This is a genomic window from Desulfovibrio sp. (assembly GCA_016208105.1).
Classification (GTDB): Bacteria; Desulfobacterota; Desulfovibrionia; order Desulfovibrionales; family Desulfovibrionaceae; genus Fundidesulfovibrio.
Window position 1 is genome coordinate 57,672 of record JACQYS010000031.1, and the last position, 57,671, is coordinate 115,342.

The window sequence follows — 57,671 nt, forward strand, 5'->3', positions numbered from 1 at the left end:
TGGTGGTGGACGATTCCGGGTCCATACGCAAACTTATAGTCAACACGCTTCTGCGCGACGGCTACCTGGTGGAACAGGACATTAACGGCCAGAAGGCCTGGGAACGTCTGCTCGCAATCAAGCAGCAAGCCGCGGATGAGGGGCGCGATGTCCTGGAGATCGTAAACCTGGTGGTTTCAGACATTGAGATGCCGGCAATGGACGGCCATAATCTCTGCAAGCGCATCAAGGATGACCCCGTACTGAGGGATATACCGGTGATCCTCTTTTCCTCGCTCATCAACGACAAGCTCTATCACAAAGGGGTCTCGGTGGGAGCGGACGACCAGATCACCAAGCCGGAAATCACGCAGCTCACTCAGAGGGCCAAGGTTCTTATCGAACAGAGGGGACGTCCGCGCCGGAAGTAGCTGTTTCGATTCCCCAGAGAGGCAAGTAACTCCATGAGCATCCGGGTGGCACTTGTCGCATGCGCAGGCCCCGCCAGAGAGGCGTATGTTGATGCCTTGAGGAGGCTCGGGGCCGAAGCCGTCGTCTTCGATTCACCTCGTGGCGGCCTGGAAGCATTGGCTTCCCGCGATCTTCAGGGAATTCTGTTCGATCTGCCGACCCTCTTGAGAGACAAATCCTTCGACAAACGGATGCTTGTCCGCCTTGAGAACGTCATCCCCATCATGAGGCTCCGCCATGATCCGCACTCGGGCCGCATCGACGGCATTTCCGGGGGGCAAGCCTACCGGACGGGTGAAGCACTTCAGCGGTTCATTCACGGTCAGTGCGGGCACTACTCGGCCCACGCGCTCAAAGGCGCCGAGCGGGTGAAGGTCGCTCTTCCGGTGCTTTTGGGTCTTGGTGAGCCTGGGAAGGAAGACTGGGAGAAGACCGTAACGCGAAGCATCTCCATGAAAGGTTGTTTTGTCTATACCGCAACCTGTAGGGAGCCGGGATCGCGGATCAATCTCGTGTTCAGTGACTTCAGCGACCAAACTCCGATTCCAGCGCAAGTGAGCTGGTGTGTTCCTTGGGGAAAAAGGCGGGAAGTGCCGGGCCTTGGGCTTATCTACCATACTCTAACGGAAGGCCAGAAAGCGGAGCTCGCATCCCTGGGGCTTGGGACGTATTCTTCACCGCTTGCCCACGGGGCGCATGGCGTGTAGACGAATTGCCCACGCGGAGGGATGGCCGAGCGGTTTAAGGCGGTGGTCTTGAAAACCACTGGCGGGGGAACCCGTCCGGGGGTTCGAATCCCTCTCCCTCCGCCACTTTTCCTTTTGTTCCTGACGGTACCCATCGTTCCATCATTTAATCTGCGCTCTCCAGGCGTGACCGGACATTGCGAGGACATGATGTCAACGATCTATCTGGCTGGCCCCCTTTTCAACGAAGCCAAACAGGCGTGGCACCGTGCCACCAAGGCGCGCATCGAGGCGGAAACAGGACATGAGGTCGTCTGGCCCTACGAGTTGTTCGACCAGGCCGAAATCATGACCTGGGGAGACGACGCCTCGCGCATGGTGATGGAGGTTTGCCGGGATGCGCTGCTTCAGTGCGACCTGATGGTAGCCCTGCTCGATGGCGCCCAGGTCGACGACGGCACGGCCTGGGAGATCGGGCTGGCGCACTGCAAGGGAATTCCCGTGGTCGGCATCAGGACGGATTTCCGCCGGGCTGGGGATGTGCCTGGGGCATTGGTCAACGCCATGGTGCACGGGAGCTGCGAGAAGATCGTCCGCAGCGTGGATGAACTGGTGGATGCACTGAAAGCCTGGGGTTGACGCCCGCAATTGGTGCTCCTTTCTCCACGCGAGGAGAAGTCACTCCTGGTGTTTCCCCTGGAGCCAAACGTGAGCACTGGCAGTATGGACAGGGTCTGAGCCTGTTATTACTGTTGTCTGGCCGCCTCGGCTTTTACAAAGGAGAGTAACTGCGAGGCCATACTCTCGGCCTGGTCGGCTTTGGCCTTCTCCACAACCCCGTATACGTACTCCACCCCTGCCTCCGGCAAACAGTGTATGTTTTCCGCCCAAACCCTGCATTGCCCGGCCAGGCGATACAGTTCCATTGATTGCCTCTCCAAACGGGCGCTCTCCCCGTGGTAGTATGCGATAATCTCCGCGCGCATGGCTTCGAGCTGCATGTCGTCTTTCATGGGATGCCACCTCCTGTTTCCATAAAGTACGAAGGTATCAGCCGGTTCATCCATGATGCGTGGCTTTTTTCCTGCATCTTTTCTGAAGCAGGGGCGAGCTGATGGGGAGGCCCAAATTCTCCCGGAAACAGCTGCGCTGGATGATGGGGTCATTGTGAAGGCAGGGAAGCGAGAACAAGAATGAAGCCCGCGAGTATCCACTCGCTCGAGAGCTAGAGACACTGGCTGGACAAGAAAGGGCGGCTAGAAGTTTTCTACAAATGCCATGAAAAGAACACAGAGCACGAACGCGTAGGCCAGAACTTCCGCCGCGATAAGAAGCGCACGCTCCATCTTGGAAGCCTCATGATACATGGTTGTCTGAGTTGTCATGATGGATAGTCGCAGGAAATGGTGCCTGCGGTTACACATTGAGGCTCACGTCGGGGTATCTTAGCCCGAAGAGGGCTGGCGGCACCCAGGGGGGGAGGCGGTGAATGCGAACGAATTGTCCCAGGTCTTGTGTGGGGTTCGGGCATGTTTTCGGCTGAGCGAGGGGTCTGGCAGGTCAGTCGAATATCGATAGATGATGTCAATAGGTCGCAGGCTTTCGATAGGATAGTTCTTGGAAAGGGCAAATTATCCCGGCGTGTTCTATTCCGACTAGAAACGTTCCAGATTGGGAAAAAATGCACAGTAGCTTGTTTTTCTTGACGAATAATTCGGTTTCAAGCAGAGAGTAATTCAAATCAGACTTACCCCATGTTCAACTCCAACAGGCGAGGGAACAATGGTCTTTAGCTGGCTCAACGTGGCGGTCTTTGCGTGCCTGGCCGCCGGAGTCGCATTTGCCGCCGGTCCGCTGGCAGCATCCTATCTCTTTGCCCCGCGTACCCGGGGTGGCGCGTTCGCGGCGCCCTACGAGTGCGGTATGGTGCCCCGCGGACAGGCCTGGACCCGTTTCGGAATCAACTATTCGCTCTACGCGCTCATATTTCTCTCCTTTGACGTGGACGTGCTCTATCTGTTCCCGGTGGCCGCGACCTATCCCCAGAGTAAAGGATGGGAGCCCTTCGTGGCCGTGGTTGTCTTTGTGGGCGTACTGGGCTTGGCAATGGCGTATTTTCAGAGAAAAGGGGTGTTCACGTGGCCAAGGCGCATCAGGTAGTACCCAGATCGGATGAAGTTCTGCCTCCGCGGCTGGACTTCAAGCTGCCGGCCCAGGTGTTCGACCTCTGCCGGGCCATGTCCTTGTGGCCCATGACGTTCGGGCTGGCTTGCTGCGCCATCGAGATGATGGCCGTCACCATGCCGCGTTTCGACCTCTCCCGCTTCGGGGCCGAGGTTTTTCGGCCTTCCCCCAGGCAGTCCGACCTGATGATCGTGGCCGGAACCGTGACCAAGAAGATGGCTCCGGCCCTGGTCACTCTGTATGAGCAGATGCCAGCCCCGAAATTCGTCCTGGCCATGGGCAACTGTGCAATCTCCGGCGGACCATTCAAGTACCCTGAACAGTATTTCGTGGTGGAGGGAGTGGACAGGCTGGTGCCTGTGGACGTGTACGTGCCCGGTTGCCCGCCCAGGCCCGAAGCGCTGATGGAAGGGATCTTCCAGCTGCAGAAAAAGCTGACTGGCAAGCGCTTCTGGCCTGTCCCGGCTTTGGTGGAGGAAGTATGAGCATGCCCGTTCACAGGATGCCGTGTGGCTTGGCACGGTGTGATTTCAGGCCTCTTCAGAGTTCTCCCCACTCGTTGCCCCACCGCTTTGGCAGTCAACCGGGAGCCTCGCATGCCTGAACTTACTTCGCGCCTGGGGCTGGCCCTGCCGCAGGGAGAATCGGGCAGGGATGCCGCCCTGACCATAGCTCCAGAAGACATTCGCCTCGTGGCCGAGCGCCTTCTCTGCCAAGACTGGTTTCTCGAAGACATCTGCGGGTTGGATGTGGCCGAGGGGTTGGCCGTTCTCTATCATTTCGCCCACTGGTCCAGGCCCGGCCGGGTGGTGCTTCGGGTTATGCTGCCCCGCGACAATCCGGAGTGCCCCTCCATCGAGGGGATTTATCCTGGTGCAGGGTGGCACGAACGAGAAACCCGCGACTTTTTCGGCATCAACTTCACGGGCGCGGCGAACACCATGCCGCTCCTGCTGGACGAATCGATCGAGCGGCCTCCACTGCTTAAGCCCGAGCAGGCTCGCATCTCCACCAACCAGCTGTGGCCGCACGGCGAGTGGGTGGGGCCGGCCAAGGGGCATGCCCTGGCCGAAGAGCTCATGTCCATCTGCGGCACAGGTGAGCCGGGCGGGCAGACCGGAGGCGAGACCTCATGACCCGCATGATCGCCGGCGATCCCTGCCGGGGCCTTGAAGGCGACTCCTACGCCCAGACCTTTGCCCTGGAGGCCCGGGAAGAATCGCTCATACTCAACATGGGACCCCAGCATCCTTCCACCCATGGGGTCCTGCGCGTTCTTCTGGAAATGGACGGCGAATACGTGCTCAGGGCCGAGCCGGTACTGGGCTACATCCACCGCATGCACGAGGCCATGGGGCAGAACAGGGCCTACCTCCAGTTCTTCCCCAACATGGGCCGGGTCGACTACCTGCACGCCCTGGCCTGGAACTGGGCCTGGGCCGGGGCGGTGGAGCGTCTTGCCGAAATAGAGGTTCCTGAGCGAGCCGAATACATCCGGGTCATCACCACGGAACTCAACCGCATAAACTCCCATCTGTTGTGGTGGGGGGCCTATCTCCTCGATTTGGGCGCGGTCACCCCCATCATGTACGCCTTCGAGGACCGCGAGATCGTCATGGACATCCTCCAGGAGATCACCGGCTCGCGACTGACCTACGCCGCTTTCCGCTTCGGCGGGGTGGTGGCGGACATAAGCCCGGGCTTCGCCAGCCGCACCCGTGAATTCCTGGACAGGATGCCCGGGCGTCTTGAGATGTACCGCGACCTGGTGACGGACAACGCCATTCTGCGCGGGCGCTTGAAGGACGTGGGCGTCATCGACGAGATGATGGCCAGGCGCTACGGAGCCACAGGGCCGGTGCTGCGCGGCTCGGGCATCGCCTACGACGTGCGTCGGGCGGAACCATATGGTGTATACAACCGCTTCGAATTCCCCATCCCGACGTATTCCGAGGGGGACAGCTTGGCCCGCTACCAGGTCCGGATGGACGAGATCGAGACATCCCTTGCCATAATTCGGCAAGCCCTGGACGGCCTGCCTGAAGGCCATTTTATGCTGCCGGACGCCCCGCGCGGCAAATGGAAGCCTCCGGCGGGCGAGTCTTACTTCGCAGTCGAGGGAGCCAGGGGCAAGATCGGCATCTATCTGGCCAGCGACGGATCCGAGATTCCCTACCGGGTGAAGCTCAGGTCCCCCAGCTTCTCAAACTTGAGCCTGTTCCCCGAACTGGCCGAAGGAACGCTTTTGTCCGACGCGGTGGCCATTCTCGGCAGCCTGGACCTTGTCATCCCGGAGATTGACAGATGAACATGGACGCCATTTCCGGCGAGCTGATCCGCCTGTTGGTGGCTCTTTTGGCGCTCATGGCCTTCATCGCGGGCAACGGCATGCTGCTTCTCTATGTGGAACGCAAGGTGGCGGGCCATGTGCAGCGCCGGCCAGGACCCTACGAGGTTGGCCCCCACGGTCTTCTGCAGGCCCTGGCGGATGCGGGCAAGCTGGTGGGAAAACAGTTGGCTACCCCGGCCGGAGCCGACGCGCTGCTCTTCTGGGCCGCTCCGCTCATGGCCTTCATGCCCGTACCGCTCATGTTCATCGCCGTGCCATTCGGGGAGAATCTCTGGGGGCTTGGGACCAATCTTGGGCTGGTGCTCATCCTCTCCTTCGCCGGGTTCAACGTGCTGGCGCTGTGCCTGGCCGGATGGGCCTCCAACAACAAATGGTCACTTCTAGGAGCGGCCAGGGCCGTGTCCCAGGCCGTGGCCTACGAGATTCCACTCTTGCTTGCGGTGCTGGCCGTGGCACTCATGACCGGCAGCCTCGACCTGCGCGCCGTGGTGGCCCACCAGGGAGGGTGGCCCTGGCAGTGGAACGTGTTCGTGCAGCCGCTGGCCTTCTTCATCTACTTCGTGTGCGCGGTGGCCGAGACCAACCGCGCTCCGTTCGACCTGCCCGAGGCCGAATCCGAACTCACGGCAGGGGTGCACACCGAGTATTCCGGCATGGGCAACGGCATCATCTTTCTGGCCGAGTACGCCAACATGCTGGTGGTGAGCTGCGTGGCCACGGTGCTGTTCCTGGGGGGCTCCCAGGGGCCGGTTCTGCCCGGGCCGTGGTGGTTTTTGGCCAAGATGTACGCCCTGGTGGCGCTCATCATCTTCATGCGCTGGACGTATCCGCGCGTGCGTTTCGACCAGCTTCTGAACCTCAATTGGCGCTGGCTCATGCCCCTGGCCCTGGTGAACCTCGTGCTCACGGCGTTCTTCGTGAAATTGTGGGGAGGGGCGTGATGCGAAGGTTTGATGGGCTTGGCGTAATCAACCGGGGGAGAAGCCTCCGGCGGCCAAAGGGCTGCGCCCTCTGGACTCCCGTTTCCTTTAAGCGGTGGAGGAGATGATGGGGTTTATAACAGCCGTTGGTGGAGCCCTGCGCGATTTAAAAAGCATGTTCGTGGGGCTCCGGGTCACGGGTACGAATTTTTTCATGCCGCAGGAGACGGTCCACTATCCCAGGCAGGAAGTGGACACCCTGGCCACGTACCGCGGCCATGTGGAACTGGTCGCCTCTGACGAGGATCCGGCAGTGGCCCGGTGTGTGGGGTGCGGCCTGTGTGCCGAGCTGTGTCCCTCGAACTGCATCCGCGTGGAGGCAGAGGATCCTCCGGCGGATTCCGGCATATGTTATCCCTCCCAGGTGGGCACGGAAATGCTCATGCCCACGCCCAAATTCAGGGTCGCCCCCCCAAGCCAGGCTCCGGTGGCCAGAAAACTCCTGGGATATCATCTCACATATCATACGTGCAGCCTGTGCGGGCTTTGCGCCCAGAATTGCCCGGCCGGATCCCTGCGTTTTTCTTCCAACGTGTATTTTGCCGGACCCGGCCGGTCCACATTCGAGATCGACCTTCTGGCCAGGCTGCGCAAGCAGGCCGGAATCAAGGGGGAGTGAGCAGTGAAAGAACTTGTGGTCCAAGCGTCTTTCGCCCTTTACGCGGTCATCACTCTTGGTGGAGCGGTCTGGGCGGTCACGGCCAAAAGCCTCGTGCGGGCGCTGCTTGGCCTGACCATATCGCTCATGGGCGTTGCGGCGCTCTATGTGCTCATCGCCGCGCCGTTCGTGGCGCTCATGCAGATTCTTATCTACGTGGGCGCGGTGGTGGTGCTCATCTTCTTCGCCATCATGCTCACCAGGGCCCAGTCCGAGGATGAAGAGGCCGGGCCGCGCGACATCCGCAAACTCATGTGGTCCGGCGCAACGGGATTGGGCACGGCCGGGCTTCTGGCCGCAGCCTGCCTGCGCCACGGTCCTGCCATTTCGGAAACAGCTGGTGAGATATCCCCGGCCGAACTCGGGCAGGTGTTTCTGGGACCGTATGTGCTTGGTTTCGAGGTGATCTCGGTGGTGCTGTTCGCGGCCATGGCTGGCGCCGTGCTTCTTGCCTTCGAGAGGAGGAAAGAACGGTGAGCGCATTGGCCCTGTATCAAATGGTCGCTTTCGGACTTCTGGCCGTGGGGCTTTTCGGGCTCTTTTCCCGGGCCAGCCTGGTGGGCATGCTCATAAGTGTGGAGCTCATGTTAAACGGCGCGGGCCTGGCCGTTGTTGCCGCGGGCCAGCTCACACCTATGCCAGGTGAACTGTCGCAAGCTACCGCTCTTTTCATAATGGGATTGGCCGCAGCTGAGTCCACTCTGGTGCTGGCCATCGTGTACGTTGTGCGCAAACGTTTCGGCAGCGCCTCAAGCGTCACGCCATCGGAACTCAAGGGGTAGCAATGGCAGACATCATCGAAAGTCCGAGGCTCCTTCTGCCCCTTGCCGTGACCATGCTCGCCCCGCTTCTCATCTGGCGGGCCGGGGCTCGGCCCAATCTGCGCGAGGGAGTGAGCTTCGTAGCCGGGCTCTTGGCGTTCGCGTCAGTAGTTTCCCTGGCCCCGGCGGTGCTTGCGGGCAAGGTTTGGATGTGGCGGATGTTCACTCTGGTGCCCGGAGTGACAGTGACTTTCTGCGCGGACGGGCTCTCGCTCATCTTCGCCCTGGTGGCCTGTTTCCTCTGGATGTTCGCCACCAGCTACAACATCGGCTACATGCGAACGCTCAACGAGCACGCCCAGACCCGTTACTTCTTCTGCTTTGCCGTGGCCATCTTCGGGGCAGTGGGAGTGGCCTTCTCGGCCAACGTGTTCACCCTCTACCTGTTCTATGAGCTCATCACCATCTTCACCTATCCGCTGGTGGCCCACCATCAGGACGAGGAGGGTTTTGCCGGGGCGCGCAAGTACATGGTGTACCTGATGGGCTCTTCCAAGCTGTTCCTGCTGCCGGCCATGGTGCTCACCTACGTGCTGGCCGGGACCCTGGAGTTCAACCTGACCGACATGGTCCACGGCATGTTCCCGGCGGATGCAAACCCGGTGCTGGTTTCGGTGACCTACTTTCTCTACCTGTTCGGCCTGGCCAAGGCGGCCATCATGCCCCTGCACAACTGGCTGCCCGGGGCCATGGTGGCCCCCACGCCGGTTTCGGCCCTGCTGCACGCCGTGGCCGTGGTCAAGGCCGGGGTGTTTTCCTTGAGCCGGGTGATGCTCTCTGGTTTCGGGGTGGAACTCCTGGACCGTCTGGGCCTGGGGCTGACCACGGCCTCATTGGCTGCCTTCACCATCGTGGCCGCATCGGTGATCGCGCTGACCAAGGACGACCTCAAGGCCAGGCTGGCTTATTCCACTGTAAGCCAGCTCTCGTACGTCATTCTGGGTGTGGCCTTGCTCACACCCATGGCCGTGTCCGGGGGGCTGGCCCACATAGCGCACCATGCCTTTTCCAAAATCACGCTCTTTTTCGCTGCCGGAGCCATCTACGTGGCGGCGCACACCAAGAAGATTAGCCTCATGGACGGGCTTGGGCGGAAAATGCCGTTCACCTTCGCGGCCTTCGCCTTGGCCAGCCTGTCCATGATCGGGGTGCCGCCGTCGTGCGGGTTCGCCACCAAGTGGCTTCTGGCTGGCGGAGCGCTCCAGGCGGACCGGCTCATCATTCTGCTGGCCCTTGGCGCCTCTACAATACTGAACGCAGCCTACTTTACTCCGGTTGTCTACCGGGCCTTTTTCAAGCCCGCACCTGAAGGAGGGGAACACCACGGCGGCGAGGCCCCCCTGACCATGGTGGTGCCGTTGTCTCTTACCGCGCTCATTTCCATCTATCTCGGGTTGTTTCCGGAAACCTTCCTGCGGTTTGTGAACGCTTTTGGAGGATTCTGACATGCCTCTTCGCAAAACCCTCAAAACGAAAATGGGTCCAGGGAACGAAGTTCCCTGGCGGGAGAGTGCAGAGAGGGCGGCGTCCTCTCTGTCTGCCGGAGGCACAAAATGTTGACTCACACTGCCACACGCGCATTCTTTTTGTTCTTGGCCGTTCTTCTTGTCCTGAATCTTTTCATGGCTCCGGCGCATCCGCACTTCGCGGCCGAAACCCTGCCCTGGTTCTGGGCTGGCTTTGGCCTGATCGGCGGTTACGCACTGGTGATTGCCGGCGGGGGCATCCTGGCGCCTCTTCTGCGCAAAAAGGAGGAGGGCGGCGATGACCGCTAGCATCTATATTGCCCACATCTTCCTGCACCTGCCGCACTGCAAGGAGGCCAACGGATGAGCCCTGAATCCGTCACCTTCTTGAATCCGGCGTACGGGTTCATCATTCTGGCAGCGGTGCTGCCCTTGCTTGGCCGCTTCCCGGGCTGGAGGCTGCTTACGCTTTTCGCGCCTGTTTTGGCCCTGGCCACTGCCGCGGCGCTCACTGCCGCGTCCCTGCAGGGACCGCTGGTCTTTACTCAGGCGACGTGGCTTGGAATGCCGCTGACTTTAGCGCGGGTGGACAGGCTGTGCCTGGTTTTCGTGTGGGTGTTCGCCATCCAGTCCCTGTTGGCTGCGGTCTATTCGTTCACGGCCAAGACGCCCGGCGAACCAGCGGCTGCGGCCCTGCATGTGGGCGGCGCCTTCGGGTGCCTCTTTGCGGGTGACTTCATCACCCTGTTCATCTTCTGGGAGATAACCACACTGGGCTCAACCCTGCTCATATGGCTTCGGCGCACGCCAGAGGCCATCGGGGCGGGCTACAGGTATTTCCTGTTCCATATTTTCGGCGGGGTCCTGCTGCTCTTCGGGCTCATCCTTCGGGCCAAGGCCACAGGGAGCTTCGACTTCGGCCACTTCGACGTCTCGAGCTTGGCCTATTACGACTGGCTGATCCTGGGCGGCTTCGCGGTGAACGCGGCCGTGGTGCCGTTGCATGCCTGGCTGTCCGACGCCTACCCGGAGGCCTCGGCCATGGGCGCGGTGTATCTGTGCGCCTTCACCACCAAGACGGCGGTGTACGTGCTGGCCCGAGGGTTCGCCGGGCTTGAGATCCTGGCCCCTTTAGGGGCTGCCATGACCCTCTACGCAGGCGTATTCGCCCTGGTGGAGAACGACGCCAGGCGCGCCCTGGCCTACCAGACCATCGCCCAGGTTGGCTTCATGGTGGCGGGAGTGGGAGTTGGCACGGAGCTGGCTATCAATGGAGCCTTTGCCCACGCCTTTGCCCACGTGGTCTACAAGGGGCTCATGTTCATGACCGCCGGAGTGGTGCTCACAACTCTGGGAACCTGCCGCCTGGACCGCCTGGGCGGATTGGGCAGGAGCATGCCGTTGGTGGCCGTGTGCTATTTGGCTGCCGCGGCCAGCACCTCGGGGCTGCCACTCTTCTCGGGGTTCACCACCAAATCCATGACCATCACCGCGGCCTTCGAATATTCCCAATGGCTGGGCCTGGCCCTGGAGCTTGGTGCCCTGGCCGCGATTCTCGGGGTGGGCGTGCGCCTGCCCTACCTCCTCTTCTTTGCCAAACCCGCCGGGAGTTCTTCGCCGGATGAGGCGGTCTTCATCCCTTGGGCTCCCAAGGCGGCCATGCTTGCCGGGGCAGCGCTCTGCCTTGGAGTGGGCGTGTATCCGGGCGCGGTGTACGCGCTTTTGCCCTATCCCGTGGACTTTCACGCCTATTCGGGCTGGAGCGTGCTCCAGTCGCTCATGCTGACCGGGTTCGCCGGGCTGGCGTTCATGCTGGCAAGGCCGATCTTGGCTCCCGCGGCCGGGCGTCTGGCCGACTTCGACCTCATCTATCGGGCCGTCGGGCGGGTATTCTACGCTTTGGTATCCACTCCGCTGGCCTTTGTGGACGGCTTCTGGAGCGAGGTCTACCGCACCGGCGGGCTTCGCGGACTCATGCTCCAGGCCCGGGGCGCGGCCGTGTTCGACCGCAAGGGCATAGACACCATGGTGGATGGCGCGGCCTATGCCACGGCGCATCTTGGAAGCGTGACCGCCTCGGCCCAGACCGGGCGTCTGCAGACGTACCTGACCGCCTCGGCCGTGATCGCGGTGCTGGTCTTCGCCATTATATGGATTGTGGCCTAGGAGGCATGGTGCATCTTAAGAGATGGAATCGGACCGTTGGCCGCCAAGAGCGCCTCGGCTTTCACACTAAACGTCGGCGCCAGCATGCGCGCATGATTGGCGAGGAGAGTTCATGACCGCTCACAGCGGATTCCCCTTCCTGACGAGCCTCATGGTTCTGCCTGTGGCAGCGATTCTTGTGCTCCTTATTCTTCGGCGAGACAGTGCGGTCCGGTCCGTGACACTTGCGGTGGGCGTATTGGAAGTTCTCTTGAGCATTCCGCTGTACAGCTTCGCGCCTTCGCTGCCGGGTTTTCAGTTCGTTGAGCTAAAACCCTGGGTGCCGCAGTGGGGCATGAACTACTATCTGGGTCTGGACGGGCTGAGCCTTTTCATGGTGCTTCTCTCCACACTTCTCTTGCCTCTGTGCGTGTTGTGCTCCTGGACCTACATCAAGGCCCGTGTGAAGGAATTCCACATCTGCCTCCTGGTTATGACCGCAGCCTGCGTGGGTGTTTTCTCGGCGCTTGATCTGGTGCTCTTCTATGTATTCTGGGAGGCCATGCTGGTCCCCATGTTCCTGTTGATCGCTGTGTGGGGCGGGCCGGAGAGGCGCTACGCCTCGCTCAAGTTCTTCCTGTACACCCTGGCCGGCAGCACGCTTTTGCTCGTGGCCATCATCGCGTTTCGGGCCATGGGCGGCAGCTTCGCCATTCCTGAACTTCTCGGCAGGGATTTCCCGGTGGCCTTCCAGCGTTGGACGTTTCTGGCCATGGCCCTGGCGTTCGCCATCAAGGTGCCCATGTTCCCCTTCCACACCTGGCTTCCGGCAGCCCACGTCCAGGCTCCGAGCGCTGGCAGCGTCATCCTGGCGGCGGTTCTTCTGAAAATGGGCACCTACGGATTCATGCGCTTCTGTCTGGGGCTCACCCCCGAGGCCAGCCATTTTTTTGCCCCGCTCATGATCGCCCTGTCCGTGGCCTCGATCCTTTACGGCGGGCTTACGGCGCTCGGGCAGACCGATCTCAAGCGCATGGTGGCCTACTCGTCGGTAGGGCACATGGGCTTCGTGACTCTGGGGATCTTCATGTTCAACATGCAGGGGCTCTCAGGGGCGCTTTTGCAAATGCTCAACCACGGCATCACCACGGGTGCGCTCTTCATGATGCTTGGCGCTGCCTACGAACGCAGCCACAGCCGGGAAATGGCGGATCACCTGGGCATGGGCAAGTATCTGCCCGCGTTCATGGGTATGTGGGGTCTTTTCGCCCTGTCTTCCCTGGCATTCCCGGGCACCAACAGCTTCGTGGGGGAACTTTTGGTGCTGACCGGGGCCTTCTCCGCCAACTTGTGGGCGGCGTTTCTTTCCGTTCCCGGAGCCATGCTGGCAGCGGCCTACATGCTGCGTGCCACCCGGAGTATGGCCTGGGGTTCGCCAACCACAGCCAAAGGCTGGGCGGATTTGAACGTGAGAGAATGGACTGCCCTGACCCCGCTGGCTGTGCTGGTGCTGTATATTGGTTTTGCACCCGGCCTGGCCTTGAAGGCCGTGGAGCCCTCGCTTGAGAGGCTTCTGGTAGGGGTGAACAAACATGCCGGAACGGCCACTCTCACTACCGGCCCGGTTGCGGTTTCTTCTTCTGCAACCCTCAGTGGCAAGCCCGGAACGGTAACAGCGAAGACAGGGTCGCAAGTAAACGAAACGCCTACTACACGTCTGGCGGAGGTGGCCCGATGATCCCCCGGCTGCTGGCTCCCGAAATCGGTATGGCCGCGCTGGCCCTGGTGTTCTTTCTGCAAGGCCTGGGGTTTGAGTCCTTGAAACGCCTGGGCGGTCTTTCAGTCTGGCTGGCCGCCGCAGTGACTGTTCTGGCCGCCGCGAGCCTTGACGCGCGGGGCAGCCTGTTCTGGGATTGTTACGCGGTGGATTCCCTCTCGCAGTTTTTCAAGCTGGCCATAGCCTTCGGATTCGCGGTGGTCACGGCCATCGGGCCAAGGCCCGTGGACGTGGAGGAAGGGAAACGGCCCGATTACTTCATGCTCCTGGCCATCTCCTCCCTCGGGCTCATGCTCTTGGCTTCGGCCAAGGAACTGACCACCATGTACCTGGCCCTGGAACTGGCCTCCTTGAGCCTTTACGCCGTGGCCCCCCTGCGCGCCGAGAGCCGTCCAGCGGCAGAAGCCGCTGTGAAGTACATCCTTTACGGGGCCATGGTCACGGCACTATCTCTGTACGGTCTGTCGCTCATCATGGCCTCGCAGCACACCACCTATCTGCCGCAGCTTGCGGCCAAGCCCTGGAGCGTGGCCCAGTCTCCGCTGGCGGTGCTGGGGCTTGCGCTCTATCTGTGCGGGTTTCTCTTCAAACTGGCCCTGTTCCCGTTTCATTTCTGGTGCCCTGACGTCTATCAGGGCGTTGGCAACGAGACAGCAGCGTTCGTTTCCACCCTGCCCAAGCTTGGCGCGGTGGCGGTGCTCGTTCGCCTTGTGGGCGAACTGGGCATGAACTCTCAGACCGGTTCAGCCCTTGCTGTGCTGGCCGCGCTATCCATGACCGCGGGAAATCTCTCAGCCCTGGCTCAGAAGGATTTGAAGCGTCTGCTCGGCTTTTCCAGCGTGTCCCATGCCGGCTACGCCGTGATGGGCCTGGTGGCGGCCGGACCCGAGGGGCTTGCGTCGGCCGCGTTTTACGGGGTGTGCTATCTGCTAATGAATCTTGCGGCCTTTTTCGTGGTCTGCCGGATAGGCGCGGACGGATCCAATCCGACTCTTGCGAGTCTGGACGGCCTGTACAAACGGTCGCCGGGCCTGGCCTTTGTTCTTCTCGCGGCGGCCTTTTCCCTGGTGGGGTTGCCTCCCACGGCCGGGTTCGTGGGGAAGTTTTTCCTGCTGGGTTCGCTCTGGGGCAAGGGGCATGATTGGCTGGTGGTGGTGGCCGTGCTGAACACGGCAATCGCCATCTACTATTATCTCAACATGGTCAGGCACGCATACACAGTGGAACCCGGAGAGGCTACGCCGCTGGCGCTCAAATCCTTGAGGGGTATCCTAGGTGGCGGTTTGGCCGTGGCGCTTCTGCTGGTGGGCCTCCTGCCTGGATTTCTCTTCGGGTTGGCCCAGGCCGCAGCGGGTTTCGCGATCAGATAGGCCCTCCGTGGTTGTCGCCACTTGATAGGGCTTTTATAATTTGCAGGCTGCGAAGCTCTGTTGATTCCGTACCTCTTTTTCCTTCCCAAATTCTTTCTGGGGTCGTCGCTCCTCTCTTTTTCTTTGTGAATTCATTGGAATTGCAGCTGCCTTAGGGCCTTTCCGTTGTGCTTGGTCCTGGAATAGAATAAATGGCACTGAGAACAAATGGGGTGACGCACTGCCGGCCACGGCAACCGTGCACCAAGCGTAAGGCTTCGTGACGGTCTAACCTGACAGCCCTGCCAGGAACGAAGGCTCTCCCATGTCCGAACATACCTCGCCCGCACAAGATCAGGTCTTTTTTACCAAGCATCCAATCCTGGATGCCAAACGCAAACTCTGGGGCTATGAGCTCATTTCCAGCGATGCTGGCGCTGGAGCACGCCTTCTCTCGGACGCCCAGCGCCAAGCCTCGGAAAACCTGGCCTCAAGCACATTCATTGGTATCCAGCAGGCCATGGAGAGAGGCAAGCGAATCCTGCTCTCCTTCGACGAGCAGGGACTCTTGGAAAAGGCGCCTTACGCCTTTTCCCCTTCGCAATGCGTGGTGAAGTTCCAAGGGCAGGCACAAGACAAGGCCGCCCTGATCCAGGCGCTGGATGCTTTAAGAAAGGACGGCTACACCCTGGCGGTGGACATTCTGGCCGATGCCGCCGTGATAAAGGAAATATTGCACCAGATAGACATCATCACCATAGATCTGGGAGGCGGGGTGGACCCCAAGACCCTGCGCGACAAGACGAAATCTTTGGGCGCGATGCTCTTGTCCGCGCGGGTGCAGCGCCTCGAGCAGTTCGAATCATTGAAGGAAGTGGGATACGCTCTTTTTCAGGGTGCCTTCTTCAAGGAGCCGGAAATCATTTCCGACCGCAAGCTCACTTCCCATGAGATATCGCGCATCAATATCCTGAAGGCCATCGAGGCTGAGGACCCGGATCTGGACGCCCTGTCCGAGGCCATCTCCTCCGACGTTTCAGTGAGCTTCAGGCTGCTGACCTATCTCAACAGCGCGGCCTTCAGCTTCCCCCAGAAGATTCAGTCCATCCGCCAGGCCATCAACATGTTGGGCGTGGTCAAGATGAAGAACTGGCTGCGGGCCGTGCTCCTGGCGGACATGGCCCATCAGGGGGACAATCCGCAGGAACTGGTGCTTTTGTCTCTTCAGAGAGGGAGATTTCTGGAAAACATCGCCAAGGAGTACGATTTCTGGGGGTTTGATCCCGGAAGCCTGTTCCTTCTGGGGCTTTTTTCCCTCATAGACGCCATTCTTGGAATGCCGACGGCCAAGGTGGTGGAATACCTCCCCCTGGACGAGAAACTTAAAAACGCCCTCTGCCGGGATCCCAATAACGAGTATCAGCCCCTTATGGACCTGATGGTCTGCATCGAAGATACGGACTGGGCCAAGCTTGAGGCATTGACCCAGAAGCTCTCCTTCGACCTGGACGTGGTCAAGGCTTGCTATTCCGATGCCATGACCTGGGCCGGAGGCTTCTTCAGCCTCAAGGAGAAAATTCAGGACTAAGAGCGTGCATCAATCCCCCAGCGGCGGGATGTTCCAGATGTTCTTGGCATATTCCAATACGGCCCGGTCGCTGGAAAATTTGCCCATGGTGGCTGTGTTGAGGATGGATTTCTTCGTCCATTCCTCCTTGTCCATATAGAGCCTGCCCACGCGGTCCTGGGTCCGGACATAGGCCCGGTAGTCTGCCAGCACCAGATAGTGGTCGCCTTTGTGGAGCAGACTGTCGATCAATGGGGCGAAAAGATGTGGCTCGCCTGGGGAGAATGCCCCGGAAGCGATCATGTCCAAAGCCCGCTTCAACTCCGCGTCACCCTCGTACCAGAGTTTCGGGTCGTTCCCTCCTGCCCGGAGCGCGTCCACTTCATGGGCCTTGAGGCCGAAGATGAAGATGTTCTCCTCGCCCACTTCCTCCATTATCTCCACATTTGCTCCGTCCAGGGTGCCTATGGTCAGAGCCCCGTTGATGGCGAACTTCATGTTGCCGGTGCCGGATGCCTCCATCCCGGCCGTGGAAATCTGTTCGGAGAGGTCAGTGGCCGGGATGACCTTTTCGGCCTGGGAGATGCAGTAGTTGGGCAGGAAGATGAGCTTGAGCTTGCCCTTGATGCGCGCGTCGTTGTTCACCGTTTCGCCTACGGCATTGATGAGTCTGATCACCAGCTTGGCCATGTGGTAGCTGGGTGCGGCCTTGCCGCCGATCATCACCGTGCGTGCGGGGCAGTCGTGCCCCGGGTTGTCGACCAGGCGGTTGTAGAGGGTGATGACGTGCAGCACGTTCAGAAGCTGGCGTTTGTATTCGTGCATGCGCTTGACCTGGACGTCGAAGAGGGTGTCCGGGTTTATGCCCATTCCCACCTTGCGCAAGACGTACCGGGCCAGCCGCTTTTTGTTTTCGCGCTTGGACTCGCGCCAGGCGGCTCTAAAGGACGCATCCTCGGCCAGGGGAATGAGCTCCCTCAGTTTGTTCAGGTCCGTGACCCACTCAGGCCCGATGGTCCGGGTGATGAGTCCGGCCAGGGACGGGTTGGCCTGGAGGAGCCAGCGTCTGGGCGTAACCCCGTTGGTGATGTTTCCAATCTTGCCGGGGTAGAACTCGTCGAAGTCCTTGAACAGGCCGTTTTTCAGGATGGTGGAGTGCAGCATGGCCACCCCATTGACCGCATGGCTGCCCACGATGGCCAGGTGGGCCATGCGCACCCGCCGGCCCCACCCCTCGTCGATGATGGACATCCGGGCCATGCGCTCGAAGTCTCCGGGATAGCGACGCGCAACCTCGCCCATGAACCGGCTGTTGATCTCCATGATTATTTCAAGGTGCCTGGGTAGAACGCGCCCCATGAGGTCCACAGGCCATGTTTCCAAAGCCTCGGGCAGGACGGTGTGGTTGGTGTAGGCGAATGTCTTGACGCAGATGTCCCAGGCATCGTCCCAGGGCAGGGATTCCAGGTCCAGCAGGATGCGCATGAGTTCTGCGATGGCGATGGACGGGTGGGTGTCGTTGAGCTGGACAGCCACGAAGTCCGGGAAGCTGGCGAATGAGCTGTGTTGTTTCTTGTGGCGCCGCACGATGTCCTGGAAGGTGGCCGCCACCAGGAAGTACTGCTGTTTGAGGCGCAGTTCCTTGCCCACCAGGGGCTCGTCGTTGGGATAGAGAACCTTGGAGATGTTCTCCGAGAGGACCTTTTCCTCCATTGCCCGGACAAAGTCGCCCTTGTTGAAATCCTTCAGGCTGAAGTCCTGGCTGGACTTGGCCGCCCACAAGCGCATGTTGGTGACATGGTCGCATCCAAAGCCCGGCACCAGGATGTCGCAGGCCATGGCTCTTACCGTTTCGGTGTCCACCCAGCGATAGCGAAGATTGCCGGCATCGTCCTGGTATGCCTCGGAACGGCCGTGGAAGTGCACCTCGTAGAGATCCTCGGCGCGGTCGATCACCCAGGGGCTGCCGTGGCTGCGCCAGTTGTCGGCCCGCTCCTCCTGGGCTCCGTCCACGATCATCTGGTGAAAGAGCCCGTAGTCGTAGAGGATACCGTATCCGTAGCCGGGGATTTTCATGGAGGCCATGGAGTCCATGTAGCAGGAGGCCAGCCGCCCCAGGCCCCCGTTGCCAAGCCCGGCGTCGCGTTCTTCCTCCTCGATGTCTTCCAGCTTGAAGCCCATATCCTGAATGGTTTGGCGGCAACCCTCCTCCATGCGCATGTTGGTGAGGTAGTTCATGAGGAAACGTCCGGGGAGGAACTCCATGGAGAGGTAGTACACCCGCTTGGTCATGGCGTCGTAGTAGGAGCGCTGGGTGCCAAGCCACATGTTGATGAGCCTGTTGCGGACGCTGTAGGCCAGCCCGTTGAACAAGCGGAACTTACGGGTCGGATAGAAATCGTTGCCTAGAATGGTGAGTATGTTTCGGCGGATATCGTCCGCCAAGGTGTCTAGTTGGTAGAAGGATTCCAGCTTTTTGGGGGCAGGGGCTTTATCCATATTGGTCACCTGGGTGTCTGGTGTGTCGCACTTGAGGAGTGCGTTGTCATTGTACGACTGCCAACTACACGGTGATTCTTCGCAAGGGGGAAAGAAGATCTGGCGAAGCTGGAGAGCCTCTTCATGCGAGCTCTCTGGCCGGGCCAAGTCGATTTGGTACTCCCCGCTCGTGCCCCCTCCGCCGGCTGCCGGATGTGGTGCAATCTAACTGCTTGCATTCCTAGTACATAGAACTAGCACGACAGGGAAGAAGAATGAAACCTGATTTTATACGTCAGGAAGCGGAAAGAGCACAAAGCTCGGCGTGCACTTTCGACGGGGCCATCCCTGGAAGGAGTAGGGAGTGAAGGCGATGATACAGAGAGCAAACCGCTTATTTGCTGAGCTGGGAAGCCTGTTGCTATCCGTTTCTTCCAGTATCTAGCGACGGGTCGTCCAACACACTGGCCAGGGTTTTTCGTAGTTCTTCCATGTCCACAGGCTTGGCCAGGTAGCCGTCCATACCGGCATCGAGGCACGTATCCCGGTCACCGTCCATTGCATGGGCTGTGAGGGCGATCATGGGGACTTTGGCCGACAGCCCATTCGATTGGCGCAGGAGTTTTACCGCGGTCAGTCCATCCATGACGGGCATCTGAACGTCCATGAGGACGCAATCAAACCGTTCGTTTGATAAAATGTCCAAGGCCTGTTTGCCGTTTTCTGCGGTCAGCACTGTGCATCCTTGCTTTTCCAAAAGCCGGGTGAGGGCGACGCGATTTGTTCTTTCGTCCTCCACCAGAAGAATGCGCAAATTTTTGGTGCCGGAAATTTTCGGAGGAGGGGTGGTCTTTTTCGAGGTGACGATCTTCAAAGCAGGACCTGGAATGCGCAAGGCAAGGGTAAAGGCCATGGTGGTTCCCCGGCCCGTTTCGGTATCCACAGCCAAAGAAGCGTCCAGGACTTCCACCAGCCGCTTGACGATGTTCAAGCCAAGACCGGCACCCTCGTATTTGCGAGTGCTCGAATCGTCCACCTGGGTGAATGGATCAAAAATGAAGGCGAGCATGTCGTCAGGGATGCCCGTCCCTGTATCCGAGACCATGAACAGAACCCCGCATTCGCCCCCGGTGGGAGGAGAGATGGCCCATGCCTCAAGCGCAACGGTCCCCTTGTCAGTGAACTTCACGGAGTTTCCGATCAAATTGTAGAGAACCTGACGAATCTTGTTCATGTCCCCCAGGACACGGGAGGGAAGAGCCGGGTCCAGCGTAAGGTGCAAGTCGATACCCTTTTCCACGCAGGAAGGCTTGAATGTGTCCTGCACCTCGGCAAAAAGCTCTTGGAGCGAGAAGATCGACTCGCAGATGAAGAGCTTGCCCGCCTCCATGCGGGCCAGGTCGAGAATGTCGCTTATAAGCGACGTCAGGCGCGTTCCGGACCGGACGGCCATGTCCACGCACTCCTGCTGTTCCCCGTCCAGTGGGGTGGTTTGCAAAAGCTGGAGCATGCCCAGCATGCCGTTTAGCGGGGTGCGGATTTCATGGCTCATGTTGGCAACGAGGAAACTTTTGGCCCTGCTTGCCCTCTCGGCGATGTCCTTGGCCATTTGCATCGAGGCCTCGGCCTTTTCCCGTTCTGCCAGTTCACGCAGAAGCTTTGCCTGGACTCTGCGCAGCCGGCCGGAGAGGCTGAGGAAATAGATGGTGGCCAGGAAGAGTCCGATTAAGGCAAGCCCGGCCAGGGTCACTTCGATCCTGTGCTGGAATAGGAACTCGCGGAGCTCGACTTTTGGCGGCGTGTCGTAGGGTTTTACCTTGAGCTCGCGCAAAAGATCGTCCACGGGCTGGTAGTTCAAGGGGACTGTAAAACTTCGGATATGGGTGTCCGAGCCGCCAAGGAAATTGTCCGAAGCGATGAGCAGGGCCGCGGCTACCCTCCTGGCCTGATCGTCGGACACGTGGGCCAACCTGGCCACGGCCCATTCCGGGTAGAGCCTTGTGCTCAGCAGAAAGGGGAACGCATCATACTCTGGGCCGTGCTCCTGGTGTGGAATAACTTTTACATCGGAAAGGGAGATGGTTCCGGCTTCAGCCATCTGTTCCAGCGTGTCGGTTCGTGCGGTGCCCGCATCGGCCTCTCCCGCGAGCACGGCCTTCACGGAAGCGTCCTGAGTTCCCACAAAGACCAGGCTCTGAAAATCCTTGATGGGATTGATCCCTTTCCGGAAAAACTCGCCGTACGCCACCAGCCAGCCGCCCATGGAATAAGGATGCACCGCCGCAACCCGTTTGCCCTTGAGATCCTCGAGGGAGTTGATCTGCTGGTTCGAGGCCCTGGTGAAGACCACTCCCCCGAAGCGCATGCTCGTGCGACCCCCGGCCTGGTTGTTCATGGTGGCGATACGCATGACCCCGTGCCGCCGCTCAAGTTGCACATAGAGGGCGGGGTTCACAATGATGAAGTCCACTTCCGTTGAAGCGACAGCCTTGTCGATGTCGGTGAAAGGTATGGGTATGACCGAAAACTCGAGGCCTGGCAGCACACCCGTGAGGTAAGTTGCCAGAGGCTGGTACTCCTGCAGGGCGAGTTCATCTCCCCGGTTGGCCAGGACACCAAGCCGAACGGAGCCGGCAGATGCATCTGGAGCGCCCTGCAAGAGGAGAGGCAGGAGCAGAAAAAGGGATACGCTGAGTACTTTCTGGAGCATGCAATCTAACCAATGAGTGTACGTGTCGTGCCGACTGTTACGAAGCATATCGTCCGGAAAATTGGGGTATGTTTGGCTCACCCTGGTACAGGGTGGAGCATGCCCGTGAAGGGTGTCAAATTCCAGTGTAGAGTGTCATCCACAGAAATCGCCCTCGCATGAAATAGGCTACTGCCCACAAAAAACACTTCAAGACATACCATATTCAGCGAAGGCTGCAAGCCGGAGAAGTGCGTTCCATGTGGCGCCCGCCTTACCGGAAAGCCGCGTCGGGGCATGCACGGCGTGAAAAGTGTCGTACGGCCTGGGAGGCGAGTTGGCGCCTTTCCACGAGGAGTGATGAACAATCCTGAAGCGACTGTTGACAATTGAGCGTTACAAATTCATTCTAAAAAAATAAAAGTTCATAAAAATTGGGATAAACCAAAACTTTTGAACAATTGGGAGGCACCTGTATGGTTGGCGTCGACGACAGCGAAAGCCAGCTTCTTTCCCGGGTCGCCTGGCTGTATTTCAACGAGGAACTTACTCAGGCCGAGATCGGCGAACGTCTGGGCATCACCCGTCTCAAGGTGAACCGGCTGTTGCAGGTGGGGCGAGAGACCGGACTTATCCAGGTCATCATCAACACGCCGTTCAAGGAGTGCGTGTCCCTGGAGGGGCGGTTGGTGAGAGAGTTCGGGCTGGTGCGGGCTATCGTGGTCCCTGCGCCGGAACGGGGCGACCGCCACCTCTTCGACGCCATCGGACGGCCTGCGGGGGAATACGTCTCCCAGGTACTTGAGGATGGGCAATCCCTGGGTGTGGGGTGGGGCAACACGATCCGTGCAGCCATCAACGGCATCACTGTCCGCAATTTTCGGGATATCTCCGTGACCTCGCTCTACGGTGGAGTCCCCCGCAGCCCTGTCAATCCGTTCGACTCAACCGCCATGTTCGCCCGCCAGCTCCGGGCGGAGGTATGCAATCATCTGGCGGCGCCCATGTTCGTCTCCTCTCCGGAAGTGAGAGAGACCATCGCCAGTCAGGACATCTTCCGCACATACTACCAGGAAGCGCTCCAGGTGGACATGCTTCTCACCGCCGTGGGCGACCTGACCGCTCAGGCCACCAACATCACCCTCGGGGCGATCACCCACGAGCAGCGCAGGGATTTGGCCAAAGCCGGAGCTGTGGGTGAATTCTTCGGGCGTTTTCTGGCCGGGGACGGAAGCGTGCTGGACCATACTGTCAACGCCTGCAGCATGTCCCCGGATTTTGACGGCCTGTGCAAGGTGCCCCACATCGTGCTGGTGTCGGGCGGTATGGCCAAGGTCCCCATACTTCGGACCGTTCTCAAGCGCGGATACGTGCACGTCTTCGTGACCGACGCAACCACCGCTTCGGATCTGCTCAAAAACTAGAAAGGCCTCACTATGGACAGAGAGCATCTTCTTGGCCGCCAAAAAAGCGGCGGTGAATTCGACCTTCTCGTAATCGGCGGCGGGGCCACTGGTTGTGGCGTGGCCCTGGACGCGGCCACCCGGGGCCTGGATGTGGCCCTGGTGGAACAGGGGGACTTCTCCCAAGGCACCAGCAGCAAGAGCACTAAATTGGTTCACGGCGGGGTGCGGTACTTGGAAAAGGCCGTCCTGAAGCTCGATCGCGAGCAGTTCGGCCTGGTGTGCGAGGGACTTCGCGAACGGGGTTATCTCTTGCGAAACGCGCCCCATCTGGCCCACCCAATCCAGCTCATGACCCCGGTGAAGACCTGGTTCCAGGCGGCCTACATCTTCGCGGGCCTGGTGCTCTACGATCTTTTGGCCGGGCGGCTGTCGCTGGGACGCAGCAGGCTTGTAACCAGCTCAAAGGCCCAGCGAATGTTTCCTCAGCTGAACCTGGACGGCTACGTGGCCGCGGTAATCTACTTTGACGGGCAGTTCAACGACGCTCGAATGGCCGTCACTCTGGCGCGTACAGCCAACGCACATGGGGCGGCCTGCCTGAACCATGTGGAAGTGGTGGAACTGGTCAAGGAGGGGGGACGGGTGCGGGGGGCCGTTGTCCGCGACGTCATCACCGGCGAAAGCTGGACCATTCGGGCCAAGGGAGTGGTCAACGCCACCGGCCCATTTGCCGATGCCGTGCGGCGTATGGACGACCCCCAGGCCAAAGACATGCTCAAGGTAAGCTCCGGCATCCACATACTGCTCGACGCCAAGCACACCCCGAAAGACATGTCGCTTATGATCCCCAGCACCGAGGATGGACGCGTGCTCTTCATGATTCCCTGGATGGGGCACGTGCTGTTCGGCACCACCGACGAGCCAGCCCGGGTGGAGCACGACCCCGTGCCTGAGGAAAAGGACGTCGACTACCTTTTGCGTTACGCCAGCAAATACCTTCGCCAGCCCTTGACCCGCACAGACGTGCTGGCCGTCTGGAGCGGCCTGCGCCCCCTGGTGTATGCTTCCGGAAAGGCCAGCACCCAGGAGTTGGCCCGTAGCCATGTGATCGACGTGAGCGCTTCGGGGCTTCTCACCATTACCGGCGGCAAGTGGACCAGCTACCGGAGCATGGCCGAGGACGCCGTGGACGTGGCCTGCGCCAGATTCGGCCTTGGCGGGAATCGCAAGAGCGCCACCCGCACCATGAGGCTTCTGGGCTCCTGCGGGCATGTGGCCGGTTCATGGGATGAGCTTGCCCGGCGCGAGGGTCTCGAACCCGACTTGGCCAGGTCGCTCGTCTCCCTCTACGGCGACGAGGCCAAGCGCGTGTTGGCCGAGGGCCGCGAAACCGGGCTCATGGACCGTCTCCATCCGGCGCATCCTTACATCGGGGCCGAAGTGGTCTACGCAGTGCGCAAGGAAATGGCCGCCCATGTGTCGGATGTGCTTCTGCGGCGCTTGCCCTTGGGGCTTTTGGACATGGTACACGCCCAGGAAGCCGCTCCGGCAGTGGCTGACATTATGGCTCGCGAGCTCGGCTGGGACGATGCCCGCCGCGAAAGAGAGATCGAATCCGCGAAAGCACTGCTTACATCCTGGTATTCCGGGCGTGCCGCAGCCTGATACGGTGTTTGGCTCCGAGGACATGCCAAAAACGCCATAACAGCTCTTATTTGAGCCGGGAGGCCTGAATGAGCGGGTACATACTGTCCCTGGATCAGGGAACCACCAGTTCCCGCGCTGTCCTGTTCAGCCGTCACGGTGAGATCAAGCACTTGGCCCAGAAGGAGCTCACCCAGATCTATCCCCGGCCGGGATGGGTGGAGCATGACGCCAGCGAGATATTGAGCTCTCAGGCTTGGGTCATGCGCGAATGCCTGGCCCAGGCCAAGGTGGACGCCTCCGAAGTGGCGGCCGCGGGCATCACCAACCAGCGCGAAACCACCGTGGTGTGGGACAAACACACCGGCGAGCCCGTCCACAACGCCATTGTCTGGCAAGACCGGCGAACCGCCGGATTCTGCGACGAGCTCAAGGCGCGCGGGCTGGCCGACACCTTCCGTAAGAAAACCGGCCTGGTGCTGGATGCGTATTTCTCCGGCACCAAGGTCCGCTGGATTCTGGAGAACGTCCCCGGGGCCAGGGCCAGGGCCGAGAAGGGCGAGCTGCTGTTCGGCACTGTGGATACATGGCTTATCTGGAACCTCACCAAAGGCGCAGCCCACGTCACCGACGAGTCCAATGCCAGCCGTACCCTGATGCTTAACATCAACACCGGCCAGTGGGACGACGAACTGCTCTCCATCCTTCAGGTGCCCAGGTGCATGCTGCCCAGGGTGACCAAGTCCTCCGAGGTGGTGGGTGAAATCCACCCTGAGTTTCTGGGCAAGGCCATTGCCATAGCGGGAAACGCGGGCGACCAGCAGGCCGCCACCTATGGCAACGCCTGCCTGAGAGAAGGCATGGCCAAGAACACTTACGGGACAGGCTGTTTCATGCTCATGAACACCGGCAAACAGCCGCGAGCAAGTAGCCACAGCCTGCTCACCACCACCGCCTGGGCCACGCCGAAAGGGCGAGTTTTCGCCCTGGAGGGCAGCGTGTTCGTTGCGGGTGCTGTGGTGCAGTGGCAGCGTGACGGGCTGGGGATAATTCGGCACGCCCATGAGGTGGAGCAGCTGGCCCTCTCCGTACCGGACAACGGAGGGGTCTACCTTGTGCCCGCTTTCGCGGGCCTTGGCGCTCCCCAGTGGGACCAGTACGCGCGCGGCGCCATGGTCGGCCTCACCCGGGGAACCACAAAGGCCCACATTGCCCGAGCCGCGGTGGAATCCATCGCCCTGCAGACCTTGGATATAATGGACTGCATGCAAAAAGACTCCGGCATCACGTTGGCCGCGTTGCGCGCCGACGGGGGGGCGGCCCGCAACAATCTGCTCATGCAGTTCCAGGCGGATGTGCTGGGGGTCGCTGTCGAGCGCCCCAAGGTGACGGAGACCACGGCCCTGGGAGCGGCCTATCTGGCCGGGCTGGCCGTGGGGTTCTGGGAAAGCGAAGAGGAAATCGCGGCCATGTGGCAGATGGACCGGCGTTTCGAGCCAGGCATGGCCGCGGATGTGCGCGAGAGTTTGCTGCACGGGTGGCAGCGCGCTGTGGAGCGGTCCAAGGCCTGGGCGCAGGCTTAGGGGGCCCGGGGAAATGGGCTTCGGATCAGTTTGTTTCCAATCTTTTGTTGGTACTCTCGATCATCCCAGGGCCGCTTCCAGGATGGCGGTAAGCTCCGCGTGAGTCAGCTCTATGGGGTTACCCTTCATGCTGCTTGCTTTGGCCGCCATTTCAACGATCACTGGAAAATCCTTTCTGGCCACGCCCAACTTGGCAAGCGTGGGAGCCTTGAGGTGCGAGCACAAGTCCACAATCCAGGATACACAGTCTTTGGGTGTGGCTGAAGGATTTCCCTTGAGTATCCTTGAAGCCTCGCCGTAGGCGGCCAGAGATGGCGAGTCCGGGTCGCGATCGTGTAACGCCGCGATATTGGCCTGGACCACGGCAGGCAAGAGGCTGGCGCAAACCTGCCCGTGAGGAGCTCCCAAAAATCCCCCCAGCGGAGCCGCGAACCCGTGTACCGCCCCCAGCTTGGCGTTTGCCAGAGCCAGGCCGGAGAGCAGGCTCGCCAGGGCCATGTCTTCCCGGGCGGATGCGTTCGACCCGTTGTCGTAGGCCTGGCGAAGCGAACGGGCCGCAAGGCCAAGACCTTCCCTGCACAAGGCGTTGGTCATGGGATTGGCCTTGCCCGAAACGAAGGCCTCCAAAAGCTGGGTCACTGCGTCCAGGCCCGTGGCCGCGGTCAGTTCACGCGGCATGGACGCCGAAAGCTCCGGGTCCACCAAGGCCACGCTCGGCAGCATCATGGGCGAGCGCAGACTCACCTTCACTCTCTGGGCCTTGGCAGTGAGCACCGCGTTGGCCGTGGCTTCGGCACCTGTCCCGGCCGTAGTGGGCACTGCGATGTGCGCAACAGGCCGATTGGTCAAGGGCCTGCCCCTGCCGACCACCTCCAGATATTCGTAGATATCACCCGGGTTGGTCATAAGCGCGGCCACGGCCTTTCCGGCATCCAGAACGCCTCCCCCGCCTATGCTCACCACCATGTCGCATCCGTTTTCACAGGCGAGCGCGGCACCGGTCAGGACCAGTTCCACAGTGGGTTCGCCAGCGACCGGGAACACGGTAGTCTCCAATCGATTGGAGGCGAGAGCTTCAAGAATCCCCCTGTGGCGGTTCGGGTTGGCCCCGGTCACCACGAAGGGTTTCGAACCGAGTCCCGCGGCCAGCTCCGGCAGCCTCACGACCACGCCGGGACCGAAGATGATTTTTGCCGGAGAGGCGAATTCGAAGAGCATGTGGAGCCTCGTGCCAAAAGCTTAAGCCGCAGAGCGGTAAGAGTGTGCAGGTTATGGTATTTCGTTGCCCGAATACCCCGTGGCCAGCAAACAGTGCAAGGCGGGTATGGAGGCATATCTGGATCGACTTTGCGGTGGGCGATATTTCGGCAAGTTCCAAGTGGCCCGGACGAGAGTTCTCCATGGTGTGCGCCGAAGTACACCCTGGGCGTAACCGAATCTGGCAAGGGACCGACAGTACCTTGTCCGGCTTTGTGTCCCAGCCGGCTCAAAACACATGGACAGTTTGCAGCGCAAGCGCTGCGGCATGAGCACTTCTTGTTATGGCTGGTGTTAGCAGGTAGGGTCGCAACGTATATTCCATCGGCGTGAACAGTTCTACTCCAACAGGTAATCCCATGACCCTCGTCCCCTTTGATACACTTCTCAACAGGCCCCGGCGCCCGGCTCGGGCGATCGCGGTTGTTGTTGTTTTGTTGGCCATTGCGGGAGTTGTCTATCTCTTCTGGGGCGGATCAGCCCAGCAGCAACGCCAGGGCGGTCCAGGCAAGAATTTAAAGATCCCCGTGACCGTGGCCGCGGTCGTGAAAAAAGACGTGCCTTTGTATTTGTCCGGGCTGGGGTCGGTGGTGCCTCTTAATACGGTTACCGTCAAAAGCCGCGTGGAAGGCCACCTGATGGAGGTGCTCTTCAAGGAAGGGCAGATGGTGCAGGCCGGGGATTTGTTGGCTCTTATCGACTCGCGGCCGTTCCAGGCCCAGCTTGCCCAAGCCCAGGGGCAGATGGCTCGCGACAAGGCCCAGCTGGAGAATGCGCGCAAGGATCTCAAACGCTACCAGGACCTCATCTCCACAGGCGCCATCGCCAAGCAGCAGCTGGACACCCAGGAGGCACTGGTACGCCAGTATGAGGGTGCGACCATGACCGACCAGGGGCAGATGGACAACGCCAAGCTCCAGATCGCATACAGCCGCATCACCGCTCCCATATCTGGAAGGGTGGGTCTGCGCCAAATTGATCCCGGCAATATGATACAATCCTCCAACCAGGCTCTGTTGGTCATCACTCAGATGCAGCCCGTCTCCGTGGTTTTCACACTTCCTGAGGACAACCTGCCCGTGGTTCTCTCGCGCATGAAAAAGGGCGGCAACGTGCCTGTTGAAGCTTATGACCGCGAGCAGAAACGCAAGCTGGCCCAGGGTGAACTCATCACCGTGGACAACCAGATAGACGCAACCACGGGTACGGTGAAGCTCAAGGCCATGTTTTCAAATGACGGTTGGGAGCTTTTCCCCAACCAGTTCGTCAACGCCCGTCTCCTGGTGGACACCCTGGCCGGGGCGCTGGTGGTGCCCGCACAAGCTGTGCAGCGCGGACCGCAAGGGGCCACGGCCTTCGTGGTGAACCAGGGAGGGACGGTGGAGGCCAGGCGGGTTGAGCCAGGCGAGACAGTCGAGGGAATGACCGTTGTCCGCTCGGGGCTCTCAGTTGGTGAACAGGTCGTGGTGGAGGGAACCGAACGGCTGCGTGATGGGACTCCTGTGGAAGTGCGCGGGCAAGCCGGCGGGGGGCGCCAGGGCGGCTGATGAACATCTCAAGCCCATTCATCAGGCGGCCCGTGGCCACCACGCTCATCATGGTGGCGGTATTGCTTGCCGGAGCCATGGCCTACAAGCAGCTCCCGGTGGCCGCGCTGCCCCAGGTGGACTACCCCACCATTCAGGTGCGCACCTTCTATCCCGGGGCCAGCCCGGAGGTGATGGCCTCGTCCGTCACAGCGCCCCTGGAGCGCCAGTTCGGCCAGATGCCGGGTCTGACCCAGATGACCTCCAACAGCTCCAGCGGCTGCAGCGTGGTCACGCTGCAGTTCACCCTGGACTTGAGCCTTGATGTGGCCGAGCAACAGGTTCAGGCCGCCATCAATGCCTCCTTCAATTTTCTGCCCAAGGACCTGCCCAATCCTCCGATCTACAGCAAGGTGAACCCGGCCGATGCGCCCATTCTGACCCTGGCCCTGACCTCGGCCACGGTGCCTCTGCCCAAGGTGGAGGACCTGGCCGACACCCGCTTCGCCCAGAAGATATCCCAACTGCCGGGGGTTGGTCTGGTGAGCCTTTCAGGCGGACAGCGTCCGGCCGTGCGGGTGCACGCCAACCCGGCCGCGCTTGCCTCCTACGGGCTTACTCTGGAGGACCTCCGCGCGGCCATCGGCGCGGCCAACGTGGACCTGGCAAAGGGCGGTTTCGACGGGCCCAAGCAGGCTTCCATCATCGGGGCCAACGACCAACTCTACACCAGCGAGGAATACCGGCCGCTCATCATCGCCTACCGCAACGGCGCTCCGGTGAAGCTCTCCGACGTGGCCACGGTGGAGGACGGTGCCGAGGATGAGCGTCTGGCCGCCTGGGCAGATACCTCGCCGGCCGTTATCGTCAACATCCAGCGCCAGCCCGGAGCCAACGTCATCGAGGTGGTGGACCGGGTCAAGCGCCTGATGCCCCAGCTCAAGGCGAGCCTGCCGTCCGGAGTGGACGTGGCCGTGCTCACGGACCGGACAACAACCATCAGGGCATCGGTCGAGGACGTCCAGTATGAGCTTTTGCTGGCCGTGGCCCTGGTGGTGATGGTCATCTATCTGTTTCTGCGAAATCTTCCGGCCACCGCCATTCCCAGCGTGGCCGTGCCCCTGTCCCTGGTGGGCACGTTCGGGGCCATGTACCTCATGGGTTTCAGCCTGAACAACCTTTCGCTCATGGCGCTCACCATCTCCACGGGCTTCGTGGTGGACGATGCCATCGTCATGATCGAGAACGTGGCCCGCTATGTGGAAAAGGGCGAGGATCCCTTCGAGGCCGCGCTCAAAGGTTCGAAACAGATAGGCTTCACCATCTTGTCGCTCACGGTGTCGCTCATCGCGGTGCTTATCCCTCTCTTGTTCATGAGGGACGTGGTGGGCAGGCTGTTCAGGGAATTCGCAATCACTCTGGGGGTGTCCATCCTGATATCCGCTGTGGTGTCGCTCACGCTCACCCCCATGATGTGCGCCAGACTCCTGCGTCACATCCCCCCCGAGAAGGAGGGGCGCATCCACAAATCCACCCAGCGCGGCTTCGACTGGGTAATCGAGCGCTATGCCGTAAGTCTGCGCTGGGTGTTCAAATTCCAGGGTTTAACACTGGCGGTGGCCGTGGGAACCCTGGTGCTCACGGTGGCCCTCTACGTGTGGGCCCCCAAGGGATTCTTTCCTGTGCAGGATACCGGCCTCATCGTGGGCGTGTCCGAGGCTCCGCAGTCCATATCCTTCCCTGCCATGGCCGAGCGTCAGCGGGAGCTGGCCTCCGTTATTTTGAAGGACCCGGCTGTGGAGAGCCTGTCCTCTTTTATCGGCGTGGACGGCACCAACGCCTCCTTGAACAGCGGGCGCATCCAGATAAACTTGAAGCCCCTGGACGTTCGCAAGGTGAGCGCTTCCCGGGTCATCGAACGGCTGCGGCCCGAGCTGGCCCGAGTGGGGGGCATCATGCTGCACCTTCAGCCCTCCCAGGACCTCACCGTGGACGTGCGCGTGAGCCGCACCCAGTTTCAGTACACCCTGGAGACTCCGGATTCAGCGGACTTAAGCCTGTGGGTGCCCAGGCTGGTGGACGCCCTGCGTCTGCGCCCGGAACTTTCGAACGTGTCCGCTGATTTGCAGGACCAAGCTCCCCGAACGATGGTAACAATCGACCGGGCCACGGCGTCCAGATTTGGCATCACCCCCCAGCAGATCGACGACACCCTCTACGACGCCTTTGGCCAGCGCCAGGTGTCCACCATCTATACCGAACTCAATCAGTACCGGGTGGTGCTGGCCGCCAAACCGGAAATGCGTCGCGACGCCTCCGCCCTGGGCGCCATCTACCTGCGTTCCCAGGACGGCAAGCAGGTGCCGCTCATGGCCGTCTCCCGGGTGAGCCAGACCACCGGCCCCCTGGTGATCAACCGCCTGGCCCAGTTCCCGGTAACCACGGTGTCTTTCGATGCTTCCCGGGGCCATTCCCTGGGCGACGCCGTGGAGGCCGTGGAAGAAACCGCCGTCGGGCTTGGCATGCCCGCCAACATCCAGCGTGAATTCCAGGGAACGGCCAAGGCCTTCATGGCATCGCTTTCCAACGAGGCCCTGCTCATCCTGGCCGCCCTGATAACCGTCTACATCGTGCTGGGCGTACTCTATGAGAGCTACATACACCCCGTGACCATCCTTTCCACCCTGCCCTCGGCCGGGGTCGGGGCGCTTTTGGCGCTTATGGTATTCGGCATGGACCTGGACGTCCTGGCCATCATCGGCATCATCCTGCTCATAGGGATAGTGAAGAAGAACGGCATCATGATGGTGGATTTCGCTCTGGAGGCCGAACGCGAGGAAGGCATGGAACCGGAGGAGGCCATTTACCAGGCCTGCCTGCTTCGTTTTCGGCCCATCATGATGACCACCATGGCCGCGCTTCTTGGCGCGTTGCCTCTGGCCATCGGCGGAGGGGTGGGGTCGGAGCTGCGCAGGCCGCTTGGCATCTGCATCATAGGCGGTCTGATCATCAGCCAGCTTCTGACCCTTTACACAACGCCGGTGATTTATTTGGCCTTTGACAGGCTTTCCCGGCGCGTGCGGGGCGCGCGGGCCGAGGCGTAGTGCCATGAATTTCCCCGGAGTGTTCATCAAACGGCCGGTGGCCACCACGCTCCTTACCCTGGGACTGGTGCTGGCCGGGATAATAAGCTTTACGCTGCTGCCGGTATCTCCCTTGCCCAGGGTGGATTTCCCCACCATCTCCGTGAACGCGGGTTTGCCCGGAGCCGATCCGGAGACCATGGCCACCTCGGTGGCCGCGCCCCTGGAACGGCAGTTCGGGCGCATAGCCGGGGTCACGGAAATGACCTCCACCTGCTACCGGGGATCGGCCAGCATCACCCTGCAGTTCGACTTGAACCGCAACATCGACGGCGCGGCTCGCGAAGTCCAGGCCGCCATCAATGCGGCCCGAAGCCAGCTGCCTCCGAACCTCCCCAACAACCCCACCTATCGCAAGATCAACCCGGCCGACGCGCCCATCCTCATCTTATCGCTCACCTCGGACACCGTGAGCCGTTCACGCATGTACGACGTGGCTACCACTATCCTGCAGCAGAAGCTCTCCCAGGTGGATGGGGTGGGGCAGGTGTTCGTGGGGGGCGGCGCGCTGCCGGCGGTGCGGGTGGAACTGAACCCGGCCGCCCTGTCGCGGTACGGGATCAGCATGGAGACCGTGCGCGGAGTGTTGGCCACCACCAACGCCAACCGGCCCAAGGGCCAGCTGGCCGATGAGGAGACCTCGCGCGAGATAGACACCAACGACCAGCTACGAAAGGCCGCCGAATACGAACCGGTGGTCGTGGCCTACCGTTCGGGCGCGGCAGTCAAGCTCGCGGACGTGGCCGAGGTGAAGGATTCCGTGGAGGACGTGCGCACCCTGGGCCTGGTGAACTCCACTCCGGCGGTGATGATCATCGTTTCGCGCCAGCCCGGGGCGAACATCATCGAGACGGTGGACAATGTACGGGCCCTCATGCCTCAGTTGGAGGCCAATCTGCCCGAGGGAGTGAAGTTCTCCGTGGTGATGGACCGCAGCCCGCCGATTCGGGCTTCACTGGCCGAGGTGGAGATCTCTTTGGTAGTATCGTGCCTTTTGGTGGTCCTGGTGGTGTTCGTGTTCCTGCGTACCCTCCGGGCCACGGTTATCCCCGGAGTGGCCGTGGTGGCCTCGCTTATCGGCACGTTCGGGGTCATGTATCTTCTGAACTACAGCCTGGACAACCTCTCGCTCATGGCGCTTACCATCGCCACAGGGTTTGTGGTGGACGACGCCATCGTGGTGCTGGAGAACATCACAAGCCACCTGGAGCGCGGCCTTTCGCCCTTTGATGCGGCCATGCGCGGTGCCAAGGAGATCGGTTTCACGGTGGTCTCCATGAGCCTGTCCCTGGTGGCGGTGTTCATCCCAATCCTGCTCATGGGGGGGGTGGTTGGAAGGCTGTTCCGTGAATTCGCCATGACCCTTTCGGCGGCCATCTTCATCTCTATGGTATTGTCGCTCACCACAACGCCCATGATGTGCGCGGCGCTCCTAAAAATCGGCCGTCAAGAAGGGCGGGGTGCCTTCCAACGTGTGAGCGAAATTTTTTTTGACAAGGTCCTTGGTTTCTATGAGCGCAGCCTGCGCTGGGCAATCAGGCGGCGACGGTTGATGCTCGGGCTCACCGTGGTCGCTGTTGTCCTGAATGTCGTGCTGTACGGTATGGTCCCCAAGGGGTTCTTTCCCCAGCAGGATACCGGCAGGCTGGCTGGGTCCATCCAGGCAGCCCAGGACATCTCCTTCCAGGAGATGTCCAAGAAGCTCGCGGCGGTGGTGGAAATCATCAGGAAAGACCCCGACGTTGAATACGCCTTGGGTTTCACCGGCGGCGGGGGGGGAGGCGGCGCCACCACCAACACGGCACGCATGTTCGTGGCGCTCAAGCCTTTCGGCCAGCGCAAGAGTTCTGCGGAGCAGGTGGTGGGCAGGCTCCGGGGAAAGCTGTCCCAGATACCGGGAACCCCGGTGTTCCTCCAGCCGGTGCAGGAACTGCGCGTTGGAGGGCGGCAAAGCAACGCCCTCTACCAGTATACTCTGCAAGGGGAGAGCTTCCAGGATGTGAACGCGAGCGCTCCGCTCATGATGGCCAGGATGCGCGAGCTGCCCCAGGTGACCGACGTCAACAGCGACCAGCAGGACAAAGGCCTGCAGACAAAGCTGGTCATCGACCGGGCAACGGCTTCGCGCCTGGGCATCAACGTCCGTCTGGTGGACAACATCCTCTACGACGCCTTCGGGCAGCGCCAGGTATCGGTCAACTACACACTGCTCAACCAGTACCATGTGGTCATGGAAGTGGACCCCAGATTCTGGCAGAGCCCGGAGAGCTTGAAAGACATTTATGTTCCTTCATCCAAGGGCGACATGGTGCCCCTTTCGGCCATCGCCCATTTCGAGCAAGCGTCCACGTCACTGGCCGTGAACCACCAGGGTCAATTCCCATCCAGCACGATAGCCTTCAACCTGGCGCCCGGAGTGTCCCTGGGGCAGGCGGTTGAAGCCATCCAAACTGCCGCCCGGCAGGTGGGGCTGCCTCCCGGTGTGCAGGGGACTTTCCGGGGCACGGCCCAGGCCTTCAAGGATTCGCTGAGCAACCAGCCTCTGCTCATCCTGGCGGCCTTGGTGGCGGTCTACATCGTCTTGGGCGTACTCTACGAAAGCTATGTACATCCGGTCACGATCCTCTCCACACTGCCCTCCGCGGGTGTGGGCGCGGTGACAGCGCTTCTCGTGACAGGTATCGACCTCTCGGTGATAGCCATTATTGGCATCATCCTGCTCATAGGGATAGTGAAGAAAAACGGCATCATGATGGTGGACTTTGCTTTGGATGCCCAGCGGGGAGAGGGCCTGCCCCCGGACGAGGCCATTTTTCAGGCCTGCCTGAAACGCTTCCGGCCCATCATGATGACCACCATGGCCGCGCTTCTTGGCGCCCTGCCCCTTGCCCTGTCCTCAGGCGCGGGCTCGGAGCTACGCAAGCCGCTCGGCGTTTCGATCATCGGTGGATTGATTGTGAGCCAGCTGCTCACTCTGTACACCACCCCGGTGGTGTACTTGTACTTAGACCGCTTCAGGGTCTGGGTTGCACGCCGCAAAGAAGAAAAACAGATGTTGGGCAGTGGAGGGGTCGTCTGAAGCGTAAAGGCTTTGCGGACACTGGCTAGAGTATTTCCGGTGGGGATGAAAACAGCCGGGATGGTTCTGTCCCGCGCTACCCTGACGCACCTCCGGCAGCCACCTGATTGCAGTAGTTCAGGAACTTTCTCGCTTCCAAAAAATCTGGATTCAACTCCAAGGCTTCAGTAAGCCGCTTCTTGCAATTCTCGTAGTCTTTCTTGTCGAAATGGACCCTGGCCAGGTTGAACATGATGTGGTCGTCGTCCTGGTTGATTTCAAGGGCCTTTTCGAGAAACGAGGCCGCCTGGTCGTAATGGCCGTTCTTACGCAGCTTGACGCCGAAAGAGTTCAGCCGCTCCCTGTTCTCGAGGTTGAAGGCGTCCTCGAGGCCCATCAGGACCTTCAACACCTTGAGGAGTTTCTCGAATTCGTTTTTTTCCGTGTAGACCTCGCCCAGACCGTAGTTGGCCTGGACGTTCAGGTCGTCGATCATGAGGGCCTTGATGAATTCTTTCTCAGCTGCATCTAAGTCCCCGTCCTTGAGGTACTCTTCGCCCTTGGTGACTTTTTCATACAAGGACTTGAGCGCCGGGACCGTGTTTACCTGGTAGTAGCTCGGTTCTGGCGTGTACTCGGCCAGGAATTTCTCGCTGGGCACACTCTCTCGCAGTCCTGATGGAACATGGTATATGTTGAGAGGCTGAACGTCGAAATTGTCCTGCTCCAGCTGACGGGCGAACCAGTAGGTGACCTTCGTGTGTTGGGCCTTTGTTGTGCCGGTTCCGACTCGTATTCCCCTGCGGTGGGAGTACACTCCAAGAATGATCGGGTATTCAGCCATGGTCGAACAATCCTCCGGTTCAGCAAACAAGCCCGATGGAGCAGAGGTATCTTCCGAATATGGCAATGTCCAGCACACCGTGGGTCTGCGATGGCGCGTTATGTCTGCGAAGCGGCGCGGTCTCCGAGGGAGGTTGGTTGCTGGAACAGGGGCAGGCGGATGGTGAAGGTGGTTCCTTCACCTGGTTCGGAGTCCACGTGGATGGTGCCTTTGTGGTTGGAGGTGATGATGAAGAAGGACACCGAAAGGCCAAGGCCCGTTCCTTCTCCGGGAGGCTTGGTGCTGAAGAAGGGTTCAAAGACCCTGCGCCTTACTTCTTCGGGCATTCCTGGGCCGTTGTCTGAAATATCGATCCTGGCAAAGCCGTCTTCGCGTCTGGTGCGCAGGATGATTCGTGGGGAAGGGCTGCCCTGTAGGCGTTCGCGCATGGCCTGGGCTGCGTTGCGCAACAGGTTCATGAAAACCTGTTCGATCTGAGTGGCTGTGCAGGGAACGGGCGGGAGGTTGGGGTCATAGTCCGTGGTGATCTCGATCTTGCGGAAATCGTAGCTTTTTTTGAGGTCATAGTCCGTGGAACAGAGCTCAACGGATTTGTCGAGCAGCTTGTCCACGGCTACGGGAGCCCGGCGTGATTCGCTCTTGCGGCTGAATTCAAGCATGCTGGCCACGATATGAGCGGCCCTGATGGCCGATTCGCGAACGTTTCTCATCAAAGTAAGAATTTCGCGCTTGCTCAGGTATTCGCGTAAGCTTTCAAGCGTACAGCCGGCTTGGGCCGCAGCGGTCTGGTTGGCTTGCGAGTCGGCTTCCAGCCGGCCCAGGATCACCTGAGTGCTCTGGACGATGCCGCCAAGAGGATTGTTGATCTCGTGGGCCATGCCGGCGGCCAGGCCGCCCACGCTCATCATTTTTTCCGTCTGGACCATCATGTCCTCGATCCTGGTCCTCTCTGTTACGTCTTCAATGATGATGGCCGTCTGGCCAAGCTCACCCGCATTGAGCGGGTAGATGTGGATGTCTGTGAGCAGGGTGGTATCCAAGGAGGGAAAACTGGCTTTCTCCAAGAAGAGCGTCCGGTTCTCCTGGCGAACACATTCAAGTTCTTCCTCGGTGACTGGCAACAGGGGGAGCACTCTGGACAGAGGTGAACCGAGGGCTTCTTGCGCGGCTTTGCCGCTCAGAGATTGCGCACTCCGGTTGAATAAAGTGATGTTGCCCTGGGCATCCAGGGCAATCACCGCTGAAGGCATGGAATCCAGGATGTCTTTGGTGAGCCTATGAGAGGCCTGGAGGGCGGCCTCCATGCGCTTGCGATCGGTTATGTCGCTTACAATGCCGACCAAGCCTTCCACGATCCCGTGAGGGCCCTGCAGTCTTCTGGTTCCCAAATGTCCCCAGAACACGGTTCCATCAGCCCGCAGGTATTGTCGCTCGATGAACAAGGAGTCTCGTTCACCCTGGATGAGCGCTTGCATTCGGGCCATTCCCACTTCACGTTCGTCAGGCGGGAGCAGCTCAAGGTAGTTCATCCCGGCAAGTTGTTCCGGCGGATAGCCGAACAGCTCCGACATCTTGGTGTTAGCCATGACCATCTGGCCTGCTATGTCCACCAAGAATATGGATGACGGGGATGTATCGAAGATGACCCGAAGACGCTCCTCGTTTCTGCGCAGAGCCTCTTCGGCGCGTTTTCGTTCGGAGATGTCCCGGAATATCCCCTCAACACCAAGGACTTTCCCCCCCGGGTCGCGATAGAGCGCGCTGCTGGTGGAAACAACCACTGTGGAACCGTCTTTTCGTTTAAGCTCCACTTCGTAGTCGCTCACTTTGCCGTCAAGCTGGAGCAATTCCAGAAAGGCAGCCCTCTTTTCCGGTTGAGCCCAGTACTGCTCGTTGGGACGGCCAAGAAGCTCGGTATCGGATTCATAGCCCAAGAGCCGTGCGCCAGAAGGGCTGACCATGATGAGCCTGCCATGGTCGTCGGTTCTGTACAGGACATCCGAAATGTTTTCGATGGCTGAGCGATAGCGTTCTTCGCTTTCCCGTAGGGCTATCTCAGCCCTCTTTCTCTCCGTGATATCGATGCCAATGCCCGTGAAATAGTTTTTCCCTTCAATCGAAAGAGGCACGGCCGTGAAATAGAACAGGACTTTCGTGCCGTCCTTGCGTTGGAGATGCCCTTCCGACTCGGAGTAGCCGTCCGTGGCGATCCGGGCCACCGCGTTGCTTATCTTTTCAATTTCCTCGGGGTCGTCCTTGTACCAATCGAGCAGGTGCATGCGGGAGAGCTCTTCGCTGGTGTAACCGGTAAGTTCTTCATGTTTCTTGTTCCAGCGGATAAGCTTCCCCTGGTCATCGTAGAGGTAGAAAAGCCCTGGGATGCTATCCATGACGGCATCGGTGAAAGCTTTTTCTCGCAGGACTTCCTCTTGGATTCTCTTCCGGTCGTCTATGTCATGGATGGAAACAATGACTACGTCCTGCGAACCGATGCGAGCGAACCGGATGTTTACATCCACCCAAAACTCTCTGCCTTCACGGTTTTTTGACAGCCACTCGAAGCGTTGGGGACCTTCTTCCATGGCCCGGCGCATCCAAAATTCGCCATCGGCCTGACTGTAGGGCGGTCGTCCGGAACTCAGGGCGCCTACGTCCAAGCGGGTAATCTCTTCGCGGGTATAGCCGAAAATCTCGCAGGCTCGCTGGCTTACGTCCAGAATAGTCCCGTTTTTGACGTCATGGATGAAGACGGCATCGCTGACGGAGTCGAAAATGGTACGGAAGCGGGTCTCGCTCTCTTCAAGAGCATGTATCTGGTTGGAAATTTTGGCATCGTGGCGGCTTAGCGCCAAGAGCAGAAGAAGAGACGTGACAGCCACGAAGAACCAGCCTTTGAGAGTGCTGACCCAGAGCAACACATCAGGCTGGCTCGAGAAGAGTCCGCTCGCGGCTCTGTCGGAAAAGAGTATCCAGCATGCGCTGAAAAACGCATACGAAAGCACGATGAACGTGGGTCTGGGCTTCTTCAAGTTCCTCTCCTGGGAGATTCCATACAGGTAGCTGCAGGGAATGCTTTTTACAAGTGGGAGACCTCGAAAAAGGGGAATCCATTGTCATGCGAACTCGCACAACAAAAGCAAAAGGCACAGAGAAGATGGCTGGTTGACAGCTCACGGCGGATGTGGGTAAGCAAACCCCATGGCCTGGAACACCCATTCCCTGTCCTCCTGCCTTCTTCTGCTACTGCCCCCCGCGGGCAAATAAACAGTTTTTCATTCTTCCCCCGTATTCGTGTCCACCCGCCAAAGGCGGGGAAAGTTATTGATTCAGCAACGCAGGAGAAAGGCTCATGCAGCCCACCACCCCAGGAAAATACCGTCCTTTTCCCCAGGTTCCACTTTCCAAGAGGACTTGGCCGGACAAGATCACGTCGCATGCTCCGGCCTGGCTTTCCACCGATCTGCGAGACGGCAATCAGGCGCTGTTCGAACCGTTGGACCCGGCCAGCAAAATGCGCCTCTTCGAACTGCTGGTGAAGGTGGGGTTCAAGGAGATCGAGGTGGCCTTCCCGTCCGCCTCCCAGACCGACTTCGACTTCGTTCGCGCCCTGATAGAGGGAAACAAAATCCCGGGAGACGTTACCATCTCCGTGCTCAGTCAGTGCCGTGAGCATCTGATCAGGCGGACCATGGAGTCCCTGGTGGGAGCCCGCAGGGCCATCGTCCACATCTATGCCGCCACGGCCCCGGTATTCATGAAAACGGTGTTTGCCAAGACGCCGGAGGAAGTGGTTGAGATGGCTGTTTCCTCCGTGAAACTGGTGAAGGAACTCGCCGGCGAACAGCCTGGGACCGAATGGGTTCTCGAATTCAGCCCCGAAAACTTTTCTTCCTCCGAACTCGGCTTCGCCCGCGACATCTGCGACGCTGTGGCCGAAGCCTGGGGAGCGTCCCCGGCCAACAAGCTCATCGTGAACCTTCCGGCTACCGTGGAGCTGGCCACGCCCAATGTGTTCGCGGACCAGATCGAGTGGATGTGCGGGCAGCTCAAGCATAGAGAGAGCATGATCGTCAGCGTGCACACGCATAACGACAGGGGGACGGCTGTCGCTGCCGCGGAGTTGGCCCTGTTGGCTGGGGCCGACCGTGTCGAGGGCTGTCTCTTCGGCAACGGCGAGCGCACCGGGAATGCGGATCTCGTGACCATGGCCCTCAACCTCTACACCCAGGGGATCGATCCCGGGTTGGACTTCTCGGAGCTGGAAAAGATTGCCAGGGCCGCAGAGGAACTCACAGGCCTGCCTATCCATGCCCGGCATCCCTATGCGGGTGACCTTGTCTTCACGGCCTTTTCCGGCTCCCACCAGGACGCAATCAAAAAAGGCATGGAGGCCCGCAAGCAGGGAGATGTCTGGGAGGTGCCGTACCTCCCAGTTGATCCGGAAGATCTCGGGCGCGGTTACGACTCCATCGTCAGGGTGAACAGCCAGTCAGGCAAGGGCGGAGTTGCTTACCTGATGGAGACTGCCCACGGGATGGTGATGCCCAGGCGGCTTCAGGTTGAGTTCTCTGGCGCGGTGCAGCGCCATGCCGATTCCAAGGGCGGCGAGATTACGTCTCAGGAGCTCTGGGTCCTTTTCGAGAGCGAGTATCTGAAGCTCAAAAAACCTATCCTCTACGCCGGGCATCATCTTTTCGAGCGCGGCAAGGGACAGGGCATCAGCCTGACTGTTGGAGTGGACAAGAAGACCTTCGGCCTTTCCGGCAAGGGCAACGGCCCGATCGACGCCGCGGTGCATGCCCTCGGGTTGCCCATCACCCTGCACTCCTACGAGGAGAGGGCCATAAGCCAGGGCGCGGACGCCAAGGCGGTCGCCTTTGTGGAAGTGTCCATGGAGGGAGTCAAGGGCATGACCTTTGGCGTGGGAATCCACGAGAATATCGTCACCGCCTCCATCAAGGCGGTGATGAGCGCGGTGAACCGCGTTTTGGGAATGGGCTCCAAGGAACTGCGGACGGCTCTGCTCGCAAAGCTGCAAGAAGAGTAAGCAGGTCTGGCCTGCTAAGAATGAGTGAGCATCGCGGGCCGCCTTTCGGGGCGGCCCGTCTGGTTTAGTTCAGCCAGGGTTCGAAAAGTTTGTGAACCTCGCGCATTTCAGCTTCCATCTCTGCGAAAGAAGGCTTCTGCACAGGGTGACGAGTGATGATGGTCTGGCGGACGATCATGGCGAACTCGTCCCAGCGGGCTGAGCCATAGAGCTCCGAGAGCAGGAAGAAAGCTTCCTTGCGGATTTCCGGGTCGTTCAAATCCTTCTTTTCTCCAGCGAAAAAGCTTTTGACCTTTTCAACCCATTCCATTGCAAACCTCCTGGGAAGTCAGTCCCGTTCCAATCCGCCGGAAAGGGCGGCGGAACAACTCCCCGCTATTTGGGGTACACCGTCCGGCAGTATCTCTGGCACCAATCCCGGTCCGCATGCGCTGGCCGGGGCAACCAGTGTCAGTATTATTCCATACCTGATCACCGAACCCGCCGGGAAAATCGGGTCCGGGCAGAGTTGATAAATACATGGTAGCAGCGAGAAATCAATACGCTTCCCGCGCCTTTCCAGGCTTGACGGGAGGCGCGTATGGAAAGCATATATTTCCAATACCCCGCAGATCCAACCGGATATCCATGCCACGAGGAGGCACACATGCGTATGAAAGGGGCACTTGCCGCGGGTTTGCTGTTGGCGCTCACGGTTGTCCTGCCTGTAAGGAACTCTCACGCCGGCGAAGGGACGGACGTCCAAGCTGAAATCGTTCTGAAGGTTTGTTGTGATCGGCTCGCAACCCTCAAATCGTATTCTTTCTTGGCGGAGGTGGACAGGGACTTCGCATTTCCCACAGGAGACTCCATACGTCTGTCCCAGGCAATTACCACCCGCGTGCAGCGGCCGAACCGTTTCCGTTGCGACATAATTGGAGACGACAGGGACGGGGCGTATGTCTACGACGGCAAGACCCTCGTGTCCTACGACGCCGACGCCAATGTCTATGGCACGGTGGAAGGCAGGGGAAGCACAGACGCGACCGTCCAGCATGTGATCGACCAGTACGGTCTGCAGGCGCCCTTGGCCAATCTCCTGTATTCCGCCCCGTGCGCCTCTTTCGATTTGGACAAAGTAACAGGCCGCTATCTTGGGCTTCATTCTGCAGCAGGGAGACCATGCCACCATCTGGTTTTCTTCGGGCAAGACATGAACTGGCAGATTTGGATAGACGAAGCCGACGGCCTGCCGCGAAAGATCGTTGTTACAGACAAAAGTCTGCCAGGCTGGCCGCAATATACGGCTGTGTTGAGCAAGTGGAATACCGAGGCGAAATTCGCGTCTTCCATCTTCGTTTTCACCCCACCCAAGGGAGCCCGGGAAATTCCGGTTCTTCCCCTGGGGCAGGGCAACACCGGAAATTAAAGGGAGGCTGGCATGAACACTACGGACTCTCGCTCCGGATGCATTGCAGGGGGGCTTAAACCCTTTGGAATGATACTTCTCGCAGCGGTGTTTTTGGGGGTCTTCGGTCTGGGAGACGCATACGCTCGAGGTGGGGGCGGCCGCGGCGGAGGAGGGTTCAACCGATCCCAGAGCTTTGGGGGAGGGGGAAACCGGCAGGCCGATTTCAACCGTCAGGGGCAGGTCAATCGGAGCGCCCAGTTCGAGGGGGCTCAGCCTGCTCGTGGAAATATCGGGCAGGTGAACAGAAACGTCGCCGCAGGAAACACGAACATCAACAGAACGGTCAACAATACCACCGTGGTCAACAACACCGCCATTGCCAACCGTCCCGGGTACCCGCCTCCACCCATGCCTGTTCCGGTCCCCGTGCCCGTGCCCGCGTACGGCTATTCCGGTGGATACGGCGCGGGAGTCGCGGCGGGCGTCGCAGCGGGCGCGATGCTCACGGTTCTGCCGGCAACAGCAATCGCCCTGTCAAATTCATCTTCATCAAAGGGCAACGTCTACGTGGTGGACCAGAAATGCTACCGGGAGGTTTACAGCCAGGGGAGCGTGGCCTACCAACCCATACCGTGCCCGTAAATTTGAAACTTAAGCCCCGGTCTTGTTTCCAGTCTGTTTCGTGCTCGCGTCCCGCCACATTGGGTGGGACGCGAGCAAGCAAAGAGTTCACTGTGCGGGCAGCGCCCGGTCCCTGAAGCAGTTCCACACTCCATCATGACCTCCTTCCCGCTATGTAAGAAATAGCTCGGTTGTACCGCATTACTTGTAACGGAGCTGGGGCAAACTCCCACATACTCCTTGAGCGCGCTCAAGCAACGTGAGCAAGGAGACAACACAATGAAACGATTCGCAGCCGTCATGGTATTGGTGGCGGCGCTGGCCGCAACGGCCATGGCCGCCCAGGAAAAGGGCCCTGGCGGTCCCGGAGGCTCGGGCGGACCCGATGGCTTCGGTCCGGGACATGGGAAAGGCATTGTTAAACTGCTCGAGGACCTTGGGCTCACCCCGGACCAGAAGGGCACAATAGCCAAGATCCTCAAGGAAAACCGTGAACAGTCGAAGGCTGTGCACGAGGCCATGAAGAAGGCGCATGAAAGCATGCGCGAGGTGATGGAAAAGACCCCGGGCGACGAGTCGCTGGTGCGCAAGGCCGCCCAGGCCATGGCCAAGGCCGGTGAAGAACTTGCCGTGAACATGGGCAAGGTCAAGGCTAAGATCGATTCGGTGCTCACCCCGGAACAACGGGCCAAGGCCTCTGAGAAGAAGGCCGAGTTCAAGGGCCGCTTCAAGGACAGGTTTGAGAAGGGGCAGAAGGAACTGGACGATTGGATTGAAAAGAACCTGAAAAGCTGAAGACAGGTTGCCCTCCTCCCGAGAAAAAGCCCCGGCCGGACTTTCGTCTGGCCGGGGCTTCAATTCCCATCGTGAATATTATCGGCAATGAGAGACGCGACGCTGAAAAGGATTCCAAAGGAAAGAAGTTCCTTTGGCCGCCGGATGCGTCCTGTTACTTCGCTATCACTTCTACCCTGAGCTTGCCGTTCTCGTCCTCCACCTCGATCTGAGGGGCGGAGACGCTCCATTCCACTCCAACAGCCAGGCACTGCTCGGTCAGCCAGCCCACGTGGGCCTCAAGCGACTCCTTCCACACGCCGTCCGCCTCGATGCCAAGTGTGATGCGCTGGTCATAGGCCAGAGAAAGCTTCTTGCGCTGGTCCTGGATCAGGCGGTTGAGCGTTCTGGCAGCGCCTTCGCGCTTGAGCTCGGGAGTTATGGCAAGCTGGAGGCCAACCACAAGCCCCTTGTCTGCGGCCACGCCCACATCGTCGCTTAAGGCTTCCCAGGCGATGACAAAGTCGCCCGGTTCAACCCGGGTTCCGGCAGCGGTAAGGGCCCCATCCGGGCCGATCTCGTAGCTTCCGGTCTTCACGGCGGCCAGGGTGGGACCAAAGGCGCCTTTCAAAAGAGGCCCCAGCTTCTTGGCGTCAAGCTGCACGGCGCGGCTGGCGAAGGTTTCCGGCCCGTCTGGATATTGGACGGATTTGACGTTCACCTGCTCTTCGATAAGTGCCTGGTACGGCTCGACCAGGTCCTTCTTTTCCCCGGCCACCAGGATGGTGGACAGGGGCTGGCGCAGGTTGATGCGCACCTTCTCGCGGACACTTCTCCCGCACTCGATGACCCGGCGCACCGTATCGATTTCGGCAGTGAGCTTCACATCCTCTCGTCCGGGCACGGCTGCGGGCCAATCGGCAAGATGCACCGATTCGCCGGCCAGGTGCGTGTGGATATGGTCCATGGCGAAGGGGATAAACGGCGCGAAGATGCGCGAGGCCTCCACCAGGCAGGTATAGAGCGTGTCGAAGGCCTGCCGTGCGTCATCGGTCACGGTCTCCGTCCAGAAACGGGGGCGGTTCAGCCTCACGTACCAGCCGGACAGGGTGTCGATGAACTGCTGGATGGCCTGGTAGCACCTGGGCAGATCGTAGGATTCAATGTTTGCCTCGACGCTTTTGCGAAGCTCCTCCAACTCGGCCAGGATGTGGCGGTCGGCAAGCTCCGTGGCCGTCTCAATGCGCGTGGGCTCGTAGCCTTTCACCAGGGCGGCGTAGGACGTGAAGAAGTGGAACACGTTCCAGAAGGGGATGAGGTAGCGCCGGACAGCGTCCTCCACGTCCCGCTCGGAGAAGCGGATATCCAGGCCGCGCACCACGGGCGAGGAGAGCAGATAGATGCGCAGGGCGTCGGAGCCATACTTGTTCACCACTTCCATGGGGTCTGGGAAGTTTTTGAGCCGCTTGGACATCTTGCGGCCGTCCTCGGCCAGGACCACGCCATGGCAGATGCAGTTGGTGAAGGGCGCCTGATTTTTAAGAAGCGCTCCTTCCACCAGCAGGGTGTAGAACCAGCCCCGGGTCTGGGCGATGTATTCCACGATGAAGCTGGCCGGATAGTTGGCGTCGAACCACTCCTTCTTCTCGAAGGGATAGTGGGCCTGGCCGTAGGGCATGGCCCCGGATTCGAACCAGCAGTCGAACACCTCGGGAACGCGCTTCATGGCCCCGGAACAGCCGTCCTTGGAACAGGTCCAGGTCAGCTCGTCGCAGAAGGGCCGGTGCAGGTCTTCGATCTTCTGGCCGGACTTGGCCTCGAGTTCGGCGATGGAACCGGGCACCTCGAGCGTGCCGCAACTTCCGCAGCGCCACACCGGGATGGGGGTGCCCCAGAACCTGTTGCGCGAAACAGACCAGTCGCGCGCGTCCGCTATCCAGTTCTTGAAACGGCCGGTACCGATGTGGGAGGGAACCCAGTTGATGTCCTCGTTGCACCCGAGGAGCTTGTCGCGGTTTTCGGCCACCTTCACGTACCAGCTGGAAATGGCCCGGTAGATGAGGGGCTGGTCGCAGCGCCAGCAGTGCGGGTACTTGTGGCGGTAGTTCTCCTGGGCGAACATGGCCCCGGTTTCGCGGAGCCGCCTGGCGATGTGCTTGTTGGCCTCGAACACTCCCATGCCGGTCCAGTCGGGAGCGGCTTCGGTGAACTGGCCCTGATGGTCAACCGGGTCGAAGATGTCGATGCCCTGGCTGGTGCAGAGGTTGTAGTCGTCCTCGCCGAAGGCGGGCGCCATGTGCACGATGCCGGTACCCATGGAGGTGTCCACGAAGGAACCCTCCAAAACCACGTGAGTTCGTTCGCCCTGGGCATAGGGGAAAAGCGGGACGTACTTGCGTCCCACCAGGGCGGCGCCCTTTGCTTCCTCCACGATGACCGGGTTCTCGGGCAGGAACTTCTTGTAGGCCTCCATGCGGTCCTTGGCGATCCAGACCTGGTCGTCCGGAGCGATCTCCACCAAGGCGTATGTGATGTCCGCGCCTAGGGCCAAGGCCAGGTTGGAGGGCAATGTCCAGGGTGTGGTGGTCCAGGCCAGGAAGGAGCGGCTCGGGATAAGGGCGTCGCGGAAGCGGACGGTGATGGCCATGTCGTCGCGTTCGCGGAAGGAGTCGTCCAGGCCGGTCTCGAAGTTGGAGAGCGGGGTCATGCAGCGGTTGCAGTAGGCCACCACGCGCGGACTCTCGTAGACCAGGCCCTTCTCGTAAAACTGCGAGAATATCCAAAGGACCGACTCCATGAAGGTCAGGTCCATGGTCTTGTACTGGCGGGAGAAATCGACCCAGCGACCGATGCGGCCAACCGCCTTTTCCCACTCTCCAGCGTATCCCAGAACGATGTCCCGGCATTTCTGGTTGAACTTGCCGATGCCGTACTCCTGGATTTCGGCCTTGCCGGAGATGGCCAGCTTTTTTTCCACCTCGTACTCGATGGGCAGGCCGTGGCAATCCCATCCCCAGGTGCGGTCCACGAAGTGGCCGCGCATGGTGAAATAGCGGGGAACGGTGTCCTTCACATAGGAGGTGAGGATGTGCCCGTAGTGGGGAAGACCTGTGGCGAATGGCGGGCCGTCGTAGAAAACGTAGGGTTTGCCGTTCTTGGTCTTCTCAAGGGATTTCCAGAAGGTGCGGTCTTTGGTCCAGGAAGCGAGGACTTCCTCCTCCAGTTTCGGGAACGAAATGGACGACGGGGCTGGTTTCACGATTCTCTCCGCGGAAGCGAAATTGAGGAGCGAAGGACTTTTGATGAAAACGCCCTTCAAGTCAAGGAAGGGGAGGTGGGCTAAAGTTCGTCGGCTAAAATCCGATAAGAGCTGCGACGAAACCGAAAGAGAGAAAAGGTTTCATCCAGGGAGGGGTGAACCATGAACATTCAGCAAACAGAGTTCCCACGGGATGCCGCGGCATTGGCGCTTGAAGTGGAGAGAGCCATAGCCGCCACCAAGCACGAGGACGAAAGGGTTCAGGAGACTTCAGACGGGCATGAAGGCAACGGGTCCGGGCAACCAGGAGGATCCTTCAGCCGCGAGGAGGCGGAAAAGCTCTCCAAGCAGGCTGAACAGTACTTCGGGGACAAGGGCGTAAAGCTGCACTTCAAGGTGCTCGACGACGCTGGGGGGAATGTTCAGGTGGAGATGGTTGACGCCAGCAGCCAAAAGGTCATCCGCAAAATCCCTCAGGATGAACTGGTCACATTGTCGGAGAGCATCAAACGCATGGCCAAGGGAGTTCTTGACAAGGCTGTGTAGGTTCCCCGGCTATGAAACGGGTCCGGCCAAGACTTCGCATGATCCATTGGCTGGACACGGGAAGCGGGCAACCGCCCTCCCTTTGAAGGTTTTTTGCTCAAATCGATTTTTTTTTAAAGCCCGGACCGCTTGATGCGGAGCCGGGCTTTTACTATCCCACGGGCATGAAAACATGCATTCGAATGATTTGCCTGGGCCTGTGTCTGGTCCTGAGCTCTCCTGTCGCCTGGGCTCAGACCGAAAACTCCGCGAAGAAGACGAGCCAAACCAAGTCCAAATCGAAACAGTCCTCGAAATCCAAGAAAGGGTCGGGACAACAGAAGGGCAAGGCCAAGCAAAAAAGTCCGCAGCTTCAGTCCTCTGAAGGTTTCAAGGGGATCGCCTGGGGGGCGTCCCTTTCAGTGCTGACGGAGCCGGATCTTCGAGAGGAGGATGGGGATCTGAAATACTACACACTACCCGGGGACGACATGGATGTGCTGGGCGTGCGCATGCGCGAGGTCGTCTACGTCTTTTGCAAAGGAAAATTCGCCGGAGCTCTCACTCGTTACGACGGACAGGTCAACCATTTGCTTTTGCTAGGCAAACTCAAGGATACTTACGGGACTCCCCTGGAGAGCCAGCCCAATCTGCGCGGCGACCGTTCCTGGCGTTTCGACGCGGATGACCAGACGGCCATCATGATGGAGTATTCCGAGAACCCCGCCACAGGTGCGCTGGCCTGGATGAACAAGGGCCAGCTTGCCGCCTGCCAGCAGGTTGCGCCGTAGCCCCGTGCGTCCTTGAGGACGTGGGCGGCGCACAAATGTGCACCATGATGTCTGGGAGCATCTTGGCCTCCGGCATGTGACGCGTATTTCTGGAAACATTTTGGGGTTAGCCCAGCCCGCGTTCGGGCCTGCCTGAGGACTTTGCGGCTCGAACGTGTGCTTGTCCTAGTCGCCCTTCAATTTGTCCGCTTCGGTCCTGGCCTGTCTGGGGTTGACCCCTTCCGGGTCCAAGCCGCGTCCTGAGTCGTACGTACCGACCACATCGTCCAGGAACAGGTGACTGCGGGCTCTTTGGAAGTATCTGCGGATGTTCAGAAAGTCCGATTCGTACCCGCCTTCTCCGCTCCAGCCTCTCCCTCGTCCGATGACCAGCTCTCTGGAAACACACAGGCACAGGGGGTCAATATTCCCTTGGCGTATGGGTTCCCCAGGACCTGGCCTGGGGAGGAGGGAGATGTCGAAGGCGAGACTCACGTCGATGCGGGCGGCAATGAATTCGACGTCAAGGTGGGGTAAGAAACTTGTCAGGGATGTCTCGGCCAGGGAGTTGTCATCGTCGAGAAACATCAGGTGCGAGCCCTTGGCCAGGTTGATAAGCCTTTCGCGGATGAGATTGCCGAAATTGCCGGACTTTGGAAAATCCACGAACGTGGTCGGCAGTGAAATCGCTGGGCGAAGCCCTTTGCATCCGTCAAACCCTACCAGCCATTCCACCTGCCCCGGGGCCAGAAGCCCCGCGTCCATTGCATGCGTGGCGGCAGCTTCCAGACTACGGGCTGCCTGAGCCAGCGCCAAGGGCCTGTCACCCCTGGTCGGGGTGACAACGCTTATGAGCACATGGCGTGAATCCTTCAACTTGCCCTCCAAAAGTCATTATCACCCTTTACCCCTAGCCCAAGCCAGAGTATACAGGCTAATCTCTTAAGAGAAAACCGCGTATGTGCTTAGGTTTGTCGTGAAGCAGCGGAATCGACCCGGAACCTCCCCGATCCAGCCTGGCGGGCAAACCGGCCTGGCGCTTCTGAGACAGCCGAGCCGTGGGGCCTGACGTATGATTACCCGCCGGTTACTTGAAAGCGCACGGTCTATACCCAGTCCGTCCCAGGACGCTGCCAAGGCCTTTGCCGAACGGGCCGATGCCATGGCCGCGGCGGTGAGTGCCAGGATGCTCGCTCGAGGAGACATACATGATCTGGTGGGACCTGACAGCTTAGGCCTCTTGCTCGAGACCCACCGCAACCACAGCCGCTTCGTGACGGCGTTGCTCGAAGAGTTCGATGCCTCCGTGTTGGTGCGCACAGTTTCTTGGGTGCTCCACACCTACCGGGCGCACGGTTTCAAACCGCAGTACTGGAAACACCAGTTGGAATCATGGATGGCGGTGCTTCGAGTCCACCTTCCCACACACCTTCAGGAGGAAATCTTGAGGATATATGAGTGGCTGGAAGAGCATTTCGAGGAATTCATTCTGATAAGCGACCGTAAGCTTTCCGGTAATTAGACAACCGTTTCCATCTAGAATAAGGACACAATCATGAAGGGAGTATGGGACGGGCTCGACAAGGAGCGCGTGAGCCGCGCTGTTGTCACGGCCTTTTCATCCGACGAGTACCTGGGGCTTCTCGCACGTATCAACAATGCCGAGTCCGCTGCTGAGCTGGAAGCCGCCCGCCAGGACCTCAAGGAGGTGATGGCGTTGTGGCGTCAGGAATGCCCCGAGTATTCCTTCATGGTGGATTGCCTCTACCTGTTCTCGGAAAAAATGGCAGTGTACCTGTCGCAGGAAGCCCAATGAGCCTGCTGGTAGGGCCGGACGGGAACAGACGTTGTCCCTGGCCCGGCAGCGATCCCGTGTATGTGGACTATCACGACAGGGAATGGGGAACCCCTCTGCGAGACGACAGAGGGCTCTTCGAGTTGCTGGTGCTGGAAGGCTTCCAGGCGGGGTTGTCCTGGCTCACCATCCTCAAGCGGCGCGAAGGCTTTCGCCTAGCGTTCCAGGGGTTCGATCCGAGTGTAATAGTAGCATACGGTCCCAGGGAGCACGAACGCCTCTTGGCCGACCCGGGTATCATCCGCAACAGGTTGAAGGTGGAAGCGGCCTCGGCCAATGCCAAGGCTTTTCTGGCGGTGCAGCACCGGCACGGCAGCTTCTCCGACTATCTCTGGGGATTTGTGGACGGCAAGCCGGTGGTCAACGCTTGGGAACGAATTGATCAGGTTCCGGCGTCGACGCCGCTTTCGGATGCGGTCAGCCGCGACCTCAAATCCCTGGGATTTAAATTCGTGGGAACCACCATCGCCTATGCATTTCTCCAATCCTGCGGTCTGGTGAACGACCACCTGCTGGGTTGTTTCAGACGCGCGGAACTCGTTTCTCCCCGAACATGAACGTAAAACCCAGGGCGGTCTACATCACGCCGAGCCTCGGCCCATGGCTCGAGCATCTTCCCGCGGAAGTGACGGTGCTGAACGCTCCTCCGGGGCTATTGGATCTTCCGGCTGAATTGGCAAAGAGCGAAATAGTGCCTGATGTCATTTTTCAGGACGAGTTGCTCACTCCGCGTACACTCGTGAAAGGTCTGGAACAGTTCGACTGCCCCAAGGTGTTTTGGACCCAGGACCCCCATCTCAACCACTATTGGCAGGCTCCCTACGCGAGTCTTTTCGGGGCCGTAGCCTGCACCCAGAAGGCTTGGCTCGAACCCTTCCGTCAGGCCGGTGCGGGCAAGGTGGGATGGGTAACCTGGTGCGAGAGGTTCGGCCCTTGTATTGCGCACTCTCAGAGGGGGCATCCCGTGGCGTTTGTGGGGCGGGTGACTCAGTTCAGGCCAGTGAGACGGCTTTTCGTGGAGTATCTTCAGTCTCTTTTCCCCATCCGAGTGGAAACGGAGATCCCCTATGGAGAGGTACAATCCGTGTATTCACAGACGCGGTTGGCCCCCAATGAATCCATCCAGGGCGAGATAACCCAGCGGTTGTTCGCGGCGGCAGCGGTGGGGTGCCTTGTCCTGGAGCCACATGCCGAAAACGGGCTCGAAGAGCTTTTTGAGCCGGGCAGGGAAGTGGTCACGTACAGCGAAGCGCTCGAGCTGGGTGAGGTGGTTCGATATTATTTGAAAAACCCGGAGCTGGCCGAGAAGATCGGCCGGGCCGCCTGGGAGCGGACCGAACGGGAGCACAGGCCGGAGAACAGGGTGCAAGCCCTTTGGCAACTGGCCATGGAGGCACCACCAGCTGCATGCGGTTTAGATGGGAAGCGCCAATTCTGGCTGGCGGCGGCGCGCTGCCTGGAATCGTCCCTCTTGCCCGTAACCCTCGAGGAAGTCCTTGCCGGGCTCCAGCCGTATCAAGACGAGGCGGAGTGCTTCACGGCAATATTACGTTTGCTGGTCCTGGCGGGACAATCGGCTCAGGCTCTGGCTCTGGCGGCCCGGAATGCCCTGGCTGGATTCGCGCCAACCGATGTTTCCTTTCGGACCAGCGCATGCGCCCTTGCCTTGCGACAGGGAGAGCTCGGGCTTGCCCGGAGCCTCTTCACAACATTCCAAGCCGCCACCGGCTCCCCGGTTCAGGATGTGGACAGTCCCGCGTCCCTGTACGCGGCCATGGCCGAGACCCTGGCTCGAAACGGCCTGCCCTGGAGGCCGGGGTTTCCTTTTGACAGCGAACGCCATCTCCCGGCCACAGCCAGCGAATGCTATACGATGAGCTTGTCGATGGATGCGGAGAACCCAGCGGTGATGCGCAAGGCGGAAGCTTTGCTCAAAGGCATTCCGGGCAGCGAGCTGGCCCGCATGGGGTATTTAAGCCAGTTGTCCCTTCGAAACCGTGAGGACTTTCTGTTGAGTTTTTCATTGGGCCTTGTCGATTTGAAAACCTTCCGCGTGCCCGAGGGGCTCGAAGAACTACGGTTGGCGCGCGCTCAGGCAGCTGCTCAGGGGAAGTCAGCACGATTTGAGAGGATGCTGGCCGCCCAGGACCCCAAAGGCCTTATCCGGGCATCCCTCTAATTAATCTTACGCTCACAGAGCCCTTCCAAAACATCATTGCTTCCCAGGCACGTTCCTTGCTTGTTTGTTGGCGCGTATCTCTTCGGCGCATGGAGAGATCGTAAGCGAGGAGCAAGCACGATGGCGGGAACACACAGGGTATTCATCCCGGCGGCTCAAATCGGGCCGCTCTATGAGCGCATTCGCGAAGCATTCAAAACTGAGGCGGTTTCGCCCAGGCTTGAAAAACCCATGCCGGTGCTAAACCTGTCCGGTCTTGCCTGCTACGAATTAGCGGTAGTGGGGTCATCCTGGCGCTGCCGGACTCCCTTCATCTATCCCCTCCTAAGCACGCGCCCCAACCTCGCCTATCCGGAATGGCGGGGACGCCCCCTGGAACACATCCCCGGAGCAGACTGGGTGATCCTGGGCGGTAATCCGGAACACTTTGCCGACGTCTTGCTCGATGCAACCAAAAATTGCGATTGGGAGTCAGTGAGCCTGATCCCCTACCTGAAAGTGGGTGGACAACTCCAAAGAAAGCGTCAAGAGACCGACGTTCCGGTGCGGTTGAAAAAGGTTTGGCACTTCGTCAACCACGTGGCCGTGGCCAGGATCATGGCAGAACTGATCGATCTTCCGGAAGATCGCTGGCACGAGACGGGCTACGTGGCGGTTCAGGATCACTACGGGAAGTTCAGTCCATATATTGAAGCGCGCTTGGCCAATGCCCCAAAACTGGTAATCGAGCTTGGCTGTGGCTTGGGCCAGACGACAAGGTCCCTGGCTGCCAGGTTCCCCGACGCGAAGGTGATCGGGCTAGACGTGAGCCGCGAATCGCTCACCGTTGCCCGCGAAAAATTCAGGCTACCGAATCTGGAATACCGGGAATTCGACTTCGCCAACCGCTTCGCCTTCGAGGACGGCTCGGTGGACCTCATAGTCTCCTCTTCGGCGCTGAACATATCAGACAATCAAATGCGGACGGCTGCCGAGACATTCCGCATACTGTCTCAGGACGGGCTTCTGGTGAATGGGTGCATATTCGAACCGTTTCACACCTATTGGGATTTCCCGCAGAGCGCGTTCAGGCTTTCCAGGTCCAACCTGCTCTTGGACGATTGGCTCGCCGCGGCCACAAAGCATGGAAACGGCATGGAACTCTATCATTGGACCCAGGCTCAGTCCGACCACTATTTCGCAGCCTCAAAGCTGGATTCCTTCAAGACCCTTTACGGAGCTTGGGTACAAAACATCGAGCACACGCCATTCGTTCCCTACGACTACCCTCAATGCACGGGTTACATGGTTGTGGGCGGCAAGGCCGTCACCGGAGCTTCCATCCGCGTGCCCGCCTCCAATCACATGGACGCATTGGAGGAGATCCTTGGTTCCTATGAGCGTTCCCCGGAACCCATGAAGGAGCTTGCGGGGATGAACTGGATCACCGTTGCGGCCAGTCAGGACCTTTATCCCGAGGCGGGCGAGTACTTATCCGCCTGCCTGCCAGGTGCTGCTGACATTATCGGCCAAGTCCTCGATCCAGGGGTATTGAACCATCTCCGCCATCTGGCGGCATAGGAGGCCTTTTCATGCGCTATCCGCAACATGCCACAATAATGAACAATACGTTGTTCCCGGTCATGGCCGGGAATGCCGTGGCTGAGACCCCCACCTTCCCCCAGGAAATCATGTTCACCACCACAGTAAAATGCAACTACCGTTGCCGGATGTGTTATCAGGAGCAATTCGACAAACCGGAGATGGCTTGGGACGTGGTGGAGAAAATGAGGGACGCCATGTACTTCGCCGACATCATGCAGATAATCGGCGGGGAACCGATGGTGTACAAACATTTCAAAGAGATGGTGGCGTTGGCCAACCAAACCTCCACCAAGGTGCGCATCACCACCAACGGCTCACTCATGGACGAGGAGATGCGCCGTTTCATCGTCGAGAACCAGGTGTTCAACATCAAACTGAGCGCGGATGCCGGAACAGCCAAGACCTACAAGTACATCCGGGGCGGGAATTTCATGCGCTTCGTGAACAACGTGTTGGAGCTCTCCAAGCTCAAGGTTAGGACAGGCTCAGCCTTGCCGATACTCGAGTTCAACTTCGTGGCCCAGAAATCCAATGTGGCAGAACTGCCGAAGCTCCTGGCCTTGGCTGATTCCATCGGCATACACCAGGTGAATGTCTATTATATGAACTGCACCCGTGAGGATTGGATCGAAGAATCCCTCTATTTCCACCAGGAGTATTCTGACGAGTGCATGCTCAAGGCAGCGGCGGCCGCAAAGTCGATAGGTATCCCCATCAACCTTCCTATCCTTTTTAACTCAACTGCCCCGGCGGAAACCCGCGTGTTTACGAGCTGCAACGAACCTTGGCGGCTTTTCATGGTGAACATGGATGGCGATGTCAACATCTGTTGCGGAGGGGCACCCTCGATGGGCAACTTGGCCAAGTCGGAACTCATGGACATCTGGAACGGGCCTTTGCTTACCAACCTGCGCCGCACCGTGAACAGTTCGGACAAACCGGACTATTGCAAAAAATGTGTGGGTAAGATGCAGAAAGTGGACGCGATCTACACTCACTTTTCCACCGCCCTGGCCGACAAGCTGCTGGCCGGAGAGCTTATGCCCATAAAGGCAGCCTCTTAAAGGGCAGGGAGAATATACATGGAATATACCCAAAACCTTAAAGACCTAAACGAGCTGGCCAACAGCGTGTACATGACCAACCATGTGGGCCAGGTGAACTCCTTCCCCGAGTTCATCACCGTGATGCCGCTGGTCAAATGCAACTACAACTGCATCATGTGCGCAGAATCCGAGCGTGATTCGGACAAGGAACTCTCGGAGCTGGCCCTGTCCAGGCTCGAGCCGATCCTTCCTTTCGCAAGGACCTTGTTCATTACAGGCGGCGAGCCACTGATGTATTCGCATTTGGAAAGGATGTTGCAATCCGGAGCCAAAGCCGGATGCAACTTGTGGATGGTGAGCAACGGATCGTTGCTCACTGAGCGCAAGAGAGAAATGCTGCTCGATGCGGGCCTTTCGCAAATCAAGATCAGCCTGGATGCGGCCACGCCCAAGACCTACAAGAAGATACGCGGAGGTAACTTCTTCAAGGTTCTCTCCAACATCGGGGCTCTGTCCGAACTCAAGCTCAAGCATGGGGTACAGCTCCCGTCCATTCAGCTCGGCTTCGTGGCCATGCGCTCCAATATCGCTGAACTCGGAAAGCTGGCCGTGATAGCGGGCAACCTGGGAGTGGACTCCATCTATGTCTCAACCTGCACCATCCATCACGAGCACATGCTGGAGGAATCTCTCTATTTCCACCAGGAGTATGCCGACCATCACATGCTCAAGGCCATAGAAATGGCCAGGTCGGCCGGGGTGTACCTGGAAAGGCCGCCCTTGTTCTCGGAGCTGGCCGCGAAAAGTCTGGAGTCGCTCCATCAGGACCGTACCGGGAACATGTGTCGCGAACCCTGGAAAACCATCTTCATCCGCTACGACGGGTCGGTGAACCTGTGCTGCGGAGGAGGCGGAAGCTGCGGGAACTTGAACGACTCAACCTTCTTCGAAGTGTGGAACCATCCGGCCAGGGTGAAGGCCCGGGAAAGGGTGAACACCCCTGATCCGCTTCCGGCCTGCAAGGCCTGCCACACAGTGAAGCAGACGGCCACGAACATTTCGAGCCACATACCCGATGCGAATCTGGCTAAGCTCGGCATTGAACGTCATGGGCAGACCGAAGAGGTGAAAGAGGCGGTGTGACGAACTGCCTGAGCTCAGGCAGCCACGCAATAGGAGTCCATAACACCTAAAGAAAGTGTAACGTCCCCTGTTTCCTTGTCGGACACAGGGGACTTTCTTTTTATCTAGGGATACCAAAGGGCGTAGCCCTTTGGCCGCCGGAGGCCTCACTCAAACCGTCGAACCGTTCCCATCCGGAAGATGCTTTTCCAGATTTCTTCTCGCATCCCGTAAATATGCCATCTTCATGGCCGGTTCAGCCGAAGAGTCGGCCCAGTGCAGATGCAGGGGTTTCAGAACGCTTTGATGGATGTCGCCGGCCAGAGCAAGGCGTTTGCCATTGCCCTGAGAGAGCAGCGAGGCAAAAAAAGCCACGCAGGCATCGGCGCGGTGGGTCCCCCTGTGCGCCGAGTCCACCTTTGCCAGCCCGGATCGGGCCATTTGTTCCGCCTGAGCAGGGTGGTCCAACAGCCAGCGTGCTTTGGCCGCGCAGTCGGCCGCGTCATCCGCGGCGTAGGTCAGAAGATCGCGTCCGTCCTCGAAGAGTTCCAGGAGGCCATTGCCCGTCAGCGGAGTGAGCAGGGGTTTCTTCATGGCCAAAGCTTCAAACACCCTGAAATTCAGGTCTCCGCGCTCGGCCACGTTGAGAACGACGCGGGCCTTGGGGAAGAGATACTTGAATTCTCCCTGGCGTACATGAAGCCCTGGCAAGGCCGATTTCAGCCGCTCCAGAAACTCGGCACGAAGCGGCGTGGTTTCGGGGTTTACGGTCCCCGCGAAGAGAACGTCCCATTCAGGCTCTTCCGGTGTCCAGAGCAGGTACTCCTGGTTCGGGGCGTAGGCCGGGCTCCAGAGCACCTGCTTGGCGGTAAGGCGACCAACGGCGAAACGGTCCAGGTCGTCCTTGAGGCCAGCCAGGCAGGCGTCGAAGGCCTGGGCGTACAGGGGGTGCCAGGAGTGGATGTGGCTGTCCACGCTGTAAAAAACGGTCAGGCAGGGGTAACTCTCCAGGCCAAGAAACGGAGGCGGGTGGCTGCGGTCGCCGAGAACCAGAACATCCGGTGCCTGTCCGCACAGCGAAACGATGTCATTCCAGGTGAAGAGTTGCGGGTCATGGTAGGAGTGTACGAATACCCTCCAGCCCGGACGCGCTATGGATGCAGCGAAATACTCCCGGCCAAACCAGGCCACCAGCCGGTCAGGGTCGTTCACGGTTATTCCCTGGCGGCCAGCCAGCCGCCCAGAGCGGACATGACGAGGGCCATGACGGCCATGGCTGCACCCTCTTCCACGGGAAGCGGCCCGAGCTTGATCCAGAGCGGCGCGGTGTAGAGCGCATCGGCCAGGAAGAGCTGGACCATATGCAAAAAGACAAGCCCTGCCAGGGCTCCGCCAAAACCGGTCATCGCCGCGCTCACGGCCCAGGGCAAACGGACGA

Annotated in this window: 47 protein-coding genes and 1 tRNA gene (2 of these 48 cut by a window edge); 37 read left to right on the top strand and 11 right to left on the bottom strand. The window is 59.8% G+C overall.

All coding sequences use genetic code 11. The features are described 5' to 3' along the window. The 4 genes from HY795_18790 to HY795_18805 all read left to right on the top strand — a co-directional run. Positions 1-410 carry the end of a chemotaxis protein CheV gene (locus HY795_18790; protein ID MBI4807267.1) on the top strand. The gene continues 562 nt to the left of window position 1, outside the view, so the window shows 410 of its 972 coding nt (coding positions 563-972); its start codon lies beyond the left edge, outside the window; the stop codon is at positions 408-410. Positions 411-443: 33 nt separating this feature from the next. Beyond that, entirely contained in the window at positions 444-1,157 is a 714-nt protein-coding gene (locus tag HY795_18795; GenBank protein MBI4807268.1) for a PilZ domain-containing protein, read from the top strand. Positions 1,158-1,172: 15 nt separating this feature from the next. Then, positions 1,173-1,262, top strand: a tRNA-Ser gene (locus tag HY795_18800). Positions 1,263-1,346: 84 nt separating this feature from the next. Next, a complete protein-coding gene (locus HY795_18805) occupies positions 1,347-1,775 on the top strand; it encodes a nucleoside 2-deoxyribosyltransferase (protein MBI4807269.1) in 429 nt (142 codons plus the stop codon). 107 nt (positions 1,776-1,882) lie between these two features. Here HY795_18805 and HY795_18810 read toward each other — a convergent pair whose 3' ends face one another. Then, the gene (locus tag HY795_18810) at positions 1,883-2,149 is read right to left on the bottom strand and encodes a hypothetical protein (GenBank protein MBI4807270.1); all 267 of its coding nucleotides are present in this window, start codon (positions 2,147-2,149) and stop codon (positions 1,883-1,885) included. Between the two features lie 769 nt (positions 2,150-2,918). Here HY795_18810 and HY795_18815 point away from each other — a divergent pair. The 14 genes from HY795_18815 (at position 2,919) to HY795_18880 (ending at position 16,454) form a co-directional block, all read left to right on the top strand. Then, on the top strand, positions 2,919-3,296 hold the full coding sequence (locus tag HY795_18815) for an NADH-quinone oxidoreductase subunit A (protein ID MBI4807271.1): 378 nt from the start codon (positions 2,919-2,921) through the stop codon (positions 3,294-3,296). After that, positions 3,191-3,805: an NADH-quinone oxidoreductase subunit NuoB gene (nuoB, locus tag HY795_18820; GenBank protein MBI4807272.1), complete on the top strand. Its 615-nt coding sequence runs from the start codon at positions 3,191-3,193 to the stop codon at positions 3,803-3,805. The genes HY795_18815 and nuoB overlap by 106 nt, the downstream gene beginning before the upstream one ends. A 111-nt stretch (positions 3,806-3,916) precedes the next feature. After that, positions 3,917-4,456 (top strand): NADH-quinone oxidoreductase subunit C, encoded by a 540-nt coding sequence (locus tag HY795_18825; protein ID MBI4807273.1) that lies wholly within the window; start codon positions 3,917-3,919, stop codon positions 4,454-4,456. Positions 4,457-4,461: 5 nt separating this feature from the next. Then, positions 4,462-5,628, top strand: a complete 1,167-nt coding sequence (locus HY795_18830) for an NADH-quinone oxidoreductase subunit D (GenBank protein ID MBI4807274.1) — start codon at positions 4,462-4,464, stop codon at positions 5,626-5,628. Further along, entirely contained in the window at positions 5,625-6,611 is a 987-nt protein-coding gene (nuoH, locus tag HY795_18835) for an NADH-quinone oxidoreductase subunit NuoH (GenBank protein ID MBI4807275.1), read from the top strand. The genes HY795_18830 and nuoH overlap by 4 nt, the downstream gene beginning before the upstream one ends. A 106-nt stretch (positions 6,612-6,717) precedes the next feature. Then, positions 6,718-7,269 carry a 4Fe-4S binding protein gene (locus HY795_18840; GenBank protein ID MBI4807276.1) on the top strand — a complete coding sequence of 184 codons (552 nt, stop codon included), beginning with the start codon at positions 6,718-6,720 and terminating at the stop codon, positions 7,267-7,269. 3 nt (positions 7,270-7,272) lie between these two features. Continuing rightward, entirely contained in the window at positions 7,273-7,785 is a 513-nt protein-coding gene (locus HY795_18845) for an NADH-quinone oxidoreductase subunit J (protein ID MBI4807277.1), read from the top strand. Next, the gene (locus HY795_18850) at positions 7,782-8,090 is read left to right on the top strand and encodes an NADH-quinone oxidoreductase subunit K (GenBank protein ID MBI4807278.1); all 309 of its coding nucleotides are present in this window, start codon (positions 7,782-7,784) and stop codon (positions 8,088-8,090) included. The genes HY795_18845 and HY795_18850 overlap by 4 nt, the downstream gene beginning before the upstream one ends. Before the next feature lie 2 nt (positions 8,091-8,092). Further along, entirely contained in the window at positions 8,093-9,574 is a 1,482-nt protein-coding gene (locus HY795_18855; GenBank protein ID MBI4807279.1) for a monovalent cation/H+ antiporter subunit D family protein, read from the top strand. A gap of 108 nt (positions 9,575-9,682) precedes the next feature. Then, on the top strand, positions 9,683-9,904 hold the full coding sequence (locus HY795_18860) for a hypothetical protein (protein ID MBI4807280.1): 222 nt from the start codon (positions 9,683-9,685) through the stop codon (positions 9,902-9,904). A 54-nt stretch (positions 9,905-9,958) separates the two neighbouring features. Then, positions 9,959-11,761, top strand: coding sequence for a Na(+)/H(+) antiporter subunit D (locus HY795_18865; protein MBI4807281.1), 1,803 nt, complete (start codon positions 9,959-9,961; stop codon positions 11,759-11,761). 112 nt (positions 11,762-11,873) lie between these two features. Next, the gene (locus HY795_18870; protein MBI4807282.1) at positions 11,874-13,478 is read left to right on the top strand and encodes an NADH-quinone oxidoreductase subunit M; all 1,605 of its coding nucleotides are present in this window, start codon (positions 11,874-11,876) and stop codon (positions 13,476-13,478) included. Continuing rightward, positions 13,475-14,887, top strand: a complete 1,413-nt coding sequence (locus HY795_18875) for an NADH-quinone oxidoreductase subunit N (protein MBI4807283.1) — start codon at positions 13,475-13,477, stop codon at positions 14,885-14,887. Before HY795_18870 ends, HY795_18875 begins: the two co-directional genes overlap by 4 nt. Before the next feature lie 304 nt (positions 14,888-15,191). Further along, positions 15,192-16,454, top strand: coding sequence for an HDOD domain-containing protein (locus tag HY795_18880; protein MBI4807284.1), 1,263 nt, complete (start codon positions 15,192-15,194; stop codon positions 16,452-16,454). Between the two features lie 9 nt (positions 16,455-16,463). Here the strand turns inward: HY795_18880 and HY795_18885 are convergent, their stop codons facing one another. After that, entirely contained in the window at positions 16,464-18,932 is a 2,469-nt protein-coding gene (locus HY795_18885; protein ID MBI4807285.1) for a glycogen/starch/alpha-glucan phosphorylase, read from the bottom strand. Between the two features lie 400 nt (positions 18,933-19,332). Beyond that, positions 19,333-21,621 (bottom strand): PhnD/SsuA/transferrin family substrate-binding protein, encoded by a 2,289-nt coding sequence (locus tag HY795_18890; GenBank protein MBI4807286.1) that lies wholly within the window; start codon positions 21,619-21,621, stop codon positions 19,333-19,335. A 455-nt stretch (positions 21,622-22,076) separates the two neighbouring features. Between HY795_18890 and HY795_18895 the strand changes: the two genes are divergently transcribed. The 3 genes from HY795_18895 to glpK all read left to right on the top strand — a co-directional run bounded on the left by HY795_18895 (position 22,077) and on the right by glpK (position 26,233). Further along, positions 22,077-23,024 (top strand): sugar-binding transcriptional regulator, encoded by a 948-nt coding sequence (locus HY795_18895; protein ID MBI4807287.1) that lies wholly within the window; start codon positions 22,077-22,079, stop codon positions 23,022-23,024. 12 nt (positions 23,025-23,036) lie between these two features. Continuing rightward, entirely contained in the window at positions 23,037-24,671 is a 1,635-nt protein-coding gene (locus tag HY795_18900; protein ID MBI4807288.1) for an FAD-dependent oxidoreductase, read from the top strand. Between the two features lie 68 nt (positions 24,672-24,739). Further along, a complete protein-coding gene (glpK, locus tag HY795_18905) occupies positions 24,740-26,233 on the top strand; it encodes a glycerol kinase GlpK (GenBank protein MBI4807289.1) in 1,494 nt (497 codons plus the stop codon). A gap of 60 nt (positions 26,234-26,293) precedes the next feature. Here the strand turns inward: glpK and HY795_18910 are convergent, their stop codons facing one another. Next, positions 26,294-27,451, bottom strand: coding sequence for an iron-containing alcohol dehydrogenase (locus HY795_18910; GenBank protein ID MBI4807290.1), 1,158 nt, complete (start codon positions 27,449-27,451; stop codon positions 26,294-26,296). Positions 27,452-27,849: 398 nt separating this feature from the next. On the opposite strand from HY795_18910, the gene HY795_18915 reads away from it, so the two are divergent. Genes HY795_18915 through HY795_18925 form a run of 3 tightly spaced genes read left to right on the top strand, consistent with a single transcriptional unit; the run spans position 27,850 to position 35,238 of the window. Beyond that, positions 27,850-29,037 (top strand): MdtA/MuxA family multidrug efflux RND transporter periplasmic adaptor subunit, encoded by a 1,188-nt coding sequence (locus HY795_18915; protein ID MBI4807291.1) that lies wholly within the window; start codon positions 27,850-27,852, stop codon positions 29,035-29,037. Next, positions 29,037-32,120, top strand: a complete 3,084-nt coding sequence (locus tag HY795_18920) for an MdtB/MuxB family multidrug efflux RND transporter permease subunit (GenBank protein ID MBI4807292.1) — start codon at positions 29,037-29,039, stop codon at positions 32,118-32,120. The genes HY795_18915 and HY795_18920 overlap by 1 nt, the downstream gene beginning before the upstream one ends. 4 nt (positions 32,121-32,124) lie before the next feature. Beyond that, entirely contained in the window at positions 32,125-35,238 is a 3,114-nt protein-coding gene (locus HY795_18925) for a multidrug efflux RND transporter permease subunit (GenBank protein MBI4807293.1), read from the top strand. Positions 35,239-35,314: 76 nt separating this feature from the next. Here HY795_18925 and HY795_18930 read toward each other — a convergent pair whose 3' ends face one another. Both HY795_18930 and HY795_18935 read right to left on the bottom strand, forming a co-directional pair. Continuing rightward, the gene (locus HY795_18930) at positions 35,315-36,061 is read right to left on the bottom strand and encodes a tetratricopeptide repeat protein (GenBank protein ID MBI4807294.1); all 747 of its coding nucleotides are present in this window, start codon (positions 36,059-36,061) and stop codon (positions 35,315-35,317) included. Positions 36,062-36,159: 98 nt separating this feature from the next. Continuing rightward, complete coding sequence (locus HY795_18935; GenBank protein MBI4807295.1) at positions 36,160-39,090, bottom strand: PAS domain S-box protein; 2,931 nt, start codon at positions 39,088-39,090, stop codon at positions 36,160-36,162. 320 nt (positions 39,091-39,410) lie between these two features. Here HY795_18935 and leuA point away from each other — a divergent pair, with 320 nt between their 5' ends. Beyond that, the gene (gene leuA / locus HY795_18940; protein MBI4807296.1) at positions 39,411-41,108 is read left to right on the top strand and encodes a 2-isopropylmalate synthase; all 1,698 of its coding nucleotides are present in this window, start codon (positions 39,411-39,413) and stop codon (positions 41,106-41,108) included. Positions 41,109-41,172: 64 nt separating this feature from the next. Here the strand turns inward: leuA and HY795_18945 are convergent, their stop codons facing one another. Further along, a complete protein-coding gene (locus HY795_18945; protein MBI4807297.1) occupies positions 41,173-41,418 on the bottom strand; it encodes a hypothetical protein in 246 nt (81 codons plus the stop codon). A gap of 336 nt (positions 41,419-41,754) precedes the next feature. Between HY795_18945 and HY795_18950 the strand changes: the two genes are divergently transcribed. The 3 genes from HY795_18950 to HY795_18960 all read left to right on the top strand — a co-directional run bounded on the left by HY795_18950 (position 41,755) and on the right by HY795_18960 (position 43,914). Further along, the gene (locus HY795_18950) at positions 41,755-42,516 is read left to right on the top strand and encodes a DUF2092 domain-containing protein (GenBank protein ID MBI4807298.1); all 762 of its coding nucleotides are present in this window, start codon (positions 41,755-41,757) and stop codon (positions 42,514-42,516) included. A gap of 12 nt (positions 42,517-42,528) precedes the next feature. Then, complete coding sequence (locus HY795_18955) at positions 42,529-43,140, top strand: hypothetical protein (protein MBI4807299.1); 612 nt, start codon at positions 42,529-42,531, stop codon at positions 43,138-43,140. Positions 43,141-43,398: 258 nt separating this feature from the next. Further along, complete coding sequence (locus HY795_18960) at positions 43,399-43,914, top strand: Spy/CpxP family protein refolding chaperone (GenBank protein MBI4807300.1); 516 nt, start codon at positions 43,399-43,401, stop codon at positions 43,912-43,914. A 154-nt stretch (positions 43,915-44,068) separates the two neighbouring features. Here the strand turns inward: HY795_18960 and HY795_18965 are convergent, their stop codons facing one another. Beyond that, complete coding sequence (locus HY795_18965; GenBank protein MBI4807301.1) at positions 44,069-47,152, bottom strand: isoleucine--tRNA ligase; 3,084 nt, start codon at positions 47,150-47,152, stop codon at positions 44,069-44,071. A gap of 162 nt (positions 47,153-47,314) precedes the next feature. Between HY795_18965 and HY795_18970 the strand changes: the two genes are divergently transcribed. Next, complete coding sequence (locus tag HY795_18970; GenBank protein ID MBI4807302.1) at positions 47,315-47,698, top strand: flagellar protein FlaG; 384 nt, start codon at positions 47,315-47,317, stop codon at positions 47,696-47,698. 182 nt (positions 47,699-47,880) lie between these two features. Further along, positions 47,881-48,468: a hypothetical protein gene (locus tag HY795_18975; GenBank protein MBI4807303.1), complete on the top strand. Its 588-nt coding sequence runs from the start codon at positions 47,881-47,883 to the stop codon at positions 48,466-48,468. A 165-nt stretch (positions 48,469-48,633) separates the two neighbouring features. On the opposite strand, the gene HY795_18980 is transcribed toward HY795_18975, so the two are convergent. Then, on the bottom strand, positions 48,634-49,305 hold the full coding sequence (locus tag HY795_18980) for a glycosyl transferase (GenBank protein ID MBI4807304.1): 672 nt from the start codon (positions 49,303-49,305) through the stop codon (positions 48,634-48,636). 214 nt (positions 49,306-49,519) lie between these two features. Between HY795_18980 and HY795_18985 the strand changes: the two genes are divergently transcribed. From HY795_18985 to HY795_19015, 7 genes are all read left to right on the top strand, one after another. Beyond that, the gene (locus HY795_18985) at positions 49,520-49,969 is read left to right on the top strand and encodes a hypothetical protein (protein MBI4807305.1); all 450 of its coding nucleotides are present in this window, start codon (positions 49,520-49,522) and stop codon (positions 49,967-49,969) included. Positions 49,970-49,999: 30 nt separating this feature from the next. Next, positions 50,000-50,263: a hypothetical protein gene (locus HY795_18990; GenBank protein MBI4807306.1), complete on the top strand. Its 264-nt coding sequence runs from the start codon at positions 50,000-50,002 to the stop codon at positions 50,261-50,263. After that, positions 50,260-50,859, top strand: coding sequence for a DNA-3-methyladenine glycosylase I (locus HY795_18995; GenBank protein ID MBI4807307.1), 600 nt, complete (start codon positions 50,260-50,262; stop codon positions 50,857-50,859). Before HY795_18990 ends, HY795_18995 begins: the two co-directional genes overlap by 4 nt. After that, entirely contained in the window at positions 50,856-52,481 is a 1,626-nt protein-coding gene (locus HY795_19000; protein MBI4807308.1) for a glycosyltransferase family 1 protein, read from the top strand. The genes HY795_18995 and HY795_19000 overlap by 4 nt, the downstream gene beginning before the upstream one ends. Positions 52,482-52,601: 120 nt before the next feature. Further along, on the top strand, positions 52,602-54,041 hold the full coding sequence (locus HY795_19005) for a class I SAM-dependent methyltransferase (GenBank protein ID MBI4807309.1): 1,440 nt from the start codon (positions 52,602-52,604) through the stop codon (positions 54,039-54,041). A gap of 11 nt (positions 54,042-54,052) precedes the next feature. Next, positions 54,053-55,129 (top strand): radical SAM protein, encoded by a 1,077-nt coding sequence (locus tag HY795_19010; protein MBI4807310.1) that lies wholly within the window; start codon positions 54,053-54,055, stop codon positions 55,127-55,129. An 18-nt stretch (positions 55,130-55,147) separates the two neighbouring features. Then, positions 55,148-56,254, top strand: coding sequence for a radical SAM protein (locus tag HY795_19015; GenBank protein MBI4807311.1), 1,107 nt, complete (start codon positions 55,148-55,150; stop codon positions 56,252-56,254). Positions 56,255-56,404: 150 nt separating this feature from the next. On the opposite strand, the gene HY795_19020 is transcribed toward HY795_19015, so the two are convergent. Next, positions 56,405-57,445, bottom strand: coding sequence for a glycosyltransferase family 1 protein (locus HY795_19020; protein MBI4807312.1), 1,041 nt, complete (start codon positions 57,443-57,445; stop codon positions 56,405-56,407). Between the two features lie 2 nt (positions 57,446-57,447). Next, on the bottom strand, positions 57,448-57,671 hold the end of the coding sequence (locus tag HY795_19025; GenBank protein MBI4807313.1) for a hypothetical protein. 646 nt of this gene lie beyond the right edge of the window; only the last 224 of its 870 coding nucleotides appear in the window; the start codon falls outside the window, past its right edge; the stop codon is at positions 57,448-57,450.

Excerpts from the sequence above, each read along its gene's own strand:
- HY795_19010 (MBI4807310.1), top strand. The coding sequence starts at position 54,053 with ATGCGCTATCCGCAACATGCCACAATAATGAACAATACGTTGTTCCCG.
- HY795_18970 (MBI4807302.1), top strand. The coding sequence starts at position 47,315 with ATGAACATTCAGCAAACAGAGTTCCCACGGGATGCCGCGGCATTGGCG.
- HY795_18865 (MBI4807281.1), top strand. The coding sequence starts at position 9,959 with ATGAGCCCTGAATCCGTCACCTTCTTGAATCCGGCGTACGGGTTCATC.
- HY795_18810 (MBI4807270.1), bottom strand. The coding sequence starts at position 2,149 with ATGAAAGACGACATGCAGCTCGAAGCCATGCGCGCGGAGATTATCGCA.
- HY795_18930 (MBI4807294.1), bottom strand. The coding sequence starts at position 36,061 with ATGGCTGAATACCCGATCATTCTTGGAGTGTACTCCCACCGCAGGGGA.
- HY795_18915 (MBI4807291.1), top strand. The coding sequence starts at position 27,850 with ATGACCCTCGTCCCCTTTGATACACTTCTCAACAGGCCCCGGCGCCCG.
- glpK (MBI4807289.1), top strand. The coding sequence starts at position 24,740 with ATGAGCGGGTACATACTGTCCCTGGATCAGGGAACCACCAGTTCCCGC.
- HY795_18855 (MBI4807279.1), top strand. The coding sequence starts at position 8,093 with ATGGCAGACATCATCGAAAGTCCGAGGCTCCTTCTGCCCCTTGCCGTG.
- leuA (MBI4807296.1), top strand. The coding sequence starts at position 39,411 with ATGCAGCCCACCACCCCAGGAAAATACCGTCCTTTTCCCCAGGTTCCA.
- HY795_18985 (MBI4807305.1), top strand. The coding sequence starts at position 49,520 with ATGATTACCCGCCGGTTACTTGAAAGCGCACGGTCTATACCCAGTCCG.
- HY795_18795 (MBI4807268.1), top strand. The coding sequence starts at position 444 with ATGAGCATCCGGGTGGCACTTGTCGCATGCGCAGGCCCCGCCAGAGAG.
- HY795_18815 (MBI4807271.1), top strand. The coding sequence starts at position 2,919 with ATGGTCTTTAGCTGGCTCAACGTGGCGGTCTTTGCGTGCCTGGCCGCC.
- HY795_18895 (MBI4807287.1), top strand. The coding sequence starts at position 22,077 with ATGGTTGGCGTCGACGACAGCGAAAGCCAGCTTCTTTCCCGGGTCGCC.
- HY795_18840 (MBI4807276.1), top strand. The coding sequence starts at position 6,718 with ATGGGGTTTATAACAGCCGTTGGTGGAGCCCTGCGCGATTTAAAAAGC.
- HY795_18995 (MBI4807307.1), top strand. The coding sequence starts at position 50,260 with ATGAGCCTGCTGGTAGGGCCGGACGGGAACAGACGTTGTCCCTGGCCC.
- nuoH (MBI4807275.1), top strand. The coding sequence starts at position 5,625 with ATGAACATGGACGCCATTTCCGGCGAGCTGATCCGCCTGTTGGTGGCT.
- HY795_18945 (MBI4807297.1), bottom strand. The coding sequence starts at position 41,418 with ATGGAATGGGTTGAAAAGGTCAAAAGCTTTTTCGCTGGAGAAAAGAAG.
- HY795_19015 (MBI4807311.1), top strand. The coding sequence starts at position 55,148 with ATGGAATATACCCAAAACCTTAAAGACCTAAACGAGCTGGCCAACAGC.
- HY795_18910 (MBI4807290.1), bottom strand. The coding sequence starts at position 27,451 with ATGCTCTTCGAATTCGCCTCTCCGGCAAAAATCATCTTCGGTCCCGGC.
- HY795_18955 (MBI4807299.1), top strand. The coding sequence starts at position 42,529 with ATGAACACTACGGACTCTCGCTCCGGATGCATTGCAGGGGGGCTTAAA.
- HY795_19000 (MBI4807308.1), top strand. The coding sequence starts at position 50,856 with ATGAACGTAAAACCCAGGGCGGTCTACATCACGCCGAGCCTCGGCCCA.
- HY795_18825 (MBI4807273.1), top strand. The coding sequence starts at position 3,917 with ATGCCTGAACTTACTTCGCGCCTGGGGCTGGCCCTGCCGCAGGGAGAA.
- HY795_18880 (MBI4807284.1), top strand. The coding sequence starts at position 15,192 with ATGTCCGAACATACCTCGCCCGCACAAGATCAGGTCTTTTTTACCAAG.
- HY795_18890 (MBI4807286.1), bottom strand. The coding sequence starts at position 21,621 with ATGCTCCAGAAAGTACTCAGCGTATCCCTTTTTCTGCTCCTGCCTCTC.
- HY795_18900 (MBI4807288.1), top strand. The coding sequence starts at position 23,037 with ATGGACAGAGAGCATCTTCTTGGCCGCCAAAAAAGCGGCGGTGAATTC.
- HY795_18950 (MBI4807298.1), top strand. The coding sequence starts at position 41,755 with ATGCGTATGAAAGGGGCACTTGCCGCGGGTTTGCTGTTGGCGCTCACG.
- HY795_18875 (MBI4807283.1), top strand. The coding sequence starts at position 13,475 with ATGATCCCCCGGCTGCTGGCTCCCGAAATCGGTATGGCCGCGCTGGCC.
- HY795_18805 (MBI4807269.1), top strand. The coding sequence starts at position 1,347 with ATGTCAACGATCTATCTGGCTGGCCCCCTTTTCAACGAAGCCAAACAG.
- HY795_18975 (MBI4807303.1), top strand. The coding sequence starts at position 47,881 with ATGATTTGCCTGGGCCTGTGTCTGGTCCTGAGCTCTCCTGTCGCCTGG.
- nuoB (MBI4807272.1), top strand. The coding sequence starts at position 3,191 with ATGGGAGCCCTTCGTGGCCGTGGTTGTCTTTGTGGGCGTACTGGGCTT.
- HY795_18885 (MBI4807285.1), bottom strand. The coding sequence starts at position 18,932 with ATGGATAAAGCCCCTGCCCCCAAAAAGCTGGAATCCTTCTACCAACTA.
- HY795_18920 (MBI4807292.1), top strand. The coding sequence starts at position 29,037 with ATGAACATCTCAAGCCCATTCATCAGGCGGCCCGTGGCCACCACGCTC.
- HY795_18960 (MBI4807300.1), top strand. The coding sequence starts at position 43,399 with ATGAAACGATTCGCAGCCGTCATGGTATTGGTGGCGGCGCTGGCCGCA.
- HY795_18870 (MBI4807282.1), top strand. The coding sequence starts at position 11,874 with ATGACCGCTCACAGCGGATTCCCCTTCCTGACGAGCCTCATGGTTCTG.
- HY795_19005 (MBI4807309.1), top strand. The coding sequence starts at position 52,602 with ATGGCGGGAACACACAGGGTATTCATCCCGGCGGCTCAAATCGGGCCG.
- HY795_18860 (MBI4807280.1), top strand. The coding sequence starts at position 9,683 with ATGTTGACTCACACTGCCACACGCGCATTCTTTTTGTTCTTGGCCGTT.
- HY795_18830 (MBI4807274.1), top strand. The coding sequence starts at position 4,462 with ATGATCGCCGGCGATCCCTGCCGGGGCCTTGAAGGCGACTCCTACGCC.
- HY795_18925 (MBI4807293.1), top strand. The coding sequence starts at position 32,125 with ATGAATTTCCCCGGAGTGTTCATCAAACGGCCGGTGGCCACCACGCTC.